The following is a 56,995-nucleotide window of genomic DNA, read 5'->3' as shown; positions in this document are numbered from 1 at the left end:
ACGGCGGTGCCCTCGACGCCGACGCCCAGCAGAGGGGCCTGGTGGCGGGCATGCAGCTCTTCGGGTACTTCACCGACCTGGTGGAAAAGCGCCGTCCTGACCCGGGCGACGACCTGCTCTCGGCCATGATCGCGGCCGAGGAGGCGGGCGACCGCCTGAGCCACGCCGAGCTGATCACGACAGCCACCCTGCTGTTCGTGGCCGGCCACGAGACCACCAGCAACCTCATCGGCAACGCCGTGCTGGCCCTGGTGCGCAACCCCGGCGAGATGGACCGCCTGCGCCGCCAACCCGAGTTGGGGCGAGGAGCCGTCGAGGAGTTCCTGCGCTACGACTCGCCCGTGCAGTTCGTGGCCCGGATCGCCACCGAGGACGTGGTCGTCGGCGGCCAGCCCATCCCCGCCGGCGACCAGGTGTTGTGCGTGGTCGGGGCCATGAACCGCGACCCCGCCCAGTTCACCGACCCCGACCGCCTCGACGTGGCCCGGCCCGAGAAGGAGAACCGCCACCTGTCGTTCTCGGGCGGGGCCCACTTCTGCCTGGGCGCCTCCTTGGCCCGCCTCGAGGCCCAGGTGGCCATCTCCACCCTGCTGAGGCGGCTGGGCCACCTCGAGCTGGTGACCACCGAGCCCACGGTCCGTGACCACCTCGTGCTGCGGGGCGTGGAAGAACTGCGGGTCGGGTTCTCGCCGGCGCCGTCCGGAGGGTAGCCTCGCGGCCTTGATGCGCGATCGTCCACTGCTGCATCTGCTCGTCCCCGAGTGGGGCGGGGTGGGCATATACCAGACGTTCGGCCACCGCTTCCCGCCCATGTCCCTGCTGGTGCTGGCGGCCCACGCCCGCCGGGCGGGGTGGGACGTCGAGGTCATCGACCTCAACTACGAGCCGTCCCCCCTGCGGCGGGCCGACGAGGGCTGGCCCGGGGCCCGGACCAACCTCACCAACCACCGGCGCAACGGCAAGCCCGACCTGGCCGCACTCACGGTGTGGACGCCTAACTCGCCCAACGCCTACCGCACGGCCGACGGCTACCGCGCCCGGGGCGTGCCCGTGGTGCTGGGCGGGGTGCACGCCTCGCTGCTGCCGGGCGAGGCCCGCCACCACGCCGACGCCGTGGTGTGCGGCGAGGCCGACACCATCTTCGGCGACATCCTGGCCGACGCCCTGGCCGGCCGCTTACAACCCCTGTACCAGGGGTCCTTCCAGGACATGGAGGACGTGCCCCTCAACCACGAGTGGGCCGACCTCTACAAGAAGTGGCCGTACACCCGCTACGCCCCCATGAACACCCTGCAGACGACCCGGGGCTGCCGGTTCAACTGCGACTTCTGCTCGGTCATCCGCATCAACGGGCGGGGCTCGCGCCACAGCCCTCCCGAGCGGGTCATCGAGGAGGTCAAGGTCCTCAAGCGCATGGGCCAGCACGCGGGCGACTTCACCTACGTGTTCTTCCTCGACGACGACATGGCCGCCGACCTGGAGTACACCAAGGAGCTGTGCGAGGCCATCGTGCGCTCGGGCGTGAAGTTCACCTGGGGGTGCCAGGCGTCGATCGGGCTGGCCCGCGACCCCGAGCTGCTCGACCTCGTGGGCCGGGCCGGCTTGCGGGCCATGTTCACCGGGTTCGAGTCGGTCTCGCGCGAAGCGCTCATCGAGTGCAACAAGAAGAACCGCCCCGGGGAGTTCGGTGAGTTCATCGACAAGATCCACCGCCGGGGCATCGCCGTGGAAGGCGGGTTCATCTTCGGCTTCGACCACGACCAGCCCGACGTGTTCGGCCACACCGCCGAGTTCGTCGACCGCATCGGTGTCGACGTGGCCCACTTCTCGATCCTCACGCCCTACCCGGGTACGCACACGTTCAGCCGCATGTACGAGGACGAGCGCATCCTCACCTACGACTGGCAGCGCTACAACCTCTACCACGTGGTCCACCAGCCGGCCCACATGACCCCCGAGCAGCTCCACGACGGGCTGCGCCAGGCCTACAAGTGGTTCTACGACGGCCGGCGCCGGCTGCCCCGGTTCGCCCGCCACGTCCGCACTCGCGACCCCCGGTTCAACATGGCCTTCGCGGCATCCAACTGGAACTATCACCACCGCTACCGCAACCTCGTGCTCGATGACGCCCCGCCCTTCGAGGCCGACCCCGCCGAGGTGGCCCGCATGGCCCTGGCCAGCGCCGCCCCCGCCCAGGAGGCCCTCAACGTGGCCTTCGCCCAGGCCACGCCCAACGTCACCTTCCTGCCCCGCCGGCCCACCCCGTCGGCCGCGCACGGCTGACCCGCCCGGGCACGCGGGTGTGGAGGCGCGGCCCCAAGCGGTGGGCGGCCATCTTCGCCGACGACCTCATGGCCGGCTGCGACAGCCTCCTGGCCGTCTACGGGAGCCACCGGCTCTCCCTGCCGATCTCGGTCCCCATCGACGACCGAGGCGTCGTGCTGCTGCGTCCCGAGGGACCGCTCGACGCCCCCCGGGTGCCGGCCACCCTGGCCCTGGCCCGCACGGACGCGGGCCGCTACTCGCTCGCCATCAGCCGCACCGACGGCGGGCCCATCGTGGTGCCCGGGCTGCGCGACTCGTCGCTGCCGGGCCCAGCCGACGCCACCCTCAACACCCTGTCCTTCGACGTCACCGCCAAGGGAATGGTCGTGTCCGGCGGCCCGGTCCCCGTCGAGCACGACGAGGAGACCGCCCGCGCCCTGGCCCACGCCCTGTTCATCACCCTCACGGTCAAGCTGGCCAAGGCCCCGGCCCCCCCGGTCCTGCACGCCGACCCCGCCCCCGACGGCTGACGACGCCGTCAGGACACCGGCGAATGCCCCCTATGAAGCCCACGGCGGCGGTCCACTCGAGGCCGTCGGTCGGGCTGCAGGGCCCGCCGGTGAGGGGCTGCGTCTCGGGCGCTTGCAGTCCCAACGGGGTTCGAACCCGTGTCTCAATCTTGAGAGGGCCGCTGGGTACCCCGCCTGACACCGCTCCCGCCGCTCCAGTGCAGGTCAGAGCATGTGCATCGCCGGCTGAGTCCGTTCCCTCCGCCCGTTCAAGCCCTGCTGGATTACCAGGTTGATTACCCCCCCGCCCCGTGCGCCGCTGGCTCGAGCCTCCGACCCGAGGCCGGGCACCTTTGGTCGTGCTCGTCTCGACCGTCGCCACAGTGGGTAGCGGACGAGGCCCGCGCTCCCCACGTTCGCTACGCCGGTTGGCGGGCTGTCACGTCCTTGAACCCAAGGTCATCGGCGGGTTCGAAGTCACCGTGCAACACCTCCGGAGCGAGGTCGAGCCCGTTCGGCCAAACGACCGTCCGGGCCTCCTGGTCGACTCGGACGAGCGCGAAGTACCCAGGATCTGCCAGTGGCTCGAGCAATGACCCACGGCCCTCACGGGGGACGTACTGGATGTCGCGTACTACCCCATCGCTGAACAGCAGGCGCATCAAGTACGGCCGCATCACGGCGACGCCAACTACTGCCGGGGTGACGTCAGACGAGGTCATGGCAACGGCTCGATCGTACCCGGCGGCTCGCCCATGCTTGCCCTCTGCCAGGCCGTCAGCAGCTCATGGTGGTGGAGTTCTGTCCACTCCCGCACCATCGTCATCTGACGCCGCGGGAGCCCGCCCGCCAGCAACTTGCCCGTCACAACTTCGATGACTGCCTCGTCCTCGCCGTATCGGGCGTGAAAGTGAGCAAGGCCATGGTCGCGGATGTACATGTAGATGACGATCCCGTAGAACGCGGCCAGCCTGGGCACCTCGCCACCCTAACGAGGGACATGGGACACGTGACCTTCGTCGCCGTCGTCATTCGGCGCCCTTGACGCCGTGGTCGGCCGTCATAGAGGGTGGCCTCGGCGAGCCGGTTGGCGAGAGCAGGGCATGCTGGCGTCGGTGACCTACGCCAACGGTGCCCGCCTGCCCGCCACGGGCGGCCTCCCCTACGACGGGGCGGGCCGGCCGTCCGCCCTGGAGTGGGGCTCGCCCTCGGGGGTGGTGGCCTCCCACGAGGTGGCCCGCTCCCCCGACGGCCGGGTGGCCGACGAGCGGGTGGACGGCAACGACGCCCTCCCCGGGCCCGGCTTCGGGCTGGCCGGCTCGGAGAACTACCTCTACGACGGTGCCGGCCGGCTCACCTCGGCCTGGCTGTGGGGCCCGGGCGGGGCCACCTCGCGCGCCTACGGGTTCGACGACGGCCCCGGCTGCCCCAACCCGATGGCCGGCCGGGCCTCCAACCGCACCACGTCCTCGGCCGACGGGGGCGAAGCCACCTCCTGGTGCCACGACCTGGCCCACCGCCTGGTCTCGGCCGCCGGCGCGGGGGCGCCCTCCTCGTTCTCCTACGGCCACCGGGGCTCGACGGTGGCCATGGGGGCCCAGTCGTTCTCCTACGACGGGGCCGGGCTCAACGTGGCCGCCTCCGCCGAGGGCGGGGCCACCGTCTCCTACCTGCGCGACACCACCGGGCGGGTGGTGTCGCGCACACAGCCGCTCCCCGGTGGCAACACCACCGTGCGCTACGGCCACGCCGGCCCGGGCGACGCCCCCGCCTGGGCGGCCGACGCCTCGGGCACCGTCACCCACCGTCACCTCGTGGCCCTCGGGGGGGTTCTGGTCACCAAGGGCCCCGCAGGGGAGTCCTGGGACCTGCCCAACCTCCACGGCGACGTGCTGGCCACCACCGACGCCGCCGGGGCCAAGGTCGGGCCCACCCGCACCTACGACCCCTTCGGCGCCCCCCTGGCCGGCCTGGCCGACAACTCCCCCGACGACGCCTCCTACGGCTGGCTGGGCTCCCACCAGCGCCTCCACGACCACGCCCCCGGTATCGACATAACCCAGATGGGAGCCCGCCCCTACCCCCCCCTCCCTCGGCCGCTTCCTCTCCGTCGACCCCGTGGAGGGGGGGTCGTGCAACGACTACGACTACGCCTTCGGGGATCCGGTCAACGGGTTCGATCTGACCGGCGAATGTGCGCAGCTTTGGCGCAAGAAGTGTCGCGATCGACAGGCCGAGCGGCTGCGGGGTGCTGGCGAGTGGGTCTACGACCACCGCTCAGGACTCCTGCGAGCGGGAGATATCGCGGTGGCGATCGCCGCCATACCGGCAACAGGAGGAACCTCGGTCGCCCTCGCCGCGACTGCCGCTGGGCTAAGGAGTCGCAGCGGAGCCGACTGATCCCGGTCCTTGTCGTGGGGAGCGGATCGCAACGGCAGTGGGCCTCGGTGCTGCCGGTGCCGCCGCCGGGTCGTTCTTCGCCGGCGCCTCTCAGGTCGCGGACGATGCGGGGCAGGTCGCGTCGAAGGCAGTCGCCGACCGAGTCGGGAGCGGCCTTTCCGCCGGCGGCCTCGCTAGCAACGCCGTCAAAGTTCGGTGCTGATGGATTCCGGGGGCACCGACTGATGGCCTGCAACCAATGCGGGGGTGGCTTCTGGCACACAGTCCGCTGCCCGGTACTCGAATCGATGCTCCGAACCGTCTTCATTGTGCTGGTCGCGCTTCTCGTTGGAGCAGGCCTCCTTGATCTTCTGGGGGCCTCTATCGGGCTTCGCGTAGAGATCGCGCTCCCTCTGGTGGGCGGGATCGGTGCGGCGTGGCTCCTCGTACGACGAGCGGTGCGGCGGCGAGCTGGGTCAGCTTCGTGACAGGTCTAGCAGTCGCTGAGCGGCACGGCTCGTTCCCCGGCCTCGGCGCCTCGTTGTCCGGTACGACGGATCATCGTCGCTTACGACGGCCGACCGTCGCACGTCGACAGCGACAGCCATGAGATGCGGTCGTACCCGTAAGGCTTCATGTTGCCGCTGGGCAGGCCACGTCCCCGAACGTCCGCACCGACCCCGTGGAGGGCGGGTCGGCGAACGACTACGACTACGCCTTCGGGGACCCGGTCAAGGGTTCGATCTCGATGGGTGTGTGGATGGGCGTTCTGGAAATTCTGGGGATGTGGACCAAGTAAGCGTAGCCAGCTCCAGACAGCATTTAGGAACGTCGCTGAGACGGGACAGTGGGTCAGCTACGGCTGTCTATCTGCCAAGGAGAACAAGACCGAGCTCTGCGTGTGGAACTTTGTCTCAGCGCTAGCGACGTTCGGCCCCCAGAACGTCGCAGTCATTCCGTACAGCACACTGTTCAATTCGATTGGTAGCGCGCTGAACTGTAGTGCAGGAAACCTGGAGGCCGCTGCCCACCTTGGTCTCAGTAACGACAGAGAGAACCCTATTCTGGTGTATAGCAGTAGTGACAAGACAACTTGTCCTCGAGCCGTTAGGAAGCCACAGTGAGTCTTGCCCCTATCCTCATACTGATCCTGTTCGGCCTAGCCTCTTGCGGATCAGAAAGTGCCCGTCAGGCGATGAACACGGGGACTGTTCCGATATCGGGGACGATGGATGTGCGCTCAGCGGGGCCAGTCGTGCTGGGAACTCCCTGCACCGTGGAGGCGCGTCGTCAACTTCGAATAGAGTCAATCGATGGGACTGTCTTGGAGCGGCCATCGTTCGTAGTCGGCGAGTGGGCATCTGATCCCGATGTCGATGGAGCCGTGGTTTGCCCGCTGATGTTCAACGCCAACGTACCGAAGCACTCGGAGTACCTGCTTCGGGTCGCCGACAGCCCCCCGCTCAAGTTCAGCCTGGAGGAACTAAGTCCTGGGAGCCTGCGATTCCTTGACCCGAGCCAGTTCTTCAATCCCTCCACATACACCTCACTCAGCGCGGTAACTACGACAAGCCGACCCTGATCGAATCCCAGGATCCGGCGGCCGGCAGGCCGCGGCGCGCACCTTCGCCTCCAACTTTCCCGTGGCCGGCCTGGTCAACGGCCGGCCCGCCCTGGGCGGGGCGTTCTCGGCCCGCTTCAGCGGCGAGGTCGTGCTGCCCGTCGGCGCCTGGGGGCCTGGGCCACGGGCAACGTCCGGCTCTAGGTCGCGGACACCCTGGTGGTCGAGGGCGCCGGCACGGACGGCGACGTTCACGGCGAGCTGGCCGTGGAGGGGCCCGGGCCCGGGATCTTTGGCGATCTCAGGCTAACCGCGCCATCTGTAGAGAGGCCTACAGTGGACAATGGTAATGCTGATTGCCGAGAATGGACCCGAATGTCCTTGAGCCGTTCACACATCGAGGCGGCCCTCAATAGTGATTCCATGGATCTGGTACGGCTAGATGACGAGCTTCTTAGTATAGCACGGCAGGACCCCGCTGTCCTAGTAGAAGTTGCAGGTCCTCTTCTGGCTTCGAGTTCCATGAGGGTCAGCCTGCACGCGGCATTAGCATTGGGTCGCGCCGCAGAGTTTGGTGATGATGCCCTAATCAGCCACATTGAGTCCGTCCTACTTGTCTATTTGGGTGAGGTAGATGACCTAGAACTCATACAAGGGATCGCCACTGCAATGCTTCATATATGGGGACGGAAGGATGCGAACGGCGGCCTCGACTACTTCAGGCATGAGGACTACCGCTACCGTCTGATTGCCGCAAAGTCCTTGGCGCTTTCCGCCGGGTCTCCGATGGAACCGGAGGTTCAGGCAGCGCTTCTCGAGCTAGAGACGGACGCCGACCCGCACGTAAGGAGGTGGGCGACGATCGGTCTGGACGTGCAGTAAGGAGCAGCGTTGAGCGCCTAACTCGACGGCACCAGCCGGCTGACCTCGGCTTGGCCGTGGGGCTGGGCGGCCCCCCGGCTGCCCCAACCCCCTGGCGGGCGTGCTAGCTGGCGCTAGCCGGCAGCCTTCTTCTTGGCCGGGGCCTTCTTGGCCGGGGCCTTCTTGGCCGGGGCCTTCTTGGCCGGGGCCTTCTTGGCCGGGGCGGCCAGCTTGTTAGCGTCGACCAGGCCGTAGCCCCACTTGAGGTCGAAGGTCCCAGCCGGCTGGCCGGGGACCGACGAGGCGGCCCTGAGCATCGCCTTGGCCGCCTCGGGCGTCAACCCAGGGTCGCGTTCGAGCAGCAGGGCCACCAGGCCGGCCACGAACGGGGTGGCCTGGCTGGTGCCGGCCATGACCGTGTTCAGGCTGTCGATCAGCACCTCGGGGGCGACACCCGCGTGCTTGGACAAGCAAGAGACGATCATGGCGCCGGGCGCGGCCAAGTCGGGCTTCTCGGCGCCGTCGCGGCGCGGGCCTTCGCTGCTGAAGTCGGCGATGTCGTCGGGCTCGAGCCCGCTGTCGTGGGGGTTGCCCCAGATGTTCTCCCACGACGACCGGGTCGTGTAGGCGCCCACGGTCACCGCCCTGGTGGCCGCCCCCGGTGCCCCGACCTTCATGGTGTCCGACACCGTCGGGCCCGTGAACTGGGCCACCCGGCCCCGGATGCTCCAGATGTCGACCAGGCCGCTCTCGACCGTGGGCCCGGCCCTCACCTTGATGCGCCAAGGGTGCGCGGGCACGGCCGCGTCGGGGGCCAGGGGGTGGGGCGCGATGACGACCAGGAAGTTCACGTCGCCGTTCATGGGGTCGGCGGGCGGCGTGATCAGCTCGACCTCCCCGTCAGCGAGGTCGTACACCTGTGCGGGGTTGGCCCCCTCGATGACCCCCTGGAAGGGCGTGGCCATGTTGGACGGTGAGATGACGGCCACCTGGACGTCGTCGGCCGCCGAGTACCACCCGTTGAAGGACGCGTAGGGGGGCGTCCGTCCCGGCGGCACCTGGAGCATGGCTGTGGGGACAGTCCTGGCGCAGCCCGGCTCCAGCCGGAACTGGGCGTGGATGTTGTCGTTGCCTTCGTTGCCGGCGGCACAGCACACGACCCGCCCGGGCCCGCTGGCCCCGTCGACGATCTGGGACAGCGGATCGGTCCCGTCGTGGGCGTCGCCGTGCCCGCCCAGGCTGAGGTTGACGACCGCAGGCCGGCCCAGCTCGCCCGCCACCCGGAAGATGTAGCGCACTGCGTCGGCGATGTGAGCGGTCATCAGGTCGGTCTTGACGATCAACAGATCGGCTCCGGGGGCCACGCCCGAGTAGGTGAAGTCGGCCGAGGCGGCGATGCCGGCCACGTGGGACCCGTGGCCGTTGGTGTCTCGGCTGAGCTCGAGCATGGTGCCCTCGAGCTCCAGCCCGTAGCCGCCCTCGGCCACGCCCCCGCCGTTGAGCGTCTGGTCCCACACCCGCAGCACTCGGCCCTCGAAGTTGGGGTGGCTCACCTCGATCCCGGTGTCGACCACCCCGACGATCACGCCCTGGCCGGTCAGGCCGGACGACGCTCTCAGCGCCGGTAGTCCCACCTTCTCGGCCGCCAGGTCCATCAGCGGCTCGAGCTGCACGGCCGGGACGACCCGCTTCACGGCTGGGTCGTCGGTCAGCCGCCCGAGGGCGTCGAGGGGGACGATCCCCGTGCGGACGCCGCCGTCGCCCCCGTTGATCTCGATCCCCCCGGTGGCCAGGTGGTCGAGAGACGCACCCGGCTCGCAGTGGATGAACACCACCACCCGGGCCGCTTTCGCGGACATGGACACCGAGACCAGCCCCAGGACGCCTACGTGGCGCTCCAGCGCGGGCCTTCCTTCGCGCTCGTAGTCGTTGAGGGCCGCCACCAGGCCCGCGCCCAACTTGCCGTAGTCCACGCCCACCTCCCGGCGGCTCCGCTGGGGCCGACCGTAGCCCGCTCCGGTCGAGCTGGCTACGCCCGGGGTAGTTCGGCCGCGGCCAGGGCGGCCGCCAGCGTCATCTCCTCCAGCGACCGCAGGGTGAGGTGGGCAGCCGAGAGATCGAGCCCGTCGGTGAGGGGGTGGGGCACGGCCACCGTGAGCAGTCCCGCGCCGAGGGCGGCCACCACCCCGTGAGGCGAGTCCTCCACGGCCACCGACCGCCCCGGGTCACCCCCCAGGCGATCGCACGCCAACCGGTAGGACGTGGGGTCGGGCTTCACCGGTACGACGCCGTCGCAGCACACCAGGCATGCGAACCGCTGGCGTAGCCCGAGACGGGCGAGGTGGCGCTCGACCCACTCGGGGGGCGACGACGACGCCACGCCCACGGGCACGCCCAGGTCGTCGGCCTCGTCGAGCCACTCCAGTACCCCGGGCCGGGGGGCGTGCCCGGCCAGGAGCTCGTCGCGGCGGGCGCGCCGGCGATCGAGCAGGACGGGGTCGAGGGACCGGCCCGTCCGCCGCAGCAGCTCGGCCCAGGGGTCGAACACGCCGTCGGTGCCGATGATCGCCTGCCACTCGGCCAGTACCAGTTCCTCACCATGGTCGGACCACAGCTCCCACCAAGAGCGGTATACGGGCCCCTCGGTGTCGAGGATGGTCCCGTCGAAGTCGAGCACCAGGCACGGCCGGGTCATGCCAAGAGCATGGCCCGGCCACCGGCCTTGTCCGGAAGGATTACGCCAAGAGCAGGATGAGAAGCACTATCAGGAGCACGCCCCCGAGGCCGATGCCGCCCGTGCGGTAGCGCCCGCCGCCGTAGCCAAACCCGCCCGCCAGGGCCAGCACGATGAGGATGATCAGGATGATTTCGAGCATGGCCCGCTTCTTCCCGCCGGGGATAGGGGTCAAACGGGGGTTGTACCCGACGGCCGTCCGGACCGGTGGCGAGGTGGCATAACCGGCGAGCCATGACACTATGGCCAGGGTTGGTGGGACCAGACCTCAGGAGAGCCACATGCTCGGACAGAAACAAGCTCCCGTCACGATCGTCACCCAGGACCGGGGGTCGCGCTTCGGGCGGGCCATGGCCATCGCCCTGGTCATCGGGGCCCTGGCAGTGGTGGCCGGCCGCCTCGGCCTGGGCTTTCTGCCTTCGGTCGGCAACCCGTTCTCCAGCCAGACGGTCGACCGCAGCCAGCCCGCCCTGCTCAAGTCCCTGGAGGACCTGAGCCGGTTCCAGGCGGCCACGGCCAACCTCCAGGTGATCGTCGACAGCGAGAAGGACACGCGGTTCGTCCCGTCGTTCATCAGCGGCGAGCGGACCGTGTTCGTGGCCTCGGGGTCGGTCGACGCCACCGTCGACTTCTCGGCCCTCGACGCCCGGTCGATCGTGGTCTCCCCCGACCGCTCGGCGGTCACCGTCCACCTGCCCGCCCCGGTGCTCTCGGCGCCGCGCGTTGACCCCGCCCAGAGCCGGGTCGTCAGCCGCGACCGAGGCGTTCTCGACCGCCTGGGCTCGGTGTTCAGCGACACGCCGACCTCCGAGCGTGCCCTCGTCCTAGCCGCCGAGGCCAAGATGACAGCCGCGGCGGCGGCCAGCGACCTGCGGGCACGGGCCGAGGCCAACACCCGTCACATGCTCGAGAACATGATCGGTGCCCTCGGGTACTCGAGCGTGACGGTGACCTTCGCCGCCAACCCGGCGTAGGCCGGTCCCGGCCGGTGGAGGCCGGGCCCTTTACCCTTGCCGCCGAGGTCCATTTGAGCACCACCGACGCCGATCATTACGGACCGCACGGAGCCGACGTGGCCGGGCGCGCCCGGCGGGAGGCAGCGCGCAGATGCGGGGAGCTGGGGCGTCCCGATCTGGCCGACGATGCCGCCCTCGTGGTGAGCGAGCTGGTCACCAACGCCCTGCTCCACGGAGGGGGCTGCACGGGGGTAACGGTCGGGGCGTGCCCCGGCGGCGTGCGGGTCGAGGTCCGAGATCCCACCCGTCTGTCCCCGCTGCTGGCTCACCCGTCGGAGGGCTCTCTCACCGGCCGGGGTATGCGCCTGGTCCAGAACGTGGCCGAGGACTGGGGCGCCGACGCCGAGGCCGTGGGCAAGGTGGTGTGGGCCGTCGTGACCGGGAGGGCTAAGCCGGGCGCCGGGACCGGGCCGGGGGCCGGGCCGGAGGCCGAGGAGGGCGGCCATGCCCACGACCAGGCCGAGATACTCGCGATGCGGGGGGACGAGGACGACGACGTCGGGCCCGGGCCCCGGCGGTTCCGGGTGGAGCTGGGGGACGTGCCCACCGAGCTCCTGCTGGCCGCCAAGTCCCACGTCGACAACCTGGTGCGGGAGTTCACCCTGGCATCGGCGGGCGCCCTCTCCGGCCAGACGGCCCAGGTGCCTGATCACCTTCGCCGGCTGCTGCGAGCCGTCGTCGACCGCTTCGCTGAGGCCCGGCTCGCCATCAAGCGCCAGGCCGTACGGGCCGCTGAGCAGGGCACGCCCACCACTCGCCTCGTCCTCGACCTGCCGGCCAGTGCCGCAGAAGCCGCCGAGGACTACGTGCGGGCCCTGGACGAGATCGACGGCTACTGCCGGGCCCGGCGGCTCCTCACCCTCGAGACACCCGAGCAGCACCGGGTGTTCCGTCACTGGTACGTCGAGGAACTGGTCCGCTCGCTACGGGCGGCGGCCATCGGCCATACGGTCCCCCCGACGCGGACCTTCGAGGAGCGCCTGCTGGCCGAGCTGGGCCGGGCGGCCGACGCCCGGCGGTTGGCGGAGCGCTCGGCCCGTCTCTACACGGTCGCGGCCGCCCTGGCGGGAGCCTCCACTCCCGAGAGGGTGGCCGAAGCGGTGCTGAGCTCGGGTATGGCCGCCCTGGGGGCTCGCGCGGGCGCCGTCATCCTGGTCGCCGAAGGGCACCGTCTGGTCGTGCTCAGAGCCGTCGGCTACGACGAGGAGATCCTCGCCCGGCTCCACCTCCAGGCCCTCGACGCCCACCTCCCGGCCGCCTTGGCCCTGAGGACCGGAGAGGGCGTCTGGCTGGAGTCGCCGGCGGACCGTGACCGGCGCTTCCCCGACCTGGCCGGGCTGGAGCAGGGCACCATCTCGCTGTGTGTCGTGCCCCTGGAGGTCCAGGGCCGGCGGCTGGGGGTGCTGCGGTTCAGCTTCGCCGACGCCCGGCTGTTCGACGACGACGAGCGGCAGTTCGTGACCGCGCTGGCCGCCCAGACGGCCCAGGCCCTCGAACGCACCCGGCTGCAGTGGGCCCGCATCGACGCCAGCCGCCGCCTCCAGCGCCGGCTCCTGCCACCCCGGGTGCCCGAGATCGCCGGGGCCGAGGTCGCCGTCCTCTACCGGCCCTTCGGCGACGAGATGGAGGTCGGCGGCGACTTCTACGACATATGGGCGCTGTCACCGCGACAGTGGGCCGTCGCCATCGGGGACGCGGCCGGCACCGGGCCGGAGGCGGCGGCTATGACGGCCCTCGTGCGCCACACCGTCCGGGCCCTGACCCTGGCCGGGGCCGGGCCCGCCCAGGTGCTGGCCACTCTCAACTCGGCCCTGCTCGACGCCGCGGCGCCCGACGACGATGAGCGCTTCTGCACGGTGCTGCTCGGGCTGGTCACGGTCGGCCAGGGCGTCGAGGTGGAACTGGCCACCGGCGGCCACCCCCCGCCCCTGGTGCGCAGAGCGGGCGGCCAGGTGACGACCATCGGCGTCCGCGGGTCGCTGCTGGGCGTCTTCCCCGGGACCGACATCGGTACGGCCAGGGTCGTGCTCGGCCCCGGCGACACGCTGGTAGCCGTGACCGACGGCGTGCTCGAAGCCCGACGCGACGGCGAGATGTTCGGCGTCGAGGGCCTGGCGCGCCTGCTGGCCACCCCCCCGCCCGCCGCTCAGGCCGTGATCAAGGCCCTGGAGGACGCCGTGCTCGACCACACCGGCGGGTCGCTCACCGACGACATGGCGGCCGTGGTCCTCCACATCCCGGGCTGAGCCCGGACGGTCAGGACAGGTCGGGCAGGGACTGTTCCAGCTCGGCCACCGGGGCGAACAGGTCGCCTGCCCGCTCGGCCCGGGCGAGCACCTCGGGGGCCTCGAACGAGAGGTCCTCGGGGTCGCCCGAGGCGGCGCCGTTCTCGACCTCGTCCCACGTGACCGGGGTGGAGACCGTCGGGCGGGGCCGGGCGCGCAGCGAGTACACGCACACCGTGGTCTTGGAGTCGTCGTTCTGGCTCCAGTCGATGAACACCTTGCCGGTGCGCTTGTCCTTGTTCATCACCGACAGGACGAGCTCGGGATGGCGTTCTTCGAGCAGCTTGGCCAAGGCGTGGGCGAACGGCTTGGTCTGGCCGTAGGTGACCGGCGTGTTCAGGGGCACGTAGACCTGCAGGCCCTTGGAGCCCGACGTCTTGGGGAAAGCGGCCAGGCCCAGGCCGTCGAGCACCTCCCGCAGCCGCAGGGCCACGCGTGAGCACTCCACGATGGTGGCCGGGGGGCCGGGGTCGAGGTCGAACACGACCATCGACGGGCGCTGGACGTCGTCCGCGTGCGAGAGCGACGTGTGCAGTTCGAGCGAGGCCAGGTTGGCCACCCACACCAGGGTGGGCAGGTCGTCGGCCAGGCAGTAGTTCACGTCCGCCTTGTTGCGGCTGCTCCACACCGCGACCGTGCCGACCCAGGGAGGGCGGTGCTTGGGGCAGTTCTTCTCGTAGAAGAACTGGCCGTCCACCCCGTTGGGATAGCGCTTGAGGGTCAGAGCCCGCTGGCGCAGGTGGGGCAGCAGGACGCCCGAGATCCTCGTGTAGTAGTCGATCACCTGGCCCTTGGTGAACCCCGAGCCCGGGTAGAGCACCTTGTCGAGGTTGGACAGCTTGAGCTGGCGGCCCTCGATCTCCACGTCGACGCCCGCGGCCGGCGCCGGCGTCACGAGCTCTTGCGTTCCTGCTTGACGGCCGCCAGGCTGGCCTCGAGGGCGGCCATCAGGTCGACGACCTTGGCCGGCTCCTGGGTGGCTTCCTCGACCACGATCTCCTGGCCCGAGGCCTTCTGCTCGATGAGATCGAGCACCCGTTCGCGGTACTCGTCGCGGTACTTCGACGGGTCGAAGTCGGTCGTCAGCGAGTCGATGAGCTGGCGAGCCATCTTCTCCTCCCGTTCGCTGACCTCGATCTCGTCCCCGGGCACGTCGAGGTCGTCGGTGGGCACGATCTCGTCGGGGTAGAGCATGGTCTCGATGACCAGCACGTCGCCCTTGGCACGGATGGCGGCCAGGTACTGCTTGGTGCGCAGCACGACCCGGGCGATGCCGACCTTGTTGGTCTCGGTCATGGCCGCCCGCAGCAGGGCGTAGGCCTTGGCCCCGCCCTTGTCGGGGACCAGGTAGTAAGGCCGCTCGTAGTAGACGGGGTCGATCTGGTCGAGGTCGACGAAGTCCTCGATGTCGATCGTCTTAGTGGCCTTGGGGTCGAGGGCGTCGAGCTCCTCGGGCGTGACCGTCACGTAGGTGTCGGGCCGCAGCTCGTAACCCTTGACGATGTCGTCGTAGGAGACCTCCTCCCCGGTGGCCGACGAGACCCGCTTCTGGCGGACCCGCGAGTTGCTCCGGGCGTCGATCTGGTGGAACCGAACGTCCTTGGGCGACACCGCGCTGAACAGCTTCACCGGCACGTTCACCAGCCCGAAGCTGATCGCACCGCTCCATATGGGTCGAGGCACGCCCGCCATTCTCGCGCCACCGCCAGGAGTGGCGGCGCACGGCCGTGGGTAGAAGAGGTCCGACTTCAGACAGGAGGGTTACTGAGATGGGTATCGGAGTAAGTGTCTTCCTCATCGCCCTGGGCGCCATCCTCGCCTTCGCCGTGAACGCCGCCGTCTCGGGCGTCGACTTGGCCGCCATCGGGTTCATCCTCATGATCGTGGGTGCCATCGGGCTCGTCGTGGCCCTCATAGGCCTCAACGGCTTCGGCCGCGGGGGCACGGTCGTCGAGGACGAGTACGGCGAGCCTGCTCCCCGGCGGGTGGTCCGCCGCCGCAGCTACATCGACTGACCACCTCGCCGTCGCCACCTCGCCGCAGGCCCGGCTCCCCACGCCGGGCCTGCGGCGCGTCCGGGCCCGAATCTCGTGGGGGCGCGGAACAATCCGGGCCGGGCCGTGGTTCTATGTAAGTGCTCCGGGTGTCCGCCCACCCGGGGCGCCCGAGGTGGTTGAGGCGCCAGTCGCCTTCCCGCCAGGCCTGGCGCCTCCCACCCACGCCGCCTCGGGGTCGCGGTCCTGCGGCCCTGGTGGCTCGGGCACGGCTGGCCCCGAATTTCCGACACAACAACTTGACAATAGCCTCCGCCTCCGGACTATTCTCAACAAATGCGATTGACAAAGGAGAGTTTCGCCGCCCCGTTCCGGAGGTCGCTGGCACTGGTTGCCATCGTGGCCGTGGCGGCGACAGGTTGCGGTCAGGGGGCGGGGGGCGGTCAGGGAGGCGGGCCGGTGCCGGTGCGGCTGGGTTACTTCCCCAACGTGACCCATGCCACCGCCCTGGTCGGGGTCACAAGCGGGACGTTCGCCGAGTCCCTCGGCCCCCACGCCCTCCAGACCCGCACGTTCAACGCCGGTCCGCTGGCCGTCGAGGCCCTGTTCTCGGGGGCGGTCGACGCCGTGTACATCGGGCCCAACCCGGCGATCAACGCCTACGTGCAGTCGCGGGGCGAGGCGGTACGGATCGTGGCCGGCGCCACCTCGGGCGGAGCTGCCCTGGTGGTGAGGCCCTCGGTCACCTCGGCCGCCGACCTGGTGGGCAAGACCCTCGCCGCCCCTCAGCGGGGCAACACCCAGGACGTCGCCCTCCGCCACTGGCTCGCTCAGAACGGGCTGCGCACCGACCTGCAAGGAGGGGGTGACGTGTCGGTCTTGGCTCAGGAGAACGCCCAGACCCTGGAGACCTTCCGGACAGGGCGTATCGACGGGGCCTGGGTGCCCGAGCCGTGGGCCACCCGGCTGGTGCTGGAGGCGGGTGCCAAGGTGCTGGTGGACGAGCGCGACCTCTGGCCCGGCGGGCGGTTCGTCACGACGCACCTGGTAGTGCGCACCAGGTTCTTGCAGACCCAACCCGACGCCGTACGGCGGCTGCTCGAAGGCCATGTTCGGACCACCGAACTGGTCAACCGCGAGCCCGAGCGAGCCCGTTCGCTCGTCAGCCAGGCGATCGCCACCATCACCGGCGGAGGGTTGCCGGAGCCGGTCCTGGCCGCCGCCTGGGGCAACCTCGAGTTCACCAACGACCCGGTCGCCGCCTCGCTGGCCGAGTCGGCCCGCCACGCCCGGTCGCTGGGCTTCATAGAGAACGACGACCTTTCCGGCATCTACGACCTGAGCCTCCTCAACCAGGTGCTGCGGGCTGCCAACCAGCCAGAGGTACGGACATGACGGTGGTGTCGGGCGCCCCGTCCCTCGCCGGCAGGGGCGGCTCGGCCGGGGCGGGATCGGCGGGGGCGGCGATATCGCTGCGGGGGGTGTCCAAGGCGTTCGGCCGCGGCGAAGCGGCGGTGGTGGCCCTTGACCGCATCGAGCTCGAGGTCGGGCGGGGTGAGTTCGTATGCCTGGTCGGGGCTTCCGGGTGCGGCAAGTCGACCAGCCTCAACCTGATCGCCGGCCTCGAACCTCAGACCGTGGGCGAGGTACACGTCGAAGGGAGAACGGCGTTCCTCTTCCAGGAAGCGGCCCTGTTCCCGTGGCTGACCGTGCTCGACAACGTGGCCCTGCCCCTTCGCCTGGCCGGCCAGGGCCGGCGGGAGCGTCACCAGCGGGCCGACGAACTGCTGGCGATGGTCCACCTGGAGGGCCAGGGCCGGCGCCGGCCCCACGAGCTGTCAGGCGGCATGCGCCAGCGGGCGGCCTTGGCCCGAGCCCTGGCCCAGGACGCCGAGGTCCTGCTGATGGACGAGCCGTTCGGCGCCCTCGACGCCATGACCCGTGACCTGCTCCACGACGAACTGGAGCGCCTGTGGTCGGCGACCGGGCTGACTGTCGTGTTCGTGACGCACAACGTGCGGGAGGCAGCCCGCCTGTCCGACCGGATCGTGCTTCTCACCAGCCTGCCGGGCCGGGTGGCTGAGATCTTCCCGGTCGCCATTCCCCGGCCCCGGCGCATCGACTCGCCTGAGGTCTCGGCCCTGGCCGCCACCGTCACCGACCGCCTGCGAGAGGAGGTGCGCCGCCATGGGCGTTGACGCCGCTGGCAAGTCCGCCGGCGAGGCCGCGGTCGACGCCCCCGGCCGAGACGACGAACTGGCCGCCTCGCTGGCAGGTCTCGACTCCCTGGAAGCCGTCATCGCCGCCCGGCCGGGAGGGGGACGGCGGCTGTGGACGGCGACCTGGCCCAAGGTGGCGGCGGTGGTCCTCGCCCTCGGGCTGTGGCAGGCGGTGGTGTGGACAGGCTGGCGCGACGACTTCGTGCTGCCCGGCCCCGACCAGGTGCTTCCGGCGCTCCTGTCCATGGTCGCGACCGGCGAGTTCTGGACGGCGGTCGGTGTCACCCTGCGCCGGGCGCTGGCAGGCTTCGCGGTGGCGCTGGCGGTCGGGACGGTGGTGGGCCTGGCTGTCTCGCAGGTGAAGGTGCTGCGCTCGGCGGTCGGGTCGTTGATCACCGGGCTGCAGACGATGCCGTCCATCGCCTGGTTCCCTCTGGCCATCCTGCTGTTCGGCCTGACCGAGCAGGCGATCCTGTTCGTCGTCGTGCTGGGAGCCGCCCCGTCGATCGCCAACGGCCTCATCGGCGGCGTCGACCACGTCCCTCCGCTGCTGGTAAGGGCGGGCCGGATGGTGGGGGCGCGGGGGGCCGCCTTGTACCGCCATGTCGTCGTGCCCGCCGCCCTGCCGGCTTACGTGGCCGGGCTCAAGCAAGGTTGGGCATTCGCCTGGCGCAGCCTGATGGCCGGCGAACTGCTGGTGATCATCGCCAACCGGCCCTCGATCGGCGACCAGTTGGCGTTCGCCCGGGAGTTCGCCCGGGCCGACGACCTGCTCGCCCTGATGATCGTGGTGCTGGTCATCGGGATCGTGGTCGACACTGCGTTCGGCCGGGCCGACACGGTCATCCGCCGCCGCCGGGGCCTGGCCGAGCCGACCTGACCCACCCTTCGGGCGGGAGCGGGGGCGGGAGCCTGGCCGAAGGCTGGCAGAATCGGGCCATGCGTGTGTCCGCCAAGGTCGACTACGCGGTACGGGCACTGGCCGAGCTTGCGGCCGCCGCCGGAAAGGGGCCGGTCAAAGGCGAGGCCATCGCCGCTGCCCAGGACATCCCCCTCAACTTCACCGAGAACATCCTCAGCGACCTGCGCCGGGCCGGCATCGTGGCCAGCCAGCGGGGCGCGGTGGGGGGCTACTGGCTGGCGGTCGGGGCCCAGACCGTTACCGTGGCCGACGTCATCCGCTACGTGGAGGGCCCGCTGGCCGACGTCCGGGGCGAGCCCCCAGAGGACACTGCGTACCGTGGCGCGGCCACCTCGCTGGGTGACGTGTGGATCGCGGCCCGAGCCGCCCTGCGTTCCGTACTGGAGGACGTCACCATCGCCGACATCGCCGCCGGCCGTCTCCCGCCGGGCGTGACCCACCTCGCCCACGACCCCGACGCCCGCTCCCGCCGCTGAACGGCCCGGAGTCCGGCGGCCCGGAGTCCGCGCTTGGCTTCGGGAGCTCCTTCAGGAGTGAAGATCCCCGGAGGCCCCCGAGCCCGCCCTAGACCACGTCGGCTCCTGCATGATCGCTCACACGAGATGATCGCAGAAACACTATGATGCTAAGTGTGGTCAAGGTCGAGCTTCACGACGAGCTCGTTGACTGGATGGACACGCTCGATGATGACGAATGGGATCGGGTTGTCGTAGTGATTGATCGGTTGGCTGCCCTGGGGTCGTCTGCGCGGATGCCGTTGTCGAGGAGTCTCGGCGACGGTCTGTTCGAGTTGCGCTTCACACTCGGTCCGACCGCTCGCCGGATTACCTACCGGTTCACCAAGGGCGGGCGGGTGGTACTGCTCACCACCTTCCGCAAGCAACGCAACAACGAACGCGCCGAGATTGCCAGGGCACGTACGGCCGCCGAGGCCTGCGCCAGAAGGAATCCGTGAAGGAGAAGACCGTGGCCAACTACTCCCGTTGGGACGACACGAAGAGGAAGCGTCGAGAGCCGACCGCCGAGACGCGGGCGGGCGTCGAGCAGGACCTGGCGTTGGGCCAGCTCATCTACGACCTGCGCACCGAAGCTGGGTTCAGCCAGCGTGAGCTCGCCGAGCGGATGGGAACATCACAATCCGTCATCTCCCGCCTCGAAGAGGGTGGCGGGGCGCGCAACCGCATTGACACCCTCGCCCGAGTCGCTAGAGCGCTCGGGCGGCATCTCGTCGTGTCGTTCCCCGAGAAGGTCCCGGCTGGCCTCAAGGACGCCGTGCAGGTGGCCTGACGCGCGGCGGTGGATGTGTTGCCTGCGTGGCTTCGCCAGAGGCCGGGGGGTCTGTCGGGCGGCAGGGTCGGCGAGGAGGACGGCGAGCGTTGTGCAGTCGTCGGAGCAGCTGCCAGGGTCGAACCCGGTGATCGACCAGTCATCCGGGGCGCGCGGCGGCCGGGGCGGGCTCGGCTTGCAAAGCCCGTTGGCAGTACTGCGCGATCGTGTGAGCACCGACCGCTGCCCGTTCGTCCCGCGGCAGAGCCGCGCAGGCTTGGACGATGGAGGGCATTGGTACGGCCGTTCCAGAGCGGAAGGCCCGATGTGCGCCGTCCTGAACTGGGCCGAACCTTGGCGGCGGAACGCACCACGACCGCCCTAGCTGGCGGATGGCGAAGGGGCCGAAGGACCACCGATGCGATTGGTGATGCGGCTGAAGGCCGTTCGCTGTTCAGGAGGTAGCCTCCTCACCGTGCGGCGGTTGACCACGGCAGTTCTGGCCGCAGGTTTGCTGTTCTCGTGCAGCAACGGCGCAGATCGAGGTCTCAACGCGGCCCCAACGTCGATGGCACCGCCGACCGGCAGCTCGCTGGAGTCAGCGAGCGTGCCCGACAGCCTCCGTGCGCACCGTGGGAACTTGACGCTCGCTTCGGTCGGGGTGTCGTTCGGACAAGAAGCGCCCTGCGTCCGGTGAGCTAGCGCCAGCTGGTGATCGTCAACCCACCGGCTCCATTCAGGGCGCTTTGGCTACCCGCTCAGGGGCGGTTCGGTCGAGAGCGACCAGTAGAAATGTGGTTCGTAGTAGCCGGACGAGGCCCAGTAGGTCAATACTCCCCATAGACGGCCCTCCTTCGGAACGACGACTTCCGCCTTGTGCATCGTGCCATCGCCCGCCTGCGCGACGAACGTACGCGGCCAGCAGCCAGACGCAGCGGGAGCGACACGAACGTGTGCTGGTTCTCGACATGGAAATCTCGCGCGAGGACCCGATGTCCGTCGATTGTCACCGAGATCGCCACGCTCGGGATCTCGCGGGTCTGGTTGCTCACCTCAAGAACGAAGTTGGCGCGGTCCGCCTCGACGACCGCCACCGGAGCCAGGCTTTCTCCCTGACCCGAACCACACGCCACTAGGGCCAGCAGGACAACGCTTAGCGTCGCTGATGAAACTGTCCCTGGCCGCTCGCCAACCACCGCACGCATGGGATCCATCTTGCCTCCACGCTGCTCACCTCGCCTACGGTGATCAACCTGGCTTCGTCGGCGTTCCCCCGAAGCACGCGGCGATCTCCTCGTCCCAGGTCACCTCGCTGGCGATCACATCGGTCCGGAGCCCCTTGATCGAGGGCTGGCGGAGGGTGCCGCCCTCGGTCACCTCCGTGTAGGCGATCTCGACGACCAGCATTGGCCGTACGTAGTGCAGCTTGAGCGGTGGCTTGTTCACGAACGGCGCCTCGGGGACCGCTATCTGGCCAAAGAGCTTCTGGAGCTGGCGGATCATCTGCTCGTTGAGCCCCGACCCCGCCTGACCGACATAGAACAGCCGCTGGGCCCGCTCGTCGGCGGTGTCGTAGCAGCCCAGCGCCAACGACCCGATGCTCTCCTGCCGACTACCCGAGCCGGTCGACCAGCCGCCGACCACGAACTCCCGCCGGCGGCCGCATTTCACCTTGGACCACGCCGGCGACCGCTTGCCCGGTTGGTAGCTGGCGTCGAGCCGCTTGGCCATGAAACCTTCGAGGCCGGCCTGGCGGCACGCCTCCAGTAGCTCGTCCGGAGTGGCATCGAGAACGGGCGCCGTCTGCCAGTGGGGCCCTTTGAAGCCGAGGCCGTCCAGCACCCTTCGGCGCTCCCGTTGCGCACGATCCACGAGCAGCTCGCCGTCGAGCCAGAGCACATCGAAGGCCACGAAAGCGACGGGCGTCTCGGCCACCAGCCGGCCGGATGGCTGCGCGACGTGCATGCGTCGCTGGAGCCGCTGGAAGCTGGAGACTCCCGTGTCGCTGAACGCCACCACCTCGCCGTCCAGTACAGCGGCGTGCGGGGCGAGGGCCTCGGCCATCCCGGCCAGCTCGGGGTAGTGGCTGGTGATCTCGCCACCCCGCCGGTTGGTGAGCACGAGCCCGCCCGGGCCGACCAGGGCGACGACTCTTTGCCCATCCAGCTTCGGCTCGAACTGGTACACGGCCGGGTTCGACGGCACCCCGTTGCCGCCCGTCAGCATCGGCAACAGCCGGGGCGGGACGACCTCGCTCATCCACCCCACCTTGCCTCAAGCGCCAGCCCTCATGGCGCCATGGACCGGGATGAAGGGCCAGGTGGGGATCGCCCAGCTCCGTGTACCGCTGGTCGGCGGTTAGCCCCGTCAGCCGTTCCTCACCAAGTCACGGGCCGAGGACGATGAGGCGTTCGTCGGTCATCTCGCGGGCGGCCCAGAGGGGGCCTTCTTTGGTGTTGCCGCTGGAGCGGACGCCGCCGTAGGGCATCTGGTCGGCCCGCCAGGTGGGGACTTCGTTGACGAGGACGGTGCCGAAGTTGAGGCGGCGGGCGGCGGCCAGGGCCACGGGCAGGCTGGCCGTGAAGATGCCGGCCTGGAGGCCGTAGCGGGTGTCGTCGGCCAGGCGCAGGGCCTCGTCGATGTCGTCGTAAGCGGCGACGGCCACCACCGGGCCGAAGACCTCGTCACGGCAAACCCGCATGTCGGGGGTCACGTCGGCCAGCACCGTCGGGCGCAGCAGGCCGTCGACCACGTCGCCGCCGGTCACCACCGTGGCCCCGCCGGCCACGGCCTCGTCGACCCAGGCCTTCACCCGGTCGCGGTCACCGGTGGTGATCAGCGCCGACACGTCGGTGGCTTCGTCCATCGGGTCGCCCACCACGAGGGCCGCCACCAGCTCGCCCAGCAGGTCGCAGAACGGGCCGGCGACCGACCGGTGCACGTAGACCCGCTGGGTCGACACGCACGACTGGCCGGCGTGGGCGAAACCGGCGACCGAGATCGTGCGGGCTGCCCGCTGCCAGTCGCCGTCGGCCTCGATCACGACGGGCGAGTTGTTGCCGAGCTCGAGGGCGACCTTCTTGCGCCCGGCCCGGGCCCGGAGGTCCCACCCCACCTCGCCCGACCCGGTGAAGGTCAGGTAGGCGACCCCGGGGTGCTCCACCAGGGCCGAGCCCACCGTGGCCCCCGATCCCGTGACCACCGCCAAGTGGCCGTCGGGCAGGCCGGCCTCGGCCAGCAAGTCGGCCAGGGCCAGGGCTGTGAGGGGGGTCTGCGACGCCGGCTTGAGCACCACCGGGCAACCGGCGGCGATGGCCGGGGCCAGCTTGTGGGCCACCAGGTTGAGGGGGAAGTTGAACGGGGTGATGGCCCCCACCACACCGATCGGCAACCGCAGGGTGAACGCCAGCCGCCCCTGGCCGATCTCGGCGGCGTCGATCGGCACCATGTCCCCGGTCAGCGTGCGGGCCGCGCTGACCCCGGCCGTGAAGGTCGTCACCGCCCGGCGAGCCTCCACCCGGGCCGTCTTGAGGGGCTTGGCCGACTCGGCCGCGATGGTCCGGGCCAGCGCCTCGGAACGGCCGGGGTCGGCCAACAGGCGCGCCGCCCGCTCCAGTACCTCGGCCCGTTCCCACGGCGGTAGGGGGCAGCCGTCGAGTGCCGCCTGAGCGGCGCTCACGGCCCGGTCGACGTCACCGGGGCCGTGGGCCGCCACCTCCCCGACTACCTGCCCGTCGAACGGGCTGCGTACGAGGACCGTCGCGCTGCTCATCGCCCCGAGCGTAGGAGCTGGTGTGTTCGCGCTCGGCGCGGCGGGGCAGACGAAGGCTGGTTGACGGCACTGATGACCTAGCGCGGCGTCAGGTGCCCAATGCTGCCCTCGGTGCCCCGGCCCTTGCACATGCCGGCCAGATCGCCACATCCGACCGGGGCCGGAACGGCCGACATCCGGTCGATCGAGGCCTCAGCCGCCGGCCAGCGACAAGGCCGCCTGGCGGGCCTGCTGGATGCACGCGGCGATCCCTACCCCCCGGTAGGCGGCCCCGGCCACCGTGACCCCGGGGGCGTCGGCCGCCAGGGCAGACTCGATCCGGGCCACCCTCGCCTGATGGCCGACGTCGTACTGGGGGAACGCCCGGGGCCAGCGGGTCAAGAAGTGGGACCGGGGCGCGGACCGCAGCCCCATGGCCTCGACCAGCTCGGCGTGTACCCGGTCGACCAGTTCGGCGTCGTCGAGCTCCATGGCCCGGTCGTCGCCGGCACGCCCGGCCGAGGCCCGCAGCAGGACCAACCCCGGGCGGCCCTCGGCCAGATGGGGCCACTTCGAGGTGAGCCACGTACACGCCGTGATGAGGCGCCCGTCGACCCGGGGCACGAGGAACCCGCTGCCGTCGAGGGGCCCGGAGGCCAGCGCGTCCTCGCCGTAGGCCAGGGTGACGGTGACGACCGACGCGTAGGTGATGGCGGCCAGTTCGCCGGCGGCGTCCGCCGAGCGGGGCTCGATCAGCGGGGCGGCCGCGAAGGCGGGCACCGTGAGGACGACCGGCCCCCGGCCCAGGTCGTCGAGGGACCGGACGGGCGCGCCGAGGCGTAGCTCGGGCCCCCCCAGCCGTTCCACCAGCCGCTCGACCAGCCGCTCGATTCCACCCCGCAGCCCGAGGAACAGCGGCCCGCCAGGTGTGCCGTAGCCCTCGGGCCCGGCCCGGGCCGCCGGGGTGGGAGTGGGCGGGGGCAGCGACCCGCGCAGGGCACGCATGAGGCTCCCGCCGTGGGCGGCCGGGCCGGCCACCTGGGGGGCGACCGCGGCCAGGCTGAGCCGGTCGGCCCGACCGGCGTGGATGCCTCCGATCAGCGGGTCGACCAGCCGGTCGACGACCTCCCGGCCCAGCCGCCCCCCCACCACGTCCGCCACCGACCGATCAGCCCCCGCCACCCCGCCGGCCGCGGGCCCGCTGGTCGGCAGGACGAGGTCGAGGGCGGCGCGGGCCAGCCCGGCCGGGGACACGATGCCGGAACGGGCCAGGGGGTCGAGGCGAGCGGGGACGCCGAGCACCGTGCCCTCGGGGATGGGGCGCAGGCGGCCACGCGTCCATATGTAGGCCCGGCCGGTGGCGGGGGCCACCAGTTCGTCCTCCAGGCCCAGGGCGCGGCACAACTCGACGGCCCACGGCACCCGGGCCAGGAACGTGTCGGGGCCGGCCTCCACGGCCACCCCGTCGAGCGAACCGGTGCGCAACTTGCCACCGAGGCGGTCCGACGCGTCCCACACCGTGACGGCCAGACCCGGGGCGTACTGGCGCAGGTACCAGGCCGTGGCCAGCCCGGTGATCCCCCCGCCGACGATCGAGACGTGGCCCTCAGGCGTCGGCACGCCGGCGCACCACCTCGGCCAGGGTCGCGGCCAGCACCGGGTGGTCGTTGGGCATGGGGGTGCGGGTGAACGCCAGCCCCAGGTCGGCGGCCAGCCGGGCGGCTTCGACGTCGAGGTCGTAGAGCACCTCGAGGTGGTCGGAAACGAACCCGGCAGGGCACACCACCACCCCCCGGCTCGCGACGCCGGCCACCGACGGCACGGCCCGGGCGCGCAGCACGTCGAGGATGTCGGGGCCGATCCACGGCTCGGGTGTGCGCCCTGCGCTCTGCCAGCCCACCGACCACGAGGACAGGCCGGCCCGGACGGCCACCGCGTCGGCCGTCTGGCGCAACTGCTCGGGATAGGGGTCGCCCTCGGCCAGGATGCGTACCGGCAGGCTGTGGGCCGTGAACACCACCTCGACCTCGCCCAGGTCGACGGGCAGGCCGGCCAGGGCCCCGGCCAGCAGGTCGAGGTAACCGGGCTCGCGGAACCACGAGTCGACCATTGCGAAGCGCAGGCCCTTGAGCGAGACCGCCCGTCGGGCCCGTTCGGCGTACTCACCCACCGACAGGCGGGAGAAGTGGGGAGCGAGGACCAGCCCGACCACCCGGTCCACCCGGGCGGCGGCCAGGGCGGTGGCCCCGTCCTCGACGAACGGCGGTGCGTGCTTCATGCCCAGTTCGACGACGAACCCCGGGCCCAGCTCGGCGGCCAGGGCGGCGGCCTGCGCCCGGGTGCGCTCGAGCAGGGGCGACGTGCCGCCGATGGCCTCGTAGCGGCGCTGGAGGTCGGCGAGCTGCTCGGCCGTCGGGGGGCGGCCCCGGCGCACGTGGGTGTAGTAGGCCTCGACGTCGGCGGGGGTGGCCGGCGTGCCGTAGGCCATCAGCAGGACGCCTACGGGCGGGCCGTCAATCCCCATGGACCAGCTCGACCACCCGGGCCAGCACGTCGGGGTTGGTGTCGGGCAGGACGCCCCACCCGAGGTTGAACACGTGACCAGGACGGCCGCCGTTGCGGGCGAGCACGTCGGCCACCCCCTCGGCCACCGCCTCGGGCCCGGCCAGCAGGCGGACGGGGTCGAGGTTGCCCTGCACGGCCCGGGCCGGTCCCAGGCGGTGGCGGGCCTCGTCGAGCGGCACCCGCCAGTCGACGCCCACCACGTCCGCCCCCGCCTGGGCCATCAGCTCGAGGAGCTGGCCGGTGCCGACCCCGAAGTGGACACGGGGGACGGCCAGGTCAGCCAGCCCCTCGAACAGCCGGCGGCTGGCGGGCAGCACGTAGCGGGCGTAGTCGGCAGGGGCGAGCTGGCCGGCCCACGAGTCGAAAACCTGCACGGCCGCTGCCCCCGCGCCCACCTGGGCCCGCAGCGACGCCACCGCCAGGTCGGCCAGGGCGCCGGTGAGGGCGGCCCAGGTCTCCGGGTCGCCGAACATCAGGGACTTGGTGCGGGCGTGGGTCTTCGACGGCCCGCCCTCGATCAGGTAGCTGGCCAGGGTGAACGGCCCACCCGCGAACCCGATGAGGGGCACGTCGAGCTCTTTGACCAGCAGGCGGACGGTCTCGGCCACATACGGCACGTCGGCCTCGGGTTGGAGGGGCCGTAGCCGGGCCAGGTCGGCCGCCGCGCGGAACGGCTCGGCCACCACCGGGCCGGTCCCCGCCTCCAGGGCGATGTCGAGACCGATCCCGACCAGCGGCACGATGATGTCGGAGAACAAGATGGCGGCGTCGACCCCCAGCCGCCGCACCGGCTGCATGGTGACCTCGGCCGCCAGTTCGGGCGACCGCACGATGTCGAGCATCCCGTAGCGTTCCCTGATGGCCCGGTACTCGGGCAGGCACCGCCCCGCCTGGCGCATGAACCACACCGGCGTGCGCTCGACCGGCTCACCCCGGCAGGCGGCGAGGAACGGCGGCGTCGGCGGCACGAGGCGAGGCTACCTGCGGCCCGCCGCCCTCCGGCACCGCCCACTCTCGGTATATTTCTTGCCGCTCAGCGGCAAGAATCCTACAAGGACGGGCGGCGGCCTCGGGCCGCTACGCTCGGGGGTGAGACACGGGAGCCCGGACGGACCGGGCTGAGAGGGCGCCTCTGCCGGCGCCGACCGTCTGAACCTGTCCGGGTAATGCCGGCGAAGGGAGAACCATGCGGCGCAAGGTCTACGCCGAGGGAGTGCCGTTCACCGAGGTGTCGCTGACCGACGGGTCGGCAGTGCGGCTGTACGACACCAGTGGGCCGGCGGGGCCTGACCACGACCCCGCCGCGGGCCTGCCCGCCCTGCGCCGGCCGTGGGTCGAGGGCCGGGGCGACGTGGAGGCCTACGAGGGTCGCCGCCCCACGGTGCGCGACGACGGCCGGGCCGCCGCCCGCCGGGCCAACGGCAACGGCGCGGGCGGGGCCGGGGCTACCGGGGCGGCGGGCGAGGCGCCCACGGTCTTGCGGGCCCGGGCCGGCCGCACGGTCACCCAGCTCCACTACGCCCGCCGCGGGGTGATCACCGAGGAGATGGCGTTCGTGGCCCGGCGGGAGGGGCTCGACCCCGAGTTCGTCCGTGACGAGGTGGCCCGGGGGCGGGCCATCATCCCGTCCAACGTCAACCACCCCGAGTCCGAGCCCATGGCCATCGGGCGCAACTTCCTGGTCAAGATCAACGCCAACATCGGCAACTCGTCGGTCTCGTCGTCGATCGCCGACGAGGTCGACAAACTGCGGTGGGCCACCCGCTGGGGTGCCGACACGGTGATGGACCTGTCGACCGGGGCCGACATCCACACGACCCGGGAATGGGTCATCCGCAACTCGCCGGTGCCCATCGGCACGGTCCCGATCTACCAGGCGTTGGAGAAGGTCGACGGCCAGCCCGCCGAGCTGACCTGGGAGATGTACCGCGACACGATCGTCGAGCAGTGCGAGCAGGGCGTCGACTACTTCACGGTGCACGCCGGGGTACGCCTGGCCTACGTGCCCATGACGGCCAAGCGCATGACCGGGATCGTCAGCCGGGGCGGTTCGATCATGGCCGCCTGGTGCCTGGCCCATCACCAGGAGAACTTCCTCTACACCCACTTCGAGGAGCTGTGCGAGATCATGGCGGCCTACGACGTGGCCTTCTCGCTGGGCGACGGCCTGCGGCCAGGCTCGATCTACGACGCCAACGACCAGGCCCAGTTGGCCGAGCTGGCCACCCTGGGCGAGCTGACCAAGGTGGCGTGGGGCCACGACGTGCAGGTGATGATCGAGGGCCCGGGCCACGTACCCATGCACAAGATCCGCGAGAACATGGAGCTCCAACTGGAGCTGTGCCACGAGGCGCCGTTCTACACCCTGGGCCCGCTGACGACCGACGTGGCCCCCGGCTACGACCACATCACCTCGGCCATCGGGGCGGCCATGATCGGCTGGTACGGCACGGCCATGCTCTGCTACGTGACGCCCAAGGAGCACCTCGGCCTGCCCGACCGCGACGACGTCAAGCAGGGCGTGATCGCCTACAAGATCGCGGCCCACGCCGCCGACCTGGCCAAGGGCCACCCCCGCGCCCAGGAGTGGGACGACGCCCTGTCCAAGGCCCGGTTCGAGTTCCGGTGGGAGGACCAGTTCGACCTCGCCCTCGACCCCGACACCGCCCGCTCGTTCCACGACCAGACCCTGCCCGCGGCCCCGGCCAAGCAGGCCCACTTCTGCTCGATGTGCGGGCCCAAGTTCTGCTCCATGCGCATCAGCCAGGACGTGCGCGACTACGCCGCCGCCCACGGCGTCGGGGAGGAGCAGGCCATCGAGCTGGGCATGAAGGAGAAGGCGGCCGAGTTCCGGGCCACCGGGGCCGTGGCTCCCTGACACCGGCCCCCAGCGGCGGCCTGCTCCGGCGGGGGTCGTCGCCCCGTTCCCGCCTGGCCCTGGCCGTGCTCATGGCGGCCGCCGGCGCCCTGCACTTCGCCGCCCCTCGGCCCTACGAGCAGATCGTGCCCCGGCCCCTGGCCGGCCAGGCAGAACTGGCCGTGGCCGCGTCGGGCATGGTCGAGATGACGGCCGCCGTGCTGCTGGCCGTCCCGCGCACCCGCCGGGCGGGAGCGTGGCTCACCTTCGCCGTCCTGCTGGCAGTGTGGCCGGCCAACTTCCAGATGGCCCTCGACGGCGGCCTGCCGGGCGGCGGCCCGGTGACCGGCTCGCCGGCCGTGGCCTGGCTGCGGGTGCCCCTCCAGGTCCCCCTGCTGCTGTGGGCCTGGCGCCACACCGGGCCGGTCAGCAGGTCGGGCCGCTGAACTGGGCGGTGACGCTGGGCAGCCACTGGCCCCCCTGGCTGGTCAGCACCCGCCAGTAGTAGATCGCCCCCGCCTGGGTCTCGCGCAAGTCGTAGCTGCCACGATTGGCCGCCAGGGTCTGGGTGGTGGTGGCGTTGGCCGGGTCGAGCCTGTCGGGCCGGACCGAGATCACGATCGACTGCTCCCCGCTGCCCGACGGGGCCCAGGACAGGCGCACCAGGGGCTGGCCCGAGTCACACGACGGGAAGGCGGAAAGGTCGGTGGCCACCGGCCCGCCCGTGCCCGGCACAGTCGGGTCGGGGGCGGTGGGGATGGGCAGGGACGTGGGGGTTGTGGCCCGGGTGGTCGTGGGGCCGGGCTCAGCGGTGGTCGTGGTCACGCCCTGGCCGTCGGTGGTCGTAGGACCGGTACCGGGGACCGAAGTCGTGCCCCCGGGCCCGGCGGTGGTCGTCGGCCCGCCCGTGAAGTCGGCGAAGTTGCCGTCGCTGCACGCCGCCCCGGCCAGGACGAGAACGAGCGCTGCCAACCCCACCCCGATCGCTCTCACCGGTCAACCGTAGCCCGAGGCCGGGCGCCGACCCCGCCCAACCGGTGTGCGGAACGCGCCAGTCCCGGCCCGTTGGGTACACCGGCACGGCGGCTCGACCGGTTACGGGCACGGGGCACGCCTGCCCTAGCCTCGGGCCGATGGCCGTCGAGGTGGCACCCGGTGTGTTCCAGATCGACACCCTGCTGGGGGGCTGGGAACGGGTGACGGCCGGCTACCTGGTCATGGGCCCTCCCCCTGTCCTGGTGGAGACGGGCAGCCAGAGCTCGGTCCCGACCGTCCTGGCCGCCCTCGACGAGCTGGGGGTGGGGCCGACCGACCTCGGCGCCATCGTCGTGACCCACATCCACCTCGACCACGCCGGCGGCGTAGGCGACGTAGCTGCGGCTTTCCCGGGGGCGTCGGTCCACGTGCACCCCCTGGGGGCCCGGCACCTGGCCGACCCCTCCCGGCTGGTCAGCTCGGCCGGTCGGGTGTACGGCGACCTGCTCGACTCGCTGTACGGACGGCTGGCCCCCACCCCGGCCGAGCGCATCCAGGCCCTGGGGGACGGCGAGCGGGTGGGAACGCTCACCGCCGTCCACTCCCCGGGCCACGCCAAGCACCACCTGGCCCTGCACGACGAGGCCAGCGGACTGCTGTTCGCAGGCGACGCCGTGGGTGTACGCCTGCCCGACGTGGGCGTGTTGCGGCCGGCCACGCCGCCCCCCGACTTCGACCTCGAACTGGCGCTGGCCTCGCTGGGCCGCTTCGCCCAGCGGCGCCCGCACGCGCTGGCCCTGGCCCACTTCGGCGTCGTCCCGGGCCGGCCCCAGGACCTCTTGGACGAGGCCGAGGGCTCGTTGCGGCAGTGGGCCGAGGTGGCGGAACGGGCCTGGCAGGCCGGGGCCGATGTCGACGCCGCCCTGATGGACGCCTTCGGCGCGTCCCACGCCCGGGTCGAGGTTCTCAACGGGGTTCACTCCAACGCTGCCGGCCTGCGCCGCTGGCTCGACCAGAGGGCGGCCTCCGAGACCTGACCTGAGCGCCGACCGGGCAGCCGGCCGCAGGGCGGCAGCACTCCGTCGGGCGCACTTGGCTACCCTCGTTGCCCCATGCGGTTCCGCAGCGGTGCCCGCCTCGACACGTCCCAGGTGTCGGACCGGCGCGGCATGGGCGCGGGCCCGCTGGCCATCGGGGGCGGCGGGGTCGTGGGCCTCATCTTCCTGGTCGTCAACCTCCTGACCGGGGGCGGCGGGGGCGACCTGTCCAACCTGCAACTGGGCCAGCCCGGGACCGACCTGTCGGCCGAGTGCCGCACGGGCGACGACGCCAACCAGCGCGACGACTGCCGGATCGTGGCCGTGATCAACAGCGTGCAGGCCTTCTGGGAGGCGACCCTGCCCGGCTACCGCCGGTCGACGACCGTGTTCTTCGAAGGCCAGGTGAACACCGGCTGCGGCACGGCCACCTCGGCCGTCGGGCCCTTCTACTGCCCGGCCGACGAGAGGGCCTACATCGACCTCGGCTTCTACCAGGTCCTACGGGAGCGGTTCGGGGCCAGGGGCGGGCCCTTCGCCGAGGCCTACGTGATCGCCCACGAGTACGGCCACCACGTCCAGCACATCCGGGGCGTGCTGGAGCGAGCCCGCAGCCGGGCCACCGGCCCCGAGAGCGAGGGCGTCAGGGTCGAGCTCCAGGCCGACTGCCTGGCCGGCATGTGGGCACGGGGGGCCGTCGGCACCGGCTTCATCGAAGAGCTCACCGAAGCCGACATCCGCGACGGGCTGGACGCGGCCGCGGCCGTGGGCGACGACCGCATCCAAGAACGCGTCCAGGGCCAGGTCGACCCCGAGTCGTGGACCCACGGTTCGGCGGCCCAGCGCCAGAGCTGGTTCCTCGCCGGCTACCGCACCAGCGACATCGCCGCCTGCGACACGTTTTCCGTCGCCAACCCGTAGGGCCCGGGACTACCGGCGGGGACTACCGGCGGGGCGCAGGCGGGCCATGACGGGCCAGTGGTCCGACGGGAGGCGGCCTCGGGGCCGGTCGTGGACTATGGAGCCCTCCAGCACCTCGTGGTCGCCGGACACCAGGATGTGGTCGATGCGAGCCCCGTCGAGGCGGCCGGTGAAGGCGTGGGCCGTGGCCGCGCCCGGGCCCCGGGCGGGTAGGTGCCCGAGGGCGTCGGCCAAGCCGGCCTCGAGGAGGTGGACGACGCTGGCCTCCCCGACCGGCGCATTGAGGTCGCCCATGACGACACAAGGGCCCGGTGCCTCGGCCAACCAGCCGACCACGGCCGCCGCGCTGGCCGCCCTCCGCTGAGCCGAGCGGTGGTCGAAGTGGGTGTTGACTACCGTCAGCTCGCAACCGTCCTCGAGGTCGACCAAGCGGGCGACGGTCGCCATCCGGCCCTGGCGATCGGCGTCGAACCAGCGGGCTTCGGCGCCGGCGACCTTGAAGCGGTCTGCCCTGAACAGCACCGGGCACTGCTCGCCGCCCCAGCGTCGGCGGGCCCGGCCCGGGCTGACGAACCCGTAGCCAGGCAGGCGCCTAGCGAGGTAGCGCATCTGCACGGGCCGTACTTCCTGGAGGCCGGCCACGTCGGGCACCAGCCCGGCGATGGCGCCAACGGTCGACCGGCGGCGCAACCACCACAGGTCCCACCCGTCGAGGCCCAGCGCAGTGCGGACGTTGAACGTCATCACGACCAGTTCACGAACCCGCCCCGTCGACTGCGCCGTCCCGGGCACTTCCGGTAGTCGCTCCCGTCCCGATCCTTCGCCCACGGGCCCCGCACAGTAGCGGGCACCCCTTGTTACGTCAGGAGCAAGACCAGGATGATTATCAGTATCAGTGTGCCGATGCCTATGTACACGGGTTCCTCCCGTCTCTGGTATGGCCCACTGGTTCCCTGTGGCGGGGGCCGACAAACGTGGCCCGGGAGGCGTAGCCAGCGCCGTCGGGGGTAGGTACGACGGGACAGAACAAGGCACCGAACGACGGAGGAGATCCTCTCATGGCCACCGTGGAAAAGACCATCGAAGTCAACAAGCCGGTGAGGACGGTCTACAACCAGTGGACCCAGTTCGAGGAGTTCCCCCGGTTCATGGAGGGCGTCGAGAGCGTCACCCAGATCGACGACTCCCACCTGCGCTGGAAGGCATCGATCGGCGGGGCACACCGCGAGTGGGACGCCGAGATCGTCCACCAGGAGCCCGACCGGCGCATCGCCTGGCGCAGCCTGAGCGGCGCGGCCAATGCCGGTGACGTCACCTTCCAGCCCGCGGGCGCGGGGGCCACGGCCATCACCCTGCGGCTCGACTTCGAGCCCGACGGGCCGGTCGAGAAGGCCGGTCAGGCTTTGGGCGTCGTGTCCAAGCGGGTCGAGGGCGACCTGGAGCGCTTCCGCGACTTCATCGAAGGCCGCGTGGCCGAGACCGGAGCCTGGCGGGGCCAGGTCCCGTAGCGGCCCGCCGGTTACCCCGGCGCAGCGGTTCTGACCGGTTGCCCCCCGTTCACCGGGGGGCAACCGGTCGCGTCGGAGCAACCAGCCGACGCCACTACCCTCGCGACCATGCGAAGAGCCACGACGGCCCTCGTGATGGTCCTGGTACTCGCGGCCTGCGGTGGCGGGGACGGGGGCCAGCAAAGCGCCGGGGTAGCCGACCCGACGACCGCCGTGCCCGCCCCCGAGACGACCGCTTCTCCGGCACCCACCACCACGGTCGCCTCCCACCCCATCTACCGGGTGGCCACCGCCGAAGTGGCCCGGGTCAATGTCTACGACGAGATGGGCGCCACCACCCCCACTGGCTCGTTCGCCCACCCCAACCCCACCTATGGGTCCCCCCGGGTGTTCCTGGTCAAACAGGAGAGAGGGGACTGGCTGGAGGTCTACCTGCCGGCCCGGCCCAACGGCAGCACGGGCTGGATCAACAAAGGCGACGTGAGCCTGGCCGAGCACACCTACCGGATCCTGGTGGAGCTGAGCCAGTTCCGGCTGACGCTGTTCGACAAGGACCAGATGGTCCTGCAGGAGCCGGTGGCGGTGGGGACCTCGGCCACCCCGAGCGCCACCGGGTTCTTCTACACGACCGAGCTGATCGCCGTTTACCCCGACGAGCAGTATGCCTACGGCCCCTACGCCTACGGCCTGTCGGCCTACTCCGAGGTGCTCTACAGCTTCGGCGGGGGCGACGGCCAGATGGGTATCCACGGCACCGGCGACCCGGCCAGTATCGGGCGCAACGTCAGCAACGGCTGCATCCGCATGACCAACGAGGCCATCACCCGCCTGCGGGAGATGCTGCCGATCGGGGTACCGGTCGAGATCAGGGCCTGACCGGGGTGATGGTCAACCCCAGCGAGGTGAACTTCTCCAGCGGGTGGTCGTAGCCCCGCTCGAGGTGGTGGACACCGTGGAGGGTGGAGGGGCCGTCGGCCACCGAGGCGGCGATCACATGGGCGAAGGCGGCCCGGATGTCGGGCATCTCGATCTCGGCCCCCCGGAGCGCGGCCACGCCTCGCACCAGCGCCGAGTGCAGGAAGCCGGTCTCCTCGAAGCGACAGGCGTTGCCCACCAGGCACTGGTCGAACAGCTCCACCTCGGCGTTCATGGCCCGAAGGGCGTCGACATAACCCAGCCGGTCCTCGAAGACCGTCTCGTGGATGACCGACAGCCCCTTGGCCTGGGTGCACAACACCACCAGCCCGGGCTGCCAGTCGGTCATGAAGCCGGGATGAGGGTCGGTGTGGACGGCGGCCGGACGCAGGCCCGCGGCCCCGACCTCGGCGGCGATGCCGTCGTCGTCGATGGCGAACTCGGCGCCCATGCGCTGCAGGGTCGATATGGCCGTGACCAGGCGGTCCTGGGCGCAGCCCCGGATCCGGACCCGCCCGCCGGTGGCCAGGCCTGCGACCAGGTAGGAGAACGCCTCGATGCGATCGCCGCCGATGCGCTGGCGGGCACCAGTGAGGTGGGGGACCCCCTCGATCACGAACAGGCGGTCGGGCTGGAGCTCGATGCGGGCGCCCATGCGCTGGAGGAACAGGGCGAGCTCGACGATCTCGGGCTCGACGGCCGCGTTCTCCAAGGTGGTGCGGCCCTCGGCCCGGGCGGCCGTGAGCAGCACGGTCTCGGTCGCGCCCACGCTCGGGAAGGGCAGGCGGATGTGGGCGCCGTGCAGCTTGGACGCCTTGGCGTGCAGGCCTTCGTCGGTGAACTCGATCTCGGCCCCGAGCTGGCGCAGGGCGTCGGCGTGGTAGTCGACGGGCCGCGACCCGATGCGGTCGCCGGACTCGCCCAGGGGGATGAACGCCTCTCCGGCCCGGTGGAGCAGTGGCCCGGTGAGCAGGATCGGGATGCGGTTGAGCCGGGAGGCCGGCAAGCGGCAATCGAGCACCCGGTGGGCGTCGATGGTGATGACGTGGGCCTGGTCGTCGATGTCGACGTCGGCCCCGAGGGCCCGCAGCAACGAAGCCGTGATGTCGACGTCGCCCAGGTGAGGGGCGTTGCCCACCACCCCCGGTTCGTCGGACAGCAGCGACGCCACCATGAGCTTGGTGACGACGTTCTTCGAGCCGCTGATGGACACGTCGCCCCGGAGCGGGCCACCGGGCTCGATCCGCCACGTGGGGATCCCCGAGTCGGCCGGCACGGCGCCCATCATTGCACCCCTTGGGGTACCCCCCCGACGGGGGGCCCGGCGGTCAACGGGCCAGGAAGGGGCCGGTGGTGGACGAGGTGCAGGCCCCGGGTGGTGCGGGTGAGGGCGACGTAGAGAGCCTGCAGGCCCTTGCCGCGCTCGTCGACGAGGGCGGCCGGCTCCACCACCACGACCGAGTCGAACTCCAGGCCCTTGGCCCCCGCGGCCCCGAACACGGCGATCGGCTGCTCGAGCACGGCCGAGCCCGAGTCCGGGGCCCCGAGGACCGTCCGCAGCTCGTCGACCAGGGCCATCGGGGCGATCACGGCCACCCGCCCGCCCACGGCCCGGGGCAGCTCGGCGCGGGCCACGGCCGCGGCCGCGGCCACCAGGTCGCCGGCCGTGGCCACGCGGGTGACGGCCGGTGGTTCGCCTGTGGACCGCACCGAGCGGGGCGGGGAGAGGCCGGGCGCGGCGGCCGCCAGCACCCGGGAGGCCAGGTCCATGACCTCCACGGGCGTGCGGTAGTTGACCGACAGCTCGGCCACCCGTGGGTCGCGCCGGCCGGGCAGGTGGGCCAGCACGTCGTCCCACGACCGGGCCGAGTGCTCGCCGCTGGCCTGGCCCAGGTCCCCGACCAAGGTCATCGACCCGCTGGGCACCCGGCGGCCGATCATCCGCACCTGCATGGGCGTCAGCTCCTGGGCCTCGTCGACCAGCACGTGGCCGAAGGTCCGGGTGGCCAGGTCGGGCTGCTCGTCGCTCGGGGCGTCCCTGGTCCACCGGGACAGGTGGTCGACCAGGTCGGCCCGCATCACGGGGTCGATGTCCCCGGCATCCTCCAGGGCCCGCTCGTAGACCGACATCTCCTCGGCCCCGAGGCCCCGGTCGGCGGGCCGGGCCCGCGACGGGACGGGGCCCAGGTGGACGGCCGCCTCGTCGAGCAGGGCGATGTCGGCCTCGGTCCAGGCCACGTCGGCCAGCCGCTTGTGGCGGGGCCGGACCAGCGCCTGCCACTCTTGGTCCTTGAGCACGCCGTGAGCCGCCAGGCGGGTCAGCGCCGGCACGCTGAACAGGTCGTGCAGCAGGGCCTCGGGCGTGAGGACGGGCCACATGCGTTCCACGGCGGCCACGTAGGCCCGCTGGCGGCGGAGCTGGAGCTCCAGGTCCTCGGGGAGCGGCTCGTCGGGCTCCAGGCCCTCCCGCCGGCGCCACTGGTCGAGCAGGTGGCGGCTCACGAGGCGCTCGAAGTAAGCGCGGCGCCGGTTATGGTCGCCCCGGCGCCGCTTGACCCGCTGGACGATGTCGCGGGTGGCGCCCGGGGACAGGCTCAGCAGGTGGGCGCCCAGGGGGATGGTGGCCGCCACCGGCAGCGGGCGCTGGCGCTGGGACACGGCCCGGGCCACCAGCGCGGCCATGCGGACGTCGCCCTTGACGGTGGCCGCCTCCGGGGTGTCGGTGCCGGTCATGGTCACCGCGGGGACGAGCGTGGCCGGCGTGGCGAACGTGACCGTGTGCTCGCCCAGCGAGGGCAGCACCTGTTCGATGTAGCGGAGGAACACCCGGTTGGGGCCGATGAGCAGCACGCCCGCCCGTTCGAGCGGGAACCGGTAGGTGTAGAGCAGGTAAGCGGCCCGGTGCAGAGCCACGGCCGTCTTACCCGTACCCGGTCCTCCCTGGACCACCAGCACACCCGGGAGCGGGGCTCGGATGATCTCGTCCTGCTCGCGCTGGATGGTGGCCACGATGTCGGCCATCCGGCCCGTTCGGGCCCGGCGCAGCGACGCCAGCAGGGCGGCCTCGCCCACCAGGACCAGGTCGTCGCCGATGTCGTCGCCCTCGCTGTCCACCGCCAGCAGGTCGTCCTCGATGCCCACCAGCCGCCGGCCCCGCAGCAGGAAGTGGCGGCGCCGGGCCAGGCCCAGGGGCTCGCCCGGGGTCGCCCGGTAGAAGGGCTCGGCGGCTGGCGCCCGCCAGTCGACGACCAGGGGCTCGTTCTCCTCGGTCGAGATGGCGACCCGGCCGACGTAGAGGGTGCCGCCCGGGCCGTCGGGGCCCCTGACGTGGTCGACACGGCCGAACACCAGGCCGGCGTCGGCCGCCTTGAGGGCGGCCAGGCGCCGTTCCGTCACCTCGACCCGTACGTCACGCTCGTAGCGGGCCTGGTGGGTGCCGCCCCGGCTGTCGCCCAGGACGTCGGCCGACACGGCGCGCGCCTGCTCGCGCATGGCGTCGAGGCGCCGGTAGGCCCGGTCGATGACGGCCTGCTCGGCCGCCAGCTCAGGGTGCGTCGTCAGGTGCTCGTGAGTCCTTGTGCGTCGGGTTGCCAGCGGGTCCCCGCCCGCAAGGGCGGAGGGAAGATTCTAGTTGCCCTGGGGGCCGCAACCTGTTCTCGACTTGGGGACGCAAGCGACCGGTTGCCGCGGGGGCTGCGCCCCCGACGCACGGCTTCGCCGTGCTCCCCCATCCCCGCCCGGCCCGCTGGCGCTCGCGCCGTCGGGCGGCGCTTGCGCTCCGCACAAGCGCCTGGTTGCCGCGGGGGCTGCGCCCCCGACGCACGGCTTCGCCGTGCTCCCCCATCCCCGCCCGGCTCGCTGGCGCTCGCGCCGTCGGACTAGGCGTCGGGGCTGAGGGGTTCGACCAGCCGCCAGGCCGCGGTGGCCGGGTCACGGACGACGTCGAGGGCGACGGCCACAGGCTCGGCCACCCCTGGCGAACGAGGCTGCTCCCGCCATACGGCGGCGCGGGCAGCCAGCGAGCCTGGGCGGCTTCCCGGGCCGAAGGCCTCCAGAACGAACCCTCCCTCGACCTCGGCCAGGCCGCGCGCCCACACATTGACCACCCAGTCGCTCGAGAGGGTCGCGGTGGCCGAAACCGACACCGTGTCGATGCGGCCCTCGACGGCCGGCGCCTGGTTGGCGGGCACGTGGCGCACCTGGGCGCCCCGGATGATGCGTGCCCCGAACCTCTGCTTCTCGGCCGTTAGGTGGGCCCGGAAGGCGGGCAGGGCGCGCTCTTTGACGAACCGCTCCAGCAGGGGGCCCTGGCGCTCGAGGTAGAGCGACTTCTTCCAGGCCCGCTCCAGGCTCAGGGCCATGCCCACCTCGCGAGGCACGTCCAACTCCCGGGGCACCAGGGCGGCGTCCTCGCCCATCCACCGGCGCATCTCCCCGAACTGCTCGGGACGCATCCCGAACAGGCTGGCCCACAGGCGCAGGGCCCGCAGGCAGCCGCACGCCTCCCCCCCGAGCACGAGCATGGCCCGCTCGGCCGCCAGGTCGTGGTCGTCGAGCTTGAACTTGCCCCAGCGCCATGTGACGTGGTGTTCGTCGCCTTCGCACGGGACGGTGGCCGTGACCGCTGGCAAGTACTGGTACCAACGCTCGCGCCGGGCCATCGCCAGCGGGCCTAGGCCGCCATGCCGGCATCGCCGATGCGGACGACCCGCGCCCAGGCGGGCGGCGCCCACGCCCGGCCCCGGCGCACCGACTCGCCTTCGATGAGCCCGACCACCACGGCCATTCCCTTGGGGGGGTCGGCGGGCCACGGCGTCAGCCCGTCGGTCAGCACGACCAGCACCGAGGGCCGGGGCCTCAGCTTGGCGGCCGCTTCGATGCCCACGGTCATGTCGGTACCTCCGCCGCCCCGCAGGCGCAGCGACCGGGCGGTGGCCACCCGCTGGACGGTCTGCACGGCCGCGTCCACCGACAGCACCTGGAGGCGGTTGCGGCCCAGCCCCACACCCTTGAGTAGCCCGTCGACCTCGGCCAGCACCTGGGCCAGGAGTTGCTCGTCCATGCTGCCCGACGTGTCGCACAGCACGGCCACCTCCGGTGTCGGCCTCTCCATGGCGGGCAGGACCACCCCCACCACGGCACCGGCCCGACGCGACGGGCGCCGGTAGGTGTAGTCCACCCGCCCCGAGACGGCGCTCAGCCCCTTGCGGACCTCGGCGGCCAGCACCCGCCGCCAGTCGACCTTGGGCTCGAGCTGGTCCTCGGCCCAGCGCTGCCAGCCGGCCGACAGCCGTCCCACGCCTTCGCGCTGGAAACGCAACACGTCGCTGGCCACCTGGGCCCGCAGCAGGCGGCGCTCCCCGGGGGGCACCCCGCTCGACTGCTCGCCGCTCATCTCCCAGTCGCGGGCCAGGGCGTCGGCCCCGCTGCCGCAGTCGGGGTCGAGCTCGTCGTCGTCGTGGCGGTGCTCCCGGGCCGCGAAGTACTCCTCGGCCAGCCGGCCCGTCTCCCAGCCCAGCCGGTGGGGCTCGACCAGGTCCTCGGTCGGCAACCGCAGACCCGAGGCGATCAGGTCGTCGTTGATCTCGGCGTCGGCGGCCAGCGCCCAGTCCCGCGACAGGCGCTGGTCGACCCCCAGGCTTCGGGCCCGGCCGGCGTGGTCGCGCAGCAGGTGCCCGGCGTGGTGGACGAGCAGGCTCCCGAGCACGGGCACGCTCTCGCGCTCGATCACCGCCGGGTCGACGTAGAGGCGCCAGGCCTCGTCGACGGCCACCCGCCCGATCCCGGGGGACTCGACCACGTGGAAGGCCCACAGGGCCGAGGCCATGTAGGGGTGGCGCTCGACGGCCCACAGGCGGGCTACGGCCAGCTTGGCGATCATGGCCAGCGACCCCCGGCGGTCAGTGCTGCTGCCAGCGGACGTCGGCCAGCAGCGGGGCGAACAGTTTGGCCTCTGGGGGGGCGGGGGCCTTGGGGGGCCGGCACTTCACCAGCGCCCGGGCGGCCACGGCCCCCACGTCGGGGGTCGCTTCGCCGGCCCGGCCCAGCACCTTCCAGCCCGCCAGCCAGCGGTCGAGGGTGGGGTTGGCGGCCACCGCGGCGGCCACCGACGCCAGCACGGCGTGCACCCGGTCACCGCGCTCGGGTAGCTCGAAGCCCTCGGGGTCGGCCAGCACCTTCTCGGGGTCGGGGAGGTCCATCTCGATCTCCCACATGAGCAGCTCTACGCCCGCTCCCTCGCCCACCGCCCCGATGACCAGGGCGGTCACGGCCTCGGTGGAGGCTCCGGCGGCGTCCGCCGCGGCCCACAGGCGGGCCGCCATGTCCCACGTCCGGGGGCTGGGCCAGCCCCGGCCCGACCGGGCGGCGTCGGTGGGCACGTCGACCGCCAGCCCGGGGCGGACGCCCAAGAAGCCGGCCACCAGGCCACGGGTGTAGCTGATGCGGTCCTCCCAGCCTTCGGGCAGGACCGGTACCTTCGGCACCTCGAAGCCCGCGACCAGGCCCTGGGCGAACACCGCCGGCTCGACCTCCCAGTCGAGGTGGCAGAACCGGTTGGCCAGGGGAGCGGACAGGTCCCAGCCGTCGGCTGCCTGCTCGGGGGGGTTGGCGGCGGCCACCACGACCACGTCGGGGGGCAGGTCGAGGTCGCCCACCACCCGTTCGAGCACCACTCGCAGCAGCGCGGCCTGTACGGCCGGTGGTGCAGTGGATATCTCGTCGAGGAACAGCAGGCCGTGGCCGGCGGCCGCCAGGCGCTGCGCCCACCGGGGCGGGGCCATGTGGACGTCGCCGGCGGTGACCACCGGCAGGCCGGCGAAGTCCGATGGCTCCCGGATGGCGGCGATGACCGTCTCCAGGGGCCAGCCCAGGGCGTCGGCCATGGCCCGGATCGTGGAGGTCTTGCCGGTACCCGGCGCACCCCACAGAAGGACCGGCACCCGGGCGGCCACGGCGACCCCGAGCGCCTCGACCGCGGTGGCCTGGCTCATTGCCGGCGACGCTACCGCGAAGGACCGCTTTATCCCAGGGCGCGATCGGCCGATACGATCCGTACAGTGAAACGTCGGATCGACACCGTGCTCACGTGGTCGCGCACCACGGAGGGGCGCAAGTGGGTGCGCTACAGCATGGTGTCGGTCATCTCGGTGGTTATCAGCCAGATCCTGCTGTTCATCGCCTTCGGCCTGCTGAAGTGGCCGGCCCGCACGGCCAACGTGTGGGCCGTGTGCCTGTCGGCCGTGCCGTCCTACTACCTCAACCGGGCCTGGGCCTGGGGCAAGCGGGGCCGCTCGCGGCTGTTCAAGGAGGTCGTGCCCTTCTGGGCCATGGCCCTGTTGGGCCTGGCTTTCTCCACCATCGCGGCCGACCTGGCCGAGACGTGGGCCGCGGGTGTGACGACCTCGCACTTGCTGACCACGATGATCGTCATGGCCTCCTCTCTGGGGGCCTTCGGCGTCCTGTGGGTGGCCAAGTTCATCGTGCTCAACAAGCTGCTGTTCGCCAACCACCCTGACGACCTACCCGCTGCCCTCGACGGCCGGAGCGGCATCCCCAGCTGAGGTCCGACCGGCTGGCGCAGGCCCACCGGGCCCGTGGCTTCATGCCCGAAGGCGAGGGCATGGCTCTTTACGAGCTGGGCCGGCGGGCGGCCGGCGTCGGGCCCTTGCTGGAGGTGGGGTCGTGGTGCGGCAAGTCGGCGATCTACTTGGGCTCGGCGGCCGAGGAGGCCGGGACCGTGCTGTTCGCCGTCGACCACCACCGGGGGTCCGAGGAGCTCCAGGCCGGCTGGGAGCACCACGACCCGGCTGTCGTCGACCCCGGGACGGGCCGCATCGACACCCTCCCCCACTTCCGGCGGACGGTCGACGGGGCCGGCCTGGAGGCCACGGTGATCGCCGTCGTGGGCTCGTCGGTCACCGTGGCCCGGCACTGGGGGACGGCCCTCGGGCTGGTCTTCGTGGACGGCGGCCACTCCCGGGCCGAGGTCCATGGTGACTACGAAGCCTGGGCCCCATGGGTGGCCCTCGGGGGCTGGCTGGCGCTGCACGACGTGTTCGCCGACCCCGCCGAGGGAGGCCCGGCCCCCTTCGAGGTCTACCAGCGGGCGGTGGCGTCCGGAGAGTTCCGCGAGGAGCCGGCCGCGGGGACCGGTTCGCTGCGGGCCCTGCGGCGGCTGGTGCCCGCGGATGGCCGCCGAATGCCCTAGGTCGTGCCCGGCGCGTACGATCGGTCAGCGATGGACTCCTCCTCCCGGCATCTCGTCCGCAGGCGCGTCCCGGCCGTGGCCGCCGCCTTGGTTCTCGCCCTGGTGGCGGCCGCCTGCGGCGGTGACGGGACGTCCTCGACCGGCCAGCCCGACCCCGAGGACATCAACGCCGAGGTCGCCAGCTTCGACATCGCCGCCGGGGGGCCGTCGCGCCTGCTGGTGGGTGTCATCTCCAACGACCAGCGGTTCGTCGTCTTCGGGTCGGTGCAGCTCCGGTTCGCCTACCTGGGCACGGCCCAGGCCCGCGAGGAGGGCACCTTCGGGGCGCCCGTGGCCGGCCGCTTCCTGCCCGTGCCGGGCGTGGTGGTGCCCTCCCCCGCCCCCGCCTCACCCCAGTTGGCGTCCGGCTCGGAGGTGCGGGGCGTGTACTCGGCCCAGGCCACGTTCCCCAAGGCGGGCATCTACCAGGTCGAGGTGACGGCCGACGTGGCCGGCCGGGAGCGCACCACCACGGCCGCCTTCACGGTGGGCGAGCGCAACATCGTCCCGACGGTGGGCGAGCCCGCCTTGGCCACCGAGAACCTCACCATCGCCTCGACCGACGCCCCCCGGGGGGCCATCGACTCCCGGGCGGCGGCCGGGGGCGAGGTGCCCGACCCCCACATCCACTCGACCACGGTGGCCGCCGCCCTGGCCGCCGGTCGCCCGGCGGTCGTGGTCTTCTCGACGCCCGTCTACTGCGTGAGCCGCTTCTGCGGGCCCATCACCGAGATGATCGCCGACCTGGCCCACACCTACGGCGACCGGGCCAGCTTCGTCCACATCGAGATCTGGCGCGACTTCCAGAACCAGACCATCAACCGGGCGGCCGCCGACTGGCTCCTGCGCGAGGGCAACCTCAACGAACCCTGGGTCTTCGTCATCGGCGCCGACGGGGTCATCCAGGCCCGCTTCGACAACGTCGCCACCGAGCAGGAGATCGTCCCCCTCCTCCAGCCCCTCCCCATCATCGGACCCGCCTAGCCGAAACGAGCTGACGCCGCCGCCTAACCACCAACGACCGCCTGTATTTCGTAGAAGTTGCTATAACCACCTGCCCCAGGAATTCTGTCCTGTGAGGGGATCTCGCCTGGGTCGGCGTCATCTGGAAGTTCCCTTCCCTCCCGATAGTGCCCGCGAGTAACGCATGGCTCCCCGTCGGCGCCCTCTACGACTCGGTCATAAGCAACGTAGGTTGTCGAGGATCCCGGCGATCCCGTACCCCCTTCGGGCTTGGACGCGTTTTGCGGGACAAAGTACTCACCACCATCCTCCCCCTTACACCACATTCCCGCCCCATCGTGGCTCGGGTAACATTGGAGCTTTGGCGATGCCACCGCCACAGATAGGAAGAAGGGCCCACCTAGGAACACCGCCGTCATGACGGATAGCCTCACCGTCATCTTCCGGTGCATGGGTCCTCGCTGGGCGGACCGAAGCTGCTGGAGGTTCCTTCGTACAGATAGGCCCAACCGACGGGGTTGAGGCGAAGCTGGTCACGTGCAGGGTCCGTGGGAGTGATCGCAACCCACAGCTCGGCCGGGGATGGTGGGGCAACCGTGGAAACGGCCGAGTAGTCGCGGGATACCCGTGCGAACGCGCACGTCGGTCGGCCCGTGATCAGGTCGACGACGACTGTGGACGCATCCCCTGGCGGGTCCCGATAACCCGGTACGCCCCTCGAGATCTCACGCGACAGCGAGCCCAGGGAAAGATCGAACAGCTCGTCCGTGGCGTAGAGCGCCTGCAATCTCTCGTAGCCCTCGCGGGGTAGGGCCTTGGTCGCGACCACCAGCCGCACTACTTCGCCGGTCGCGGCATCGAGTGACGCGAGGATGCGATTGAGGTAAGGAACGTCAATCTCCACCGGAACGTCCGAGGGATTGGTGGTTGTCACCGCCGCGGGAGCGGTCCCGACGGTCGCCGTGGGCTGTGTCACCGTCGGCGAAGTCCGGTCAGCACAGCCTCCAAGTGTTGACAAAGCCACGACTGCCGTAGCTACGACCGCCCGCCCGCCCCGCATGTCCCATGACTATCATGAGTTCTTGTGATCTGCAATAGCCTCTCGCGGACGATTGGGACGAGCTGACGCCGGCTGGGGGTCAGACGCCGACGATGGGGGCCGGTGGGGGGCCGGAGCGGCGTTCGTGGGCCGGGACCCGGGCGTCCTCGGCGTCGCGGAGGGGGTGGCCCTCGATGCGGGCTTCGGCCCAGCGGCGGAGCAGGTCGCCCTCGGGGAGGCGGCGGACTACGTCGTCGAGGTCGGCGCGACCTCCGAGGGTGTCGCCTGCCTCGATGCGCATGAGGCCGCGGCCGTAGCGGACCCGCACGTCGTCGGTCAGTGGTGGCACCAGGTGGGAGTAGGCCTCGAGGGCGAGGTCGGCCCGCTCCATCTGGGTGAGAGCGAGCGCGAGGTTGGCCCACAGGGGCTGGCGGACGTCTTCGCCGCCCAGGCCGTCGGTCGAGGCCAGGCCCCGGCGGGCGGCGGTCACGGCGTCGTTCCACCGGCTCTGGAACATGCTGAGGCGGGTCAGGCCGAGCAGCAGCCGGGGGGACTCGCCGCACACCCCGATGGCCTCCTCCACCGTCCCCCGGGCCAGGCCCAGCTCGCCCCGGCGGGCGTAGAAGTCAGCCAGGGCCAGCCAGGGCCCGGGCTGGCGAGGGTCGGCCTCGATCCCCTGGCGGAGCCGGGCCACTTCGTTCTCGGTGCCACTGCCGATCGTGAACAGCAGCACCTTGCCCCGCCGGCGCCACCACACGACCATGGTCACCAGTGAGCCGACGTGGATTATGCCGGTGACCCAGCTCAGCAGCTCGGTCCGGCGGCTGTAGATGATGACCCAGTCGCCAAAGTCGGCCGACAGCGAGAGAGCCGGGTAGAGCACGAGCGAGAAGACGAGCTCGAGCATCCCCCCGGCGATCAACAAGTAGCGGACCGACCGCCGCCATTCGGACCACCGGACGCCGGCCACCACCATGGCCAAGCCGATGCCGGCACTGACCACGTTGCCGGCGATAGCGATCACCCAGATCTGCTCGGCCGAGCGCAGCCCGGCCACCGACACCGACCCGTGGAACAGGCCGTAGCTGAACCCGGTGACCTCCACCCCCACGGCCAGGGCGGTGACCAGGTGCCCGACCTCGTGCAGCAGCACGACCACCGGGGGGACCAGGAATATGGCCACCTGGATGGCCAGCCGGCGGTCGGCAGTGGTGAAGTCCTCGTCCCAGAAGGGCCGCCACGAACGGACCAGTGCCACCAGCGTGAAGAAGGCGGCGAGGCCCATGAGGATGTCCATCGCGCCGGAGGACGGGTCGAAGGGCACACGGCGATGGTATTGGCCGCAGCCCCCTACGGCCCGGCGGGCCATAGAGTCGGTCACGCGGCCGGGCCACCATGGGGGGAAGGCCTGCCGGGGAGGCTACGTGGCGCGCTACGACCTGGTGATCGTCGGGATGGGCTCGGGAGGCATGATCGGTGCCGAGTTCGCGTCCACGATCGGGCTGCGGGTGGCGGTCGTCGAGCGTTCGAGGGTGGGCGGCGACTGCCTGTGGACGGGGTGCGTCCCCAGCAAGGCCCTGCTCGCCTCGGCCAAGGCGGCCCACACCATGAGGGTGGCCGACCAGTACGGGCTGGAGCCGGTGGAGCCCGAGATCGACACCGCCCGGGTATGGGCCCGGGTGCGTTCGGTCCAGCAGCAGATCGCGGCCACCGACGACAACGTCGAGCGCTTCGAGGCGCTCGGGGTCGAGGTCGTCTTCGGCAATGCCCGCTTGACAGGGCCCAATACCGTCCTGGTCACCCCGTCGGGCGACGGCGACGAAGCCCGGGAGCTCGAGACCCGGTTCATCCTGCTGTGCACCGGGAGCCGGCCGGCCGTGCCGCCCATCGACGGCCTGCGAGAGGCGGGCTTTCTCACCAGCGAGAACCTCTTCGAGATCGAGCGCGCCCCCCGCACCATGGTCGTCATCGGGGGCGGGCCCATCTCCATCGAGATGGCCCAAGCCTTGACCCGCTTGGGCATTCCCACGACCGTCCTCCAGAAAGGGCCCGCCATCTTGGGCCGCGACGAGCCCGCCCTGGTCGAGCTGCTCACCCGCAAGCTCCGCAACGAGGGGGTCGACCTGCGCCTCAACGTCGACACCGAACGGGTGACGGTCTCGGGCGGGCGCAAGATCGTGCACGGCAGCGAGGACGGCGAACCGGCCCGGTGGGAGGGCGAGGAACTGCTGGTGGCCGCCGGGCGGCGCCCCAACGTCGAGGGACTGGGGCTGGACGAGCTCGGGGTGAAGGTCACCAAGCGGGGGGTGGAGGTAGACGAACGCATGCGGACGTCGGTGCCGTCGGTCTACGCCAGCGGCGACCTGGCCGGTCGCTACCTGTTCACCCACTCGGCCGGCTACGAGGCCGTGCGGGCCGTGCGCGACGCCTTCTTCCCGGGGAAGGGCCGGGTCACCGACTTCGTGCCGTGGTGCACGTTCACCGATCCCGAGCTGGCCCACGCGGGCGAGACCGTGGCCGAGGCCGAGAAGCGCCACGGCGACGACGTGGAGGTCTACCGCATGGACCTGGCCCACTCGGACCGGGCCCGGGCCGACTCAGCTACCGACGGGGCCATCGTGCTGGTGACGGCCAAGGGCAAGCTGGTGGGCGCCCACATCCTGGCCCCGGCGGCCGGCGAGATGATCCACGAGCTGGCCCTGGCCATCAACCAGGGCCTCAAGCTGGCCGAGGTAGCCAGCCTCATCCACGTCTACCCGACGCTGTCGACCAGCACGGGACAGCTGGCGGCCGAGGCCGCCTTCGAAGGGGCCAAGCGGCTCCGCTGGCTGGTCCGCAAGGAGCGGTGACCGGCAGGCTGCCGGCCGCCGTTGATCAGCCCCGCAGCTCAGTCGTCGTCGTCACGGTCCCGGTCGCCCGAGCGGCCCCGGCCGTTGCCCTGGCCCCGGCCCGGGACGTCGTCGGGCCGCCCCGAAGGGGCGGGCTCGACGGTGGCCGGCGACGGAGGGACCGTCGTGGCCACCGTCGTGGGCACGGCCACTTGGGAGTCGACGCCCGGGACCTGGCGCAGCAGGTCGAGGGCCTGGGCGGTGGCCACGCTTCCCAGTTGGCCCGACTGGTACCAGGTGGCGACCCGGATGATCAGGTTGGTGGCCTCCCCACCCTGACCGGCATCCGAGGACTCGACCCGGCCGGCCAGTCTGTCGAGCAACGACCCCAGCTCCTCGGCCCTCGGCCCGTCGTTGGGGTTGTCGAGCCGGCTGGCCAGGTCCCGCAGGGCGGCGGCCAGGCGCTGTGCGGGTGTGGCCTCGACCGCGATCTCCTCCCCGGCCGTCGCCCCGCCGCCGGGGGCGGCGACCGGCTGCTCGGCCCCTCGGGCCACCAGCGCGAGCACGACGACCAGCAGGGCCAGGCTCAGCCACAGGAGCCGGGGCCACGTGCTGAACGGGGCGACCCGCACGGGCCGCGGTCCCCGGCGGGGGGGTGGGCCTCCCCGGCGGCTCGTCCGGCGGGCCTCAGGGGCGGCCGTGACCGCCCGCCCAGTCGGCCCCTCGACAGGACCGGCCACGACGGGCAGGACCATGGTCCCCCCAGCCATCGCTTCGCCGATCCCTTCGCCTGTACCTACGCCGGTCCCCTGGCCGATCCTCTCGTCGACGGTCGGGTCGGCCACGTGAACGGACAGGCCCGACGCCATGGCCTGGGCGGAGGCGGGCCGGCCGCCGGGCACCCGTGACATGGCGGACTCGACCACCGCGACGAGGTCGGGCGGGGCGTCGGGGCAGCGCTCGCCCAGCGGCACGTGGGCCCCCGAACCGATGGCCTGGGCCACGTCCAGCGGGTTGTCGCCCTGGAAAGGTTTCTCACCCGACAGCGCCTCGTAGAGCACCACTCCCAGGGCCCACAGGTCCGACCGGGGCGTGGCCGTGCGCCCTTCGAGCCGCTCGGGGGCCACATACGCCGGGGTGCCGAGCAGCTGGTCCGTCTGGGTCAGGTCCAGCGCGGCCTGGTCCTGCCCGGCCCCGTCGCCCGTGCCCGCGCTCTTGGCGATCCCGAAGTCGCCGATCTTGGCCGTGCCGTCGGACGCGATCAGGATGTTGCCGGGCTTCACGTCCCGGTGCACGATCCCCTTGCGGTGCGCCGCCCCCAGCGCCCCGAGCAGACCCACGGCCGCCGTGCGCAGCCACTGGGCATCGACCGGCCCGAGGGCCAGGCGGTCGGCCAGGGTCTCGCCCGGCAGCCGCTCCATGACCAGGAAGGGGGCGCCGTGGTGCTCGCCGGTGTCGTACACAGCCACGGCGTTGGGGTGGGAGAGGCCGGCCGCGGCCCTGGCCTCGGCCTCGAAACGGGTCCGCACGTCGTGGCGGGCGGCCAGCTCGGGCCTGAGCACTTTCACGGCCACTGCCCGGTCGAGGCGCAGGTCCACGGCATCGAACACGTCGGCCATGCCACCGCGGCCCAGCAGGCCCCCTAGCCGGTACCGGCCGGCCACGACCGACCCGGAGCTGACCGGGGAGGTCGCGCTGGTGGTCTCGTGCGGGGTCGTCTGCACCATGGGCCGTCCTACCCGACGAGGGCCGTGACGAACCCCGGGCCCATCAGCCCGCGGGCGGGTCGAGCAGCTCGAGGAGGCGTTCGGCCGGGCGGGCGACAACGGCCCGGTCCCCGACCACGACGATCGGCCGCTGGATGAGCACAGGGTGGGCCACGAGAGCTTCGAGCAGCGTTTCGCGGTCGGCCCCGTCCAGCCCCAGCTCGGCGTAGACGGGCTCCTTGGTACGGACGATGTCCCTGGGGTCGTCGGTGCCCAGCTTGGCCAGGACCTCCTCCAGCTGGGCGCGGGAGGGGGCCTGCTCGAGGTAGCGCACATAGTCGGCGTCGATCCCCCGCTCCCGCAGCAGGCCCTCGGCCGTGCGGCAGTTCGAGCACGCGGGGTTGAAGTAGACCGAGACGTCCATCGGTGCCACTGTACGGGCCGTGACCGCCCCCTCCGCCCTCGTGACCGGAGCCACCGGCTTCATCGCCTCCCATCTCGTGCCCGCTCTGCTGGCTGGCGGCTGGTCGGTGCGGGCCACCGGTCGCCGGGGCCGCCCGGCCGGCCTGCCGGCTGCCGCCGAGTACCAGCCCGTCGACCTCGTCGAGGCCCGGCCCGAGGACATGACCAAGCTCCTGGCGGGGGTGACCCACGTCTTCCACCTGGCCGGGGCCTCGAGCTCGCGCTCGTCGGAGCAGGAGATGGTCCGCAACAACGTCGAGGCGACCGAGCGCCTCTTTGCGGCCGTGGCCGCCAGCGACACGGTGGAGCGCGCCCTGCACATGAGCAGCACGTCGGTCTACGGCGAGGCCGTCCAGCTCCCTTCCCCGGTGCCCGAGGAGGTCGAGCCCCGGCCCAGCCGTTCCTACGGCAAGGCCAAGTGGGGGGCCGAGCAGGTCGTGTGGCGCCATGGCCGCGACGGGCTACCCGTCGTCGTGCTGCGCCCTGTCTCGGTCCATGGCCCGGGCACCGTCAAGCTGCTGGCCAGCGCCATCTTGGACGCGGCCATCGAGAGGTTCATGGGCCTCGACCGCCTGGCCGTGCACGCGGTGCCCGTGGAGCAGCGCCTCGTCCACATCGACGACCTGGTGGGCGCCACTGTCCACCTGGCCCGTCACGGGAGTGCCCCGGGCCGGGCCTTCAACATCGCCTCGGGCGTCTACCCGACCAGCCACGACGTGGCGTCGGTGCTGGCCGGCCACTTCGGGATGGAGGTCGAGCTCAGCGACGACCCCGACTGCGGCCCCCCCTACGACGAGCGCCAGAAGGCGTGGTCGTCGATGCTCGAACGGGGCATGACCGACGCCATCCTGCTCACCCGGGAGCGCTTCCGGTTCATGCGCAAGGCCAACGTCAACAACCGCCTGAGCCTCGACAACCTCTCCTCGACGGGCTTCGAGCTGCGCCACACCGACCCGGCCACCGAGATCGTGGCCGACGCCCGCTGGTGCGAGGCCAACCGCTGGATCGTCTGAACCCGCCGGCCCCCGGGGGGGTCAGGTCGGGAGCATGGCCTTGATGAACGGGTTGGTGGCCCGTTCCTGGCCCAAGGTGGTGGTGTCGCCGTGGCCGGGCAGCACCTGCACCTCGTCGGGCAGGGGCAGGACCTTGGCGATCATCGACTCGACGAGCTGCTCGAACGAGCCCCCGGGCAGGTCGGTGCGCCCGATCGAACCGGCGAACAGGTGGTCCCCCGTGAACAGCACGGGCGCCTGACCGTCCACCTCCAGCAAGAAGCACGTCGACCCCCGCGTGTGGCCCGGCGTATGGATGGCGGTGAACGTCATGCCCGCCCCCGAGATCCTCTCCCCGTCGTCGAGGCCCAGCACCAGCTCGGGCGGGCTCACGTCGAGGTCGGAGTAGGCCAGCAGCTCGCTGAGGGTGCCGCCCGTCCCGACGGGGTCGAGCAGCATGTGACGGTCCCCGTCGTGGATGTGGACGGGGACCGGGCCAGGATGGTGCACACCTCCCACCACCTCGGACACCCCGCCCACGTGGTCGACGTGGCCGTGGGTGGCCAGGACGGCCACCAGCTTCAGGCCCTTGTCGCGCAGGTGCCCGAGGATGGCCTCGGGGTCGGGGGGAGCGTCGATGAGCACGCACTCGCCCCCTGGCCCCGACGGCGCCACCACCCACGCGTTGGTGCCCGCCACCCACAGCCGGAGCCCCTCGATCTGCACCCGGCCGACGCTAGCTGTCGGGACCAGGAGGGCTGTCACCTCGGAGCAGGCCGGCGAGGCGCCCCGGGCGGGGGTCGTCCTCCACGGCTTCAAGCGGTTCGGGCAGGGCGATCGACCAGTTGGGCCAGGCGTCGGTGGTGCCGGGCATGTTGGGGCGCTCCTCGACGGTCAGCGCGTCGTCGAGGGAGGCCGTCATCAGCAGGCACGGGGCCCGGGCCAAGGCCCGGTAGGCGCCCTCGACGACGGCCTCGGCCCGGGCGCCGTCGTCGACCGCGGCCAGCCGGCGGAGGCGGTCCCGGGTCTGGCCGGCGGCATCGTCATTGACGTCCATGCCGATGGAGCGCTGGGCGTCGGCGTCCGAGCCTGTCCACAGGCCGGCCACCGTGGGCAGGTCGTGGGTGGTGACAGCCGCCAGGGCCTTCTCGGGCCACGTCTGGGGGTCGCCGGGCTCGAACCACAACAGCCGGTAGGACAGCACGTTGCGGGCCGCCAGCTCGTCCCGCACGCCGTCTTCGACCGTGCCCAGGTCCTCACCGACCACGAACGCCCCGGCCCGGTGGCTCTCCAAGGCCAGGATGTCGAGCATGTCCGAGGCCGGGTAGCGGACGTAGGTCCCGTCGGTGGGGCTCGCCCCCTCGGGGACCCAGAACAGCCGGAACAGGCCCATGACGTGGTCGACCCGCACCCCCCCTCCCCGCCCCAGCGACGCCCGGAGGGTCTCGGCCCACGGCCCGTAGCCGGCCGAGCGCAGCTTCCAGGGGTCGAAGGGGGGCACCCCCCAGTTCTGGCCCCGGGTGTTGAAGTCGTCGGGCGGCGCGCCCACGGCCATTCCGGCCACGACCACGTCCTGCCACAACCATGCGTCGGCACCCGCCCCGTCGACCCCCACCGCCAAGTCGTGCACCACGGCCAGATCGCCGGAGGCCGCTCGGAGCTGGAGGTCGAGGCACCACTGGAGCCACATGTGGAACCGGGCCCGGTCGCGGTGGGCGTCGCGATAGGCCCGGACGGCGGGCGAGCCCGGGTGGCGGTACTCGGCGGGCCACGCCGTCCACGGCCGGCCGTGCTCCTCGCATAACCCGCAGAACGCGCCGTAGTCGCGCAACCCGTCGCCTTGGTCATCGCACCACTGCTCGAAGTCGGGCCCGGGCTGGCCGCCGATCGCCGTCCAGATTCGCTCCAGGGCGTCGGCCTTCAGGCGCCACACGGCGTCGCGATCGATGAGCCGGCGGGCGTTGAGGGCACGCCCGGCGGCCGCCACCCCGTCGAGCGAGGCGCCGGCTGCGGCCGCGCCGGGTACCTCTTCCACCCGCAGGTAGAGGGGGCTACGAAAGCGCCGGCTGCTGGGGAAGTAGGGGCTGGCCGCCTGGGGGGTGCCCGGCAGGGCGGCGTGCAAGGGGTTGACGAGCACCAGGCCGGCCCCCAGCTCGGAGGCCGACCACCGGGCCAGGCGGCGGAGGTCGGCCAGGTCGCCGAAACCCCAGCTCTGGAGCGAACGGGCGGCGTAGAGCTGGACGGCCCATCCCCAGGCCCGCCCCGCGGGCAGCGGGCATCGCCCGGGGCTGGCCACCACCGCGGTCGGGGCGCCGTCCTCCAGCCGTTCCAGGCGGTGGTAACCGAGGGGCAGGTCGGCCGGGGCCTCGCGGCCCGTACCCGGGCCGACCTCGATCTGGGCCCCGTCCTCCAGCGTGAGCCGCGACGGCGCGGACAGCGCCAGCTTCTCGCCGGGGTGGACGAACAGAGGCCCGTCGGGGGGCGGTGCGCCCTCGGGGGCCCCGTCGCTCACTGGCCCCGCCCCCATGGCCGCCCAGATGGCCTCCATGGTGGCCGGGGGCGCCTCCTGCCACCGGCCGTCCACGGTGTGGTAGCCGGAGGCCACTCCCCAGGGCTGGGACATCCGAGCGACCGTAGCCCAGGGCCGCGGGGCCGTGGTCCGGTGCCGGGCCAGCGGGGCCGCGGTCAGGCGGCGGGCGCCACCGGGGGCGTCGGGCGCCGGCGCAGGCGCACGACCCCCCACACCACGAGGGCGAGCACGGCCAGGGGGGCCAGGTAACCCACGACGACGATCATCCCCCCGACGACGGCCACCGAGCCGTCCACGGCCCGCTCGAAGCTGCGAGCCAGCCCCGTGGCCGGTTCGGGCTGGGGCCTGACGAAGGCGCCGGCACCGGGCTCATACACCGAAACCGAGATGGTGGCCAGGCTGGCGGCTTGCTCCAGCTGGTTGCGCTGGGCCTGGAGCTGCTCGATCTGCTGGCGTACCGAGAACAGGGCGCTCTGCACCTGCATCACCTCGCCGACGTTGGTCGCCCTCCCCACCAACGTCTGGAGCGACTCCTCTTGGGCCTGCAGGCTGCGCAGGCGGGCGTCGTAGTCGACCAGTTGGCCGCCCACGTCCTCGCCCCGCAGCGACTCGGAGCCCACCGTCCCGACCTGGCGTAGCGCGGCCCGGGCCTCCTCGAAGCGGTCCGAGGGGACCCGCAGGGTCAGGTGGCCCGAGTTGGCCCGCTCCGGGCCCCCGGGGAGCTTGGCGTCAGTACCCGCTGACGACGTGGAAGACGAGGTCACGTACCCGTTGTGGGAGGCGGCGATGGCCGCCACCCGGTCGAAGGCGGCCCCGAAACGGCCCTCGTCCACCTCGATGGCCAGTTCGGCGGTCCGCACGACCCTCGGCCCGGCCGGGTCGACGGTGCCCCCGGGTGAGGGCGGCACCCCGATGGCCTGGCCCCGGGCCACGTCGGGGGCCACGAGGTCGGCCCGACCGTCGAAGGCGGCCGACGACCCTTCGCCGGGCGCGGCCCCGAGCGCCGGCTCGCGGGTGGCGGTGGCCTCGTCGCCGACCGGCCCGGAGGCCTCCCTCACGTCGCCGGTGGTGGCTGCCACCACAGCCCCTGCCACTACGAGCAACGCCAACGCCCCTGCGGCGATCGTCCCTGTCCGGCGCATCCGTCCTGACCTCCCAGTCGGGTTCGTACGCCCGTTGGACGACTGCCGAGGCCCTGTGGTTCCCCCGGGGCCAATTAGACTCCCGGCGTGTCCCGTTGGCTCGTGGAGAAGCGGCTGTCCCAGCAGGCCGAGCGGCTGAAGAAGCTGCGGGCCGAGCTGGCGGTCGTCGACGAACAGTCGGCGTTCCTCAACGACGCGGCCGACGAGGCCCGGCTCCGGGCCCTCGTGTCCGAGACTCCCCTGGCCGACAAGGAGCACCGCGAGGCCCAGAGGCACGCCGATGCCATGGCCCGGCGCAGGACCGAGATCGTGGCCTCGATCGCCGAGCTGAGCCGCGCCCAGGACGAGTTGCTCGACCGGCTGGCCGAGGCCGGCTGAGAATGAGGGGGGCCTTGCGGTGACCGTCCGCGTGGTGATCGCCGAGGACGAAGCCATCATCCGCCTCGACCTCAAAGAGACCCTCGAACAGGAGGGCTACGAGGTCGTGGGCGAGACGGGCCGGGGCGACGAGGCCGTGACCCTGGTCCGTGACCTCGGGCCCGACCTCGCCATACTCGACATCAAGATGCCCGGGATGGACGGCATCTCCGCGGCCCGGGAGATCGTCTCGACCCGCAAGGCGGCCGTCCTGATCCTCACCGCCTTCAGCCAGCGCGACCTCGTACAGCAGGCCACCGAGGCCGGGGCCATGAACTACCTGGTGAAGCCCTTCCAGACCAGCGCCCTGGTCCCGGCCATCGAGGTGGCCCTGGCCCGCTTCGCCGAGGTCAAGTCGCTGGAGCAGCAGTCCGACGACCTGCGTGACCAGCTCGAGACCCGCCGGCTCGTCCACCGCGCCCAGGGCCTGCTCCAGGACCGCCACGGCCTGACCGAGGCCGACGCCTTCACGTTCATCCAGCGCACGGCCATGCGCCTGCGGGTGAAGATGAAGACCGTGGCCGAACAGGTCCTCGCCGGCGAACTGGAGCCTTAGGCGTGGTTGCGGATCACCTCATTCTCGGCGACCGCCACTTCACCTCCCGTGGGTGACCCGGCCGCTACCCGCCGAAGAGCCAGGTCAGGTCGGTGACCTGGCTGGCGGGCGGGGTGACCACGTCGGCCGGGGCGCCGAAGTCGAACAGCTCCATCTCTACGGTGCCCTTGCCCTCGCCCGAACCGGTCTCCAGGCGCAGCTTGCGGGCACGGCCCTCGTCGTCGACCCAGATGTCGACGGGGACTGGCTGGCCGCCGAGGGCGGCCCGGGCTGCTTCGACGGACGGGCCGAGCTCGGGGGGAGCGGCGGCCGCCGCCTGGGCCAGGTCGAGCACCCCTCGGTAGCGGGTGGTGGGCGTGCCCCGCAACCGCCCCTCGCCCACCTTGCGCATCTCCCCGGCGCCCAGCAGGAAGGCCAGGGCCTGCACGGGGTCGGCCGACTGGAGCTGGCCCAAAGGGCCCACGTCGACCCCGGCCACGTCGTCGAGGGCGGCCAGGTCGACTTTGACCCACGGCTTGTCGGGCCCGATCAGGCCCGGCACCCGTACGAACACGCCCGCCGGTTCGAGGACCGTCTCCAGGGGCCCATCGGCCGCGGCCAGCATGGCCCCCAGGTCTCCGTAGTCGAGGTTGAGCGCGCCCCGGCGGCCGGCGAAGTCGACGACCCCCTCGCCCGCGACAGTGGTCGGGCGCGGTCCCGGGAGCACGAGGCGCAGGGCCATACGAGCCGTGCCTTCCTCCAAGGTGGCGGGCCCGGCCGCCCGCACCCGCTCGGCCGCCCCCGCAGTGGGCCCGTCGTCGCCCGCGCAGGCGGCACCCACCAGGGCCAGCACGACGAGCAGGACGGCGGCCCGACCGGCCACCCGCCTCGTCACGTGGTGGCCACGTAGAGCAGGCGCGCCAACCCGGGACCGAGGGCGATGCTGCCCTCTTTGAGGTCGAGGGTCAGGGTGCCGTCGGGGGCCTTGGTACGCACTTCGGCGTCGGCCCCCGGTATGAAACCGTGGCTGTCGAGGTAGTCCAGGGCTTCCTGGTCGACCTCGACCTGCTCGGTGACCCGCTCCAGCCGCACCCGGTCACCAGGTTGGGTGTCGGCCAGGGGGTACAGCTCGACGTCGGGGGCCTCGGACCCGGGGATGGGGTTGCCGTGGGCGCACGACGTCGGGTTGCCCAAGATGGTGCGGATGCGCTCCTCAACGGCGTCGGACATCACGTGCTCCCATCGGCAGGCCTCGATGTGGGTCTGGCTCCAGGGGATCCCGATCACGTCGAGCAGGAAGCGCTCGGCCAGCCGGTGCTTGCGCACCACGCTCTCGGCCCGCTCCCGGCCCGGGGCCGTGAGCTGCAGCACGCGGCGGTCGATCGTCACGTAGCCGTCCTCGCGCAGACGCTTGACGGTCTCGGACACCGTCGGCGCCGAATGGCCCAGGTGCTCGGCCAGGCGAGCCTGGATCACCAGGGTGCCCTCCTCCTCGAGCTCCCAGATCGCCTCCAGGTACTCCTCGACGGGTGGGTGGAAGCCGTCGGCCATGACCGGCCATCCTACCGGCCCGGGCCCCACCCCCGTCCGGCG

The 56,995-nt window shown here is 72.0% G+C and carries 56 protein-coding genes and 1 riboswitch (1 of these 57 only partly in view); of the genes, 27 read left to right on the top strand and 29 right to left on the bottom strand.

All coding sequences use genetic code 11. The annotated features are described in order from the left end of the window. The 3 genes in view from AB1673_01905 to AB1673_01895 are tightly spaced (at most 17 nt apart) and all read left to right on the top strand, a layout consistent with a single transcriptional unit that may run on beyond the window. Positions 1–710, top strand: partial view of a cytochrome P450 gene (locus AB1673_01905; protein ID MEW6152731.1) — the 3' portion only. 523 nt of this gene lie to the left of the window's left edge; the window shows 710 of its 1,233 coding nt (coding positions 524–1,233); its start codon lies off the left edge, out of view; it ends in the stop codon at positions 708–710. Positions 711–723: 13 nt separating this feature from the next. Next, positions 724–2,283, top strand: coding sequence for a radical SAM protein (locus AB1673_01900; protein ID MEW6152730.1), 1,560 nt, complete (start codon positions 724–726; stop codon positions 2,281–2,283). A gap of 17 nt (positions 2,284–2,300) precedes the next feature. Then, a complete protein-coding gene (locus tag AB1673_01895) occupies positions 2,301–2,795 on the top strand; it encodes a hypothetical protein (GenBank protein ID MEW6152729.1) in 495 nt (164 codons plus the stop codon). Positions 2,796–3,193: 398 nt separating this feature from the next. Here the strand turns inward: AB1673_01895 and AB1673_01890 are convergent, their stop codons facing one another. Together AB1673_01890 and AB1673_01885 are read right to left on the bottom strand one after the other, a co-directional pair. Then, positions 3,194–3,451 (bottom strand): DUF2442 domain-containing protein, encoded by a 258-nt coding sequence (locus AB1673_01890; protein MEW6152728.1) that lies wholly within the window; start codon positions 3,449–3,451, stop codon positions 3,194–3,196. 41 nt (positions 3,452–3,492) lie between these two features. Beyond that, complete coding sequence (locus AB1673_01885; protein MEW6152727.1) at positions 3,493–3,753, bottom strand: DUF4160 domain-containing protein; 261 nt, start codon at positions 3,751–3,753, stop codon at positions 3,493–3,495. A gap of 124 nt (positions 3,754–3,877) precedes the next feature. Here AB1673_01885 and AB1673_01880 point away from each other — a divergent pair, with 124 nt between their 5' ends. Further along, positions 3,878–5,641 carry a hypothetical protein gene (locus AB1673_01880; GenBank protein MEW6152726.1) on the top strand — a complete coding sequence of 588 codons (1,764 nt, stop codon included), beginning with the start codon at positions 3,878–3,880 and terminating at the stop codon, positions 5,639–5,641. A 1,292-nt stretch (positions 5,642–6,933) separates the two neighbouring features. Next, the gene (locus AB1673_01875) at positions 6,934–7,596 is read left to right on the top strand and encodes a hypothetical protein (protein ID MEW6152725.1); all 663 of its coding nucleotides are present in this window, start codon (positions 6,934–6,936) and stop codon (positions 7,594–7,596) included. A gap of 113 nt (positions 7,597–7,709) precedes the next feature. Here AB1673_01875 and AB1673_01870 read toward each other — a convergent pair whose 3' ends face one another. From AB1673_01870 to AB1673_01860, 3 genes are read right to left on the bottom strand one after another with little or no spacing between them, the layout of a single operon-like run. After that, the gene (locus AB1673_01870; protein ID MEW6152724.1) at positions 7,710–9,548 is read right to left on the bottom strand and encodes a S8 family serine peptidase; all 1,839 of its coding nucleotides are present in this window, start codon (positions 9,546–9,548) and stop codon (positions 7,710–7,712) included. 56 nt (positions 9,549–9,604) lie between these two features. Continuing rightward, positions 9,605–10,270, bottom strand: coding sequence for an HAD-IA family hydrolase (locus tag AB1673_01865; GenBank protein MEW6152723.1), 666 nt, complete (start codon positions 10,268–10,270; stop codon positions 9,605–9,607). 40 nt (positions 10,271–10,310) lie between these two features. Beyond that, positions 10,311–10,451: a DUF3309 domain-containing protein gene (locus AB1673_01860; GenBank protein MEW6152722.1), complete on the bottom strand. Its 141-nt coding sequence runs from the start codon at positions 10,449–10,451 to the stop codon at positions 10,311–10,313. Positions 10,452–10,590: 139 nt separating this feature from the next. Here AB1673_01860 and AB1673_01855 point away from each other — a divergent pair, with 139 nt between their 5' ends. Beyond that, positions 10,591–11,283 (top strand): DUF4230 domain-containing protein, encoded by a 693-nt coding sequence (locus AB1673_01855; GenBank protein MEW6152721.1) that lies wholly within the window; start codon positions 10,591–10,593, stop codon positions 11,281–11,283. Positions 11,284–11,336: 53 nt separating this feature from the next. After that, positions 11,337–13,571 (top strand): SpoIIE family protein phosphatase, encoded by a 2,235-nt coding sequence (locus tag AB1673_01850; GenBank protein ID MEW6152720.1) that lies wholly within the window; start codon positions 11,337–11,339, stop codon positions 13,569–13,571. 10 nt (positions 13,572–13,581) lie between these two features. Here AB1673_01850 and ligD read toward each other — a convergent pair whose 3' ends face one another. Next, positions 13,582–14,505: a non-homologous end-joining DNA ligase gene (gene ligD, locus AB1673_01845; GenBank protein MEW6152719.1), complete on the bottom strand. Its 924-nt coding sequence runs from the start codon at positions 14,503–14,505 to the stop codon at positions 13,582–13,584. Continuing rightward, positions 14,502–15,293, bottom strand: a complete 792-nt coding sequence (locus AB1673_01840) for a Ku protein (GenBank protein ID MEW6152718.1) — start codon at positions 15,291–15,293, stop codon at positions 14,502–14,504. Before AB1673_01840 ends, ligD begins: the two co-directional genes overlap by 4 nt. Before the next feature lie 86 nt (positions 15,294–15,379). Between AB1673_01840 and AB1673_01835 the strand changes: the two genes are divergently transcribed. From AB1673_01835 to AB1673_01805, 7 genes are all read left to right on the top strand, one after another. Beyond that, a complete protein-coding gene (locus AB1673_01835) occupies positions 15,380–15,625 on the top strand; it encodes a DUF6458 family protein (protein ID MEW6152717.1) in 246 nt (81 codons plus the stop codon). A gap of 438 nt (positions 15,626–16,063) precedes the next feature. Continuing rightward, positions 16,064–16,999, top strand: coding sequence for an ABC transporter substrate-binding protein (locus tag AB1673_01830; GenBank protein ID MEW6152716.1), 936 nt, complete (start codon positions 16,064–16,066; stop codon positions 16,997–16,999). Further along, a complete protein-coding gene (locus AB1673_01825) occupies positions 16,996–17,802 on the top strand; it encodes an ABC transporter ATP-binding protein (protein MEW6152715.1) in 807 nt (268 codons plus the stop codon). The genes AB1673_01830 and AB1673_01825 overlap by 4 nt, the downstream gene beginning before the upstream one ends. Beyond that, positions 17,792–18,703 (top strand): ABC transporter permease, encoded by a 912-nt coding sequence (locus AB1673_01820; protein MEW6152714.1) that lies wholly within the window; start codon positions 17,792–17,794, stop codon positions 18,701–18,703. The genes AB1673_01825 and AB1673_01820 overlap by 11 nt, the downstream gene beginning before the upstream one ends. Positions 18,704–18,762: 59 nt before the next feature. Further along, a complete protein-coding gene (locus tag AB1673_01815) occupies positions 18,763–19,221 on the top strand; it encodes an Rrf2 family transcriptional regulator (protein ID MEW6152713.1) in 459 nt (152 codons plus the stop codon). A 155-nt stretch (positions 19,222–19,376) separates the two neighbouring features. Next, positions 19,377–19,700 carry a type II toxin-antitoxin system RelE/ParE family toxin gene (locus AB1673_01810; protein ID MEW6152712.1) on the top strand — a complete coding sequence of 108 codons (324 nt, stop codon included), beginning with the start codon at positions 19,377–19,379 and terminating at the stop codon, positions 19,698–19,700. Then, the gene (locus AB1673_01805; GenBank protein MEW6152711.1) at positions 19,697–20,032 is read left to right on the top strand and encodes a helix-turn-helix transcriptional regulator; all 336 of its coding nucleotides are present in this window, start codon (positions 19,697–19,699) and stop codon (positions 20,030–20,032) included. Before AB1673_01810 ends, AB1673_01805 begins: the two co-directional genes overlap by 4 nt. 806 nt (positions 20,033–20,838) lie before the next feature. On the opposite strand, the gene AB1673_01800 is transcribed toward AB1673_01805, so the two are convergent. From AB1673_01800 to hemE, 6 genes are all read right to left on the bottom strand, one after another. Continuing rightward, a complete protein-coding gene (locus AB1673_01800) occupies positions 20,839–21,105 on the bottom strand; it encodes a hypothetical protein (GenBank protein MEW6152710.1) in 267 nt (88 codons plus the stop codon). A 154-nt stretch (positions 21,106–21,259) separates the two neighbouring features. Continuing rightward, complete coding sequence (locus AB1673_01795) at positions 21,260–22,270, bottom strand: hypothetical protein (GenBank protein MEW6152709.1); 1,011 nt, start codon at positions 22,268–22,270, stop codon at positions 21,260–21,262. A 127-nt stretch (positions 22,271–22,397) separates the two neighbouring features. Then, entirely contained in the window at positions 22,398–23,783 is a 1,386-nt protein-coding gene (locus AB1673_01790; protein MEW6152708.1) for an aldehyde dehydrogenase family protein, read from the bottom strand. A 192-nt stretch (positions 23,784–23,975) separates the two neighbouring features. Next, positions 23,976–25,382 carry a protoporphyrinogen oxidase gene (hemG, locus tag AB1673_01785; protein ID MEW6152707.1) on the bottom strand — a complete coding sequence of 469 codons (1,407 nt, stop codon included), beginning with the start codon at positions 25,380–25,382 and terminating at the stop codon, positions 23,976–23,978. Next, positions 25,369–26,286 (bottom strand): ferrochelatase, encoded by a 918-nt coding sequence (hemH, locus tag AB1673_01780; GenBank protein ID MEW6152706.1) that lies wholly within the window; start codon positions 26,284–26,286, stop codon positions 25,369–25,371. Before hemH ends, hemG begins: the two co-directional genes overlap by 14 nt. Continuing rightward, on the bottom strand, positions 26,276–27,295 hold the full coding sequence (hemE, locus tag AB1673_01775) for a uroporphyrinogen decarboxylase (GenBank protein MEW6152705.1): 1,020 nt from the start codon (positions 27,293–27,295) through the stop codon (positions 26,276–26,278). Before hemE ends, hemH begins: the two co-directional genes overlap by 11 nt. A gap of 127 nt (positions 27,296–27,422) precedes the next feature. Next, positions 27,423–27,509: riboswitch (TPP riboswitch) on the top strand. Positions 27,510–27,513: 4 nt separating this feature from the next. Between hemE and thiC the strand changes: the two genes are divergently transcribed. Together thiC and AB1673_01765 are read left to right on the top strand one after the other, a co-directional pair. Beyond that, positions 27,514–29,205 carry a phosphomethylpyrimidine synthase ThiC gene (gene thiC / locus AB1673_01770; protein ID MEW6152704.1) on the top strand — a complete coding sequence of 564 codons (1,692 nt, stop codon included), beginning with the start codon at positions 27,514–27,516 and terminating at the stop codon, positions 29,203–29,205. Positions 29,206–29,276: 71 nt separating this feature from the next. Then, positions 29,277–29,630, top strand: a complete 354-nt coding sequence (locus tag AB1673_01765) for a hypothetical protein (protein ID MEW6152703.1) — start codon at positions 29,277–29,279, stop codon at positions 29,628–29,630. On the opposite strand, the gene AB1673_01760 is transcribed toward AB1673_01765, so the two are convergent. Further along, a complete protein-coding gene (locus AB1673_01760; protein ID MEW6152702.1) occupies positions 29,611–30,177 on the bottom strand; it encodes a hypothetical protein in 567 nt (188 codons plus the stop codon). The two genes, AB1673_01765 and AB1673_01760, sit on opposite strands and share 20 nt — an antisense overlap. Before the next feature lie 140 nt (positions 30,178–30,317). Between AB1673_01760 and AB1673_01755 the strand changes: the two genes are divergently transcribed. Both AB1673_01755 and AB1673_01750 read left to right on the top strand, forming a co-directional pair. Then, positions 30,318–31,196, top strand: a complete 879-nt coding sequence (locus tag AB1673_01755) for an MBL fold metallo-hydrolase (GenBank protein ID MEW6152701.1) — start codon at positions 30,318–30,320, stop codon at positions 31,194–31,196. 75 nt (positions 31,197–31,271) lie between these two features. Further along, positions 31,272–32,117, top strand: a complete 846-nt coding sequence (locus AB1673_01750) for a neutral zinc metallopeptidase (GenBank protein ID MEW6152700.1) — start codon at positions 31,272–31,274, stop codon at positions 32,115–32,117. A gap of 9 nt (positions 32,118–32,126) precedes the next feature. Here the strand turns inward: AB1673_01750 and AB1673_01745 are convergent, their stop codons facing one another. Beyond that, entirely contained in the window at positions 32,127–32,861 is a 735-nt protein-coding gene (locus AB1673_01745) for an endonuclease/exonuclease/phosphatase family protein (protein ID MEW6152699.1), read from the bottom strand. A 314-nt stretch (positions 32,862–33,175) separates the two neighbouring features. Between AB1673_01745 and AB1673_01740 the strand changes: the two genes are divergently transcribed. Both AB1673_01740 and AB1673_01735 read left to right on the top strand, forming a co-directional pair. Next, positions 33,176–33,625, top strand: coding sequence for an SRPBCC family protein (locus AB1673_01740; GenBank protein MEW6152698.1), 450 nt, complete (start codon positions 33,176–33,178; stop codon positions 33,623–33,625). A 108-nt stretch (positions 33,626–33,733) separates the two neighbouring features. Beyond that, positions 33,734–34,501, top strand: a complete 768-nt coding sequence (locus AB1673_01735; GenBank protein MEW6152697.1) for a L,D-transpeptidase — start codon at positions 33,734–33,736, stop codon at positions 34,499–34,501. Here AB1673_01735 and murA read toward each other — a convergent pair. From murA to AB1673_01710, 5 genes are all read right to left on the bottom strand, one after another. Then, positions 34,491–35,816 (bottom strand): UDP-N-acetylglucosamine 1-carboxyvinyltransferase, encoded by a 1,326-nt coding sequence (gene murA, locus AB1673_01730; GenBank protein ID MEW6152696.1) that lies wholly within the window; start codon positions 35,814–35,816, stop codon positions 34,491–34,493. The genes AB1673_01735 and murA overlap by 11 nt on opposite strands. Positions 35,817–35,824: 8 nt before the next feature. Then, positions 35,825–38,032, bottom strand: a complete 2,208-nt coding sequence (locus AB1673_01725; GenBank protein MEW6152695.1) for an AAA family ATPase — start codon at positions 38,030–38,032, stop codon at positions 35,825–35,827. Positions 38,033–38,418: 386 nt separating this feature from the next. Then, entirely contained in the window at positions 38,419–39,201 is a 783-nt protein-coding gene (locus AB1673_01720; protein ID MEW6152694.1) for a hypothetical protein, read from the bottom strand. An 11-nt stretch (positions 39,202–39,212) separates the two neighbouring features. Further along, a complete protein-coding gene (locus AB1673_01715; GenBank protein MEW6152693.1) occupies positions 39,213–40,421 on the bottom strand; it encodes a VWA-like domain-containing protein in 1,209 nt (402 codons plus the stop codon). A gap of 19 nt (positions 40,422–40,440) precedes the next feature. Beyond that, complete coding sequence (locus tag AB1673_01710) at positions 40,441–41,532, bottom strand: MoxR family ATPase (protein ID MEW6152692.1); 1,092 nt, start codon at positions 41,530–41,532, stop codon at positions 40,441–40,443. A 66-nt stretch (positions 41,533–41,598) separates the two neighbouring features. Here AB1673_01710 and AB1673_01705 point away from each other — a divergent pair, with 66 nt between their 5' ends. The 3 genes from AB1673_01705 to AB1673_01695 are packed head-to-tail and all read left to right on the top strand — an operon-like array spanning position 41,599 to position 43,772. Then, the gene (locus AB1673_01705; protein MEW6152691.1) at positions 41,599–42,102 is read left to right on the top strand and encodes a GtrA family protein; all 504 of its coding nucleotides are present in this window, start codon (positions 41,599–41,601) and stop codon (positions 42,100–42,102) included. A gap of 59 nt (positions 42,103–42,161) precedes the next feature. Continuing rightward, positions 42,162–42,749 (top strand): class I SAM-dependent methyltransferase, encoded by a 588-nt coding sequence (locus tag AB1673_01700; GenBank protein ID MEW6152690.1) that lies wholly within the window; start codon positions 42,162–42,164, stop codon positions 42,747–42,749. 30 nt (positions 42,750–42,779) lie between these two features. Beyond that, entirely contained in the window at positions 42,780–43,772 is a 993-nt protein-coding gene (locus AB1673_01695) for a hypothetical protein (protein MEW6152689.1), read from the top strand. Between the two features lie 415 nt (positions 43,773–44,187). On the opposite strand, the gene AB1673_01690 is transcribed toward AB1673_01695, so the two are convergent. Both AB1673_01690 and AB1673_01685 read right to left on the bottom strand, forming a co-directional pair. Then, on the bottom strand, positions 44,188–44,685 hold the full coding sequence (locus AB1673_01690) for a hypothetical protein (GenBank protein ID MEW6152688.1): 498 nt from the start codon (positions 44,683–44,685) through the stop codon (positions 44,188–44,190). A 205-nt stretch (positions 44,686–44,890) separates the two neighbouring features. Beyond that, positions 44,891–46,114, bottom strand: coding sequence for a hypothetical protein (locus tag AB1673_01685; GenBank protein ID MEW6152687.1), 1,224 nt, complete (start codon positions 46,112–46,114; stop codon positions 44,891–44,893). Between the two features lie 100 nt (positions 46,115–46,214). On the opposite strand from AB1673_01685, the gene AB1673_01680 reads away from it, so the two are divergent. Then, on the top strand, positions 46,215–47,639 hold the full coding sequence (locus AB1673_01680; protein ID MEW6152686.1) for an FAD-dependent oxidoreductase: 1,425 nt from the start codon (positions 46,215–46,217) through the stop codon (positions 47,637–47,639). Positions 47,640–47,677: 38 nt separating this feature from the next. On the opposite strand, the gene AB1673_01675 is transcribed toward AB1673_01680, so the two are convergent. Together AB1673_01675 and arsC are read right to left on the bottom strand one after the other, a co-directional pair. After that, positions 47,678–49,342: a serine/threonine-protein kinase gene (locus tag AB1673_01675; GenBank protein ID MEW6152685.1), complete on the bottom strand. Its 1,665-nt coding sequence runs from the start codon at positions 49,340–49,342 to the stop codon at positions 47,678–47,680. Positions 49,343–49,388: 46 nt separating this feature from the next. Next, the gene (arsC, locus tag AB1673_01670; protein ID MEW6152684.1) at positions 49,389–49,748 is read right to left on the bottom strand and encodes an arsenate reductase (glutaredoxin); all 360 of its coding nucleotides are present in this window, start codon (positions 49,746–49,748) and stop codon (positions 49,389–49,391) included. Between the two features lie 19 nt (positions 49,749–49,767). Here arsC and AB1673_01665 point away from each other — a divergent pair, with 19 nt between their 5' ends. Further along, positions 49,768–50,799, top strand: coding sequence for an NAD(P)-dependent oxidoreductase (locus AB1673_01665; protein MEW6152683.1), 1,032 nt, complete (start codon positions 49,768–49,770; stop codon positions 50,797–50,799). A gap of 21 nt (positions 50,800–50,820) precedes the next feature. Here the strand turns inward: AB1673_01665 and AB1673_01660 are convergent, their stop codons facing one another. The 3 genes from AB1673_01660 to AB1673_01650 form a co-directional block, all read right to left on the bottom strand. Continuing rightward, the gene (locus AB1673_01660) at positions 50,821–51,504 is read right to left on the bottom strand and encodes an MBL fold metallo-hydrolase (GenBank protein ID MEW6152682.1); all 684 of its coding nucleotides are present in this window, start codon (positions 51,502–51,504) and stop codon (positions 50,821–50,823) included. Between the two features lie 10 nt (positions 51,505–51,514). Beyond that, positions 51,515–53,401, bottom strand: a complete 1,887-nt coding sequence (gene malQ / locus AB1673_01655; protein MEW6152681.1) for a 4-alpha-glucanotransferase — start codon at positions 53,399–53,401, stop codon at positions 51,515–51,517. Between the two features lie 62 nt (positions 53,402–53,463). Further along, a complete protein-coding gene (locus AB1673_01650; protein ID MEW6152680.1) occupies positions 53,464–54,450 on the bottom strand; it encodes a DUF4349 domain-containing protein in 987 nt (328 codons plus the stop codon). Positions 54,451–54,537: 87 nt separating this feature from the next. Between AB1673_01650 and AB1673_01645 the strand changes: the two genes are divergently transcribed. Together AB1673_01645 and AB1673_01640 are read left to right on the top strand one after the other, a co-directional pair. Then, positions 54,538–54,828, top strand: a complete 291-nt coding sequence (locus AB1673_01645; protein ID MEW6152679.1) for a hypothetical protein — start codon at positions 54,538–54,540, stop codon at positions 54,826–54,828. Positions 54,829–54,847: 19 nt separating this feature from the next. Next, a complete protein-coding gene (locus AB1673_01640; protein MEW6152678.1) occupies positions 54,848–55,423 on the top strand; it encodes a response regulator in 576 nt (191 codons plus the stop codon). 64 nt (positions 55,424–55,487) lie between these two features. On the opposite strand, the gene AB1673_01635 is transcribed toward AB1673_01640, so the two are convergent. Next, complete coding sequence (locus AB1673_01635) at positions 55,488–56,297, bottom strand: hypothetical protein (GenBank protein MEW6152677.1); 810 nt, start codon at positions 56,295–56,297, stop codon at positions 55,488–55,490. Continuing rightward, positions 56,294–56,953, bottom strand: a complete 660-nt coding sequence (locus AB1673_01630; GenBank protein MEW6152676.1) for a metal-dependent transcriptional regulator — start codon at positions 56,951–56,953, stop codon at positions 56,294–56,296. The genes AB1673_01635 and AB1673_01630 overlap by 4 nt, the downstream gene beginning before the upstream one ends. Positions 56,954–56,995: the final 42 nt, after the last annotated feature.

The sequence above is a fragment of the Actinomycetota bacterium genome (genome assembly GCA_040754375.1).
Classification (GTDB): Bacteria; Actinomycetota; Acidimicrobiia; order Acidimicrobiales; family AC-14; genus JBFMCT01.
The sequence above is the reverse complement of the archived record's forward strand: the minus strand, read 5'-3'. Positions and strand labels throughout refer to the sequence as shown.

Coding starts and splice junctions, on each gene's coding strand:
- arsC (MEW6152684.1), bottom strand. CDS start 49,748: ATGGACGTCTCGGTCTACTTCAACCCCGCGTGCTCGAACTGCCGCACG.
- AB1673_01700 (MEW6152690.1), top strand. CDS start 42,162: ATGGCTCTTTACGAGCTGGGCCGGCGGGCGGCCGGCGTCGGGCCCTTG.
- AB1673_01825 (MEW6152715.1), top strand. CDS start 16,996: ATGACGGTGGTGTCGGGCGCCCCGTCCCTCGCCGGCAGGGGCGGCTCG.
- malQ (MEW6152681.1), bottom strand. CDS start 53,401: ATGTCCCAGCCCTGGGGAGTGGCCTCCGGCTACCACACCGTGGACGGC.
- AB1673_01790 (MEW6152708.1), bottom strand. CDS start 23,783: ATGAGCAGCGCGACGGTCCTCGTACGCAGCCCGTTCGACGGGCAGGTA.
- AB1673_01835 (MEW6152717.1), top strand. CDS start 15,380: ATGGGTATCGGAGTAAGTGTCTTCCTCATCGCCCTGGGCGCCATCCTC.
- AB1673_01755 (MEW6152701.1), top strand. CDS start 30,318: ATGGCCGTCGAGGTGGCACCCGGTGTGTTCCAGATCGACACCCTGCTG.
- AB1673_01750 (MEW6152700.1), top strand. CDS start 31,272: ATGCGGTTCCGCAGCGGTGCCCGCCTCGACACGTCCCAGGTGTCGGAC.
- AB1673_01650 (MEW6152680.1), bottom strand. CDS start 54,450: ATGCGCCGGACAGGGACGATCGCCGCAGGGGCGTTGGCGTTGCTCGTA.
- AB1673_01865 (MEW6152723.1), bottom strand. CDS start 10,270: ATGACCCGGCCGTGCCTGGTGCTCGACTTCGACGGGACCATCCTCGAC.
- AB1673_01890 (MEW6152728.1), bottom strand. CDS start 3,451: ATGCGGCCGTACTTGATGCGCCTGCTGTTCAGCGATGGGGTAGTACGC.
- AB1673_01735 (MEW6152697.1), top strand. CDS start 33,734: ATGCGAAGAGCCACGACGGCCCTCGTGATGGTCCTGGTACTCGCGGCC.
- AB1673_01630 (MEW6152676.1), bottom strand. CDS start 56,953: ATGGCCGACGGCTTCCACCCACCCGTCGAGGAGTACCTGGAGGCGATC.
- thiC (MEW6152704.1), top strand. CDS start 27,514: ATGCGGCGCAAGGTCTACGCCGAGGGAGTGCCGTTCACCGAGGTGTCG.
- AB1673_01715 (MEW6152693.1), bottom strand. CDS start 40,421: ATGATCGCCAAGCTGGCCGTAGCCCGCCTGTGGGCCGTCGAGCGCCAC.
- AB1673_01900 (MEW6152730.1), top strand. CDS start 724: ATGCGCGATCGTCCACTGCTGCATCTGCTCGTCCCCGAGTGGGGCGGG.
- AB1673_01745 (MEW6152699.1), bottom strand. CDS start 32,861: ATGACGTTCAACGTCCGCACTGCGCTGGGCCTCGACGGGTGGGACCTG.
- AB1673_01765 (MEW6152703.1), top strand. CDS start 29,277: ATGGCGGCCGCCGGCGCCCTGCACTTCGCCGCCCCTCGGCCCTACGAG.
- AB1673_01820 (MEW6152714.1), top strand. CDS start 17,792: ATGGGCGTTGACGCCGCTGGCAAGTCCGCCGGCGAGGCCGCGGTCGAC.
- AB1673_01860 (MEW6152722.1), bottom strand. CDS start 10,451: ATGCTCGAAATCATCCTGATCATCCTCATCGTGCTGGCCCTGGCGGGC.
- AB1673_01725 (MEW6152695.1), bottom strand. CDS start 38,032: ATGCGCGAGCAGGCGCGCGCCGTGTCGGCCGACGTCCTGGGCGACAGC.
- AB1673_01740 (MEW6152698.1), top strand. CDS start 33,176: ATGGCCACCGTGGAAAAGACCATCGAAGTCAACAAGCCGGTGAGGACG.
- AB1673_01815 (MEW6152713.1), top strand. CDS start 18,763: ATGCGTGTGTCCGCCAAGGTCGACTACGCGGTACGGGCACTGGCCGAG.
- AB1673_01710 (MEW6152692.1), bottom strand. CDS start 41,532: ATGAGCCAGGCCACCGCGGTCGAGGCGCTCGGGGTCGCCGTGGCCGCC.
- AB1673_01695 (MEW6152689.1), top strand. CDS start 42,780: ATGGACTCCTCCTCCCGGCATCTCGTCCGCAGGCGCGTCCCGGCCGTG.
- hemH (MEW6152706.1), bottom strand. CDS start 26,286: ATGGGGATTGACGGCCCGCCCGTAGGCGTCCTGCTGATGGCCTACGGC.
- AB1673_01720 (MEW6152694.1), bottom strand. CDS start 39,201: ATGGCCCGGCGCGAGCGTTGGTACCAGTACTTGCCAGCGGTCACGGCC.
- AB1673_01880 (MEW6152726.1), top strand. CDS start 3,878: ATGCTGGCGTCGGTGACCTACGCCAACGGTGCCCGCCTGCCCGCCACG.
- AB1673_01795 (MEW6152709.1), bottom strand. CDS start 22,270: ATGAGCGAGGTCGTCCCGCCCCGGCTGTTGCCGATGCTGACGGGCGGC.
- AB1673_01855 (MEW6152721.1), top strand. CDS start 10,591: ATGCTCGGACAGAAACAAGCTCCCGTCACGATCGTCACCCAGGACCGG.